The sequence below is a fragment of the Shewanella putrefaciens genome, from assembly GCF_016406305.1.
Taxonomy (GTDB): domain Bacteria; phylum Pseudomonadota; class Gammaproteobacteria; order Enterobacterales; family Shewanellaceae; genus Shewanella; species Shewanella putrefaciens_C.
The window spans coordinates 57,672-115,342 of record NZ_CP066369.1 but is presented as its reverse complement, the minus strand read 5'-3'; the positions used below and the strand labels follow the sequence as shown (position 1 = coordinate 115,342).

Annotated in this window: 52 protein-coding genes and 1 pseudogene (2 of these 53 cut by a window edge); 29 read left to right on the top strand and 24 right to left on the bottom strand. The window is 47.5% G+C overall.

Annotation, left to right across the window (positions count from 1 at the left end):
• The 4 genes in view from JFT56_RS00500 to JFT56_RS00485 are tightly spaced (at most 1 nt apart) and all read left to right on the top strand, a layout consistent with a single transcriptional unit that may run on beyond the window.
• Positions 1 to 306, top strand: partial view of a metal transporter gene (locus JFT56_RS00500; protein WP_198781848.1) — the end only. Its footprint begins 936 nt before the window's first position; the window shows 306 of its 1,242 coding nt (coding positions 937–1,242); the start codon falls outside the window, past its left edge; its stop codon occupies positions 304 to 306.
• Positions 303 to 1,331: a membrane fusion-like protein gene (locus JFT56_RS00495; RefSeq protein ID WP_198781847.1), complete on the top strand. Its 1,029-nt coding sequence runs from the start codon at positions 303 to 305 to the stop codon at positions 1,329 to 1,331. Before JFT56_RS00500 ends, JFT56_RS00495 begins: the two co-directional genes overlap by 4 nt.
• A gap of 1 nt (position 1,332) precedes the next feature.
• Positions 1,333 to 4,386, top strand: a complete 3,054-nt coding sequence (locus JFT56_RS00490; RefSeq protein WP_198781846.1) for an efflux RND transporter permease subunit — start codon at positions 1,333 to 1,335, stop codon at positions 4,384 to 4,386.
• Positions 4,383 to 4,688, top strand: a complete 306-nt coding sequence (locus JFT56_RS00485) for a DUF3240 family protein (RefSeq protein WP_006079422.1) — start codon at positions 4,383 to 4,385, stop codon at positions 4,686 to 4,688. The genes JFT56_RS00490 and JFT56_RS00485 overlap by 4 nt, the downstream gene beginning before the upstream one ends.
• A 90-nt stretch (positions 4,689 to 4,778) precedes the next feature.
• On the opposite strand, the gene JFT56_RS00480 is transcribed toward JFT56_RS00485, so the two are convergent.
• From JFT56_RS00480 to JFT56_RS00450, 7 genes are all read right to left on the bottom strand, one after another.
• Entirely contained in the window at positions 4,779 to 5,969 is a 1,191-nt protein-coding gene (locus JFT56_RS00480; protein WP_198781845.1) for an HD-GYP domain-containing protein, read from the bottom strand.
• Positions 5,970 to 6,187: 218 nt separating this feature from the next.
• Entirely contained in the window at positions 6,188 to 6,424 is a 237-nt protein-coding gene (locus JFT56_RS00475; RefSeq protein ID WP_198781844.1) for a hypothetical protein, read from the bottom strand.
• A 12-nt stretch (positions 6,425 to 6,436) separates the two neighbouring features.
• Positions 6,437 to 7,174 (bottom strand): DNA-binding protein, encoded by a 738-nt coding sequence (locus JFT56_RS00470; RefSeq protein ID WP_198781843.1) that lies wholly within the window; start codon positions 7,172 to 7,174, stop codon positions 6,437 to 6,439.
• A gap of 22 nt (positions 7,175 to 7,196) precedes the next feature.
• Positions 7,197 to 7,739, bottom strand: coding sequence for a core component of ECF transporter (locus JFT56_RS00465; RefSeq protein WP_198781842.1), 543 nt, complete (start codon positions 7,737 to 7,739; stop codon positions 7,197 to 7,199).
• A complete protein-coding gene (locus JFT56_RS00460) occupies positions 7,732 to 8,418 on the bottom strand; it encodes an energy-coupling factor transporter transmembrane component T (protein ID WP_198781841.1) in 687 nt (228 codons plus the stop codon). The genes JFT56_RS00465 and JFT56_RS00460 overlap by 8 nt, the downstream gene beginning before the upstream one ends.
• Entirely contained in the window at positions 8,408 to 9,772 is a 1,365-nt protein-coding gene (locus JFT56_RS00455) for an ATP-binding cassette domain-containing protein (protein ID WP_198781840.1), read from the bottom strand. The genes JFT56_RS00460 and JFT56_RS00455 overlap by 11 nt, the downstream gene beginning before the upstream one ends.
• 1 nt (position 9,773) lies before the next feature.
• On the bottom strand, positions 9,774 to 11,858 hold the full coding sequence (locus tag JFT56_RS00450) for a TonB-dependent receptor plug domain-containing protein (RefSeq protein ID WP_198781839.1): 2,085 nt from the start codon (positions 11,856 to 11,858) through the stop codon (positions 9,774 to 9,776).
• 420 nt (positions 11,859 to 12,278) lie between these two features.
• Between JFT56_RS00450 and JFT56_RS00445 the strand changes: the two genes are divergently transcribed.
• Positions 12,279 to 13,637, top strand: a complete 1,359-nt coding sequence (locus JFT56_RS00445; protein ID WP_198781838.1) for an isochorismate synthase — start codon at positions 12,279 to 12,281, stop codon at positions 13,635 to 13,637.
• A gap of 89 nt (positions 13,638 to 13,726) precedes the next feature.
• Here JFT56_RS00445 and JFT56_RS00440 read toward each other — a convergent pair whose 3' ends face one another.
• From JFT56_RS00440 to JFT56_RS00425, 4 genes are all read right to left on the bottom strand, one after another.
• Positions 13,727 to 14,452: an ABC transporter substrate-binding protein gene (locus tag JFT56_RS00440; protein WP_198781837.1), complete on the bottom strand. Its 726-nt coding sequence runs from the start codon at positions 14,450 to 14,452 to the stop codon at positions 13,727 to 13,729.
• 651 nt (positions 14,453 to 15,103) lie between these two features.
• Complete coding sequence (locus JFT56_RS00435) at positions 15,104 to 15,916, bottom strand: RHS repeat-associated core domain-containing protein (protein WP_198781836.1); 813 nt, start codon at positions 15,914 to 15,916, stop codon at positions 15,104 to 15,106.
• 430 nt (positions 15,917 to 16,346) lie between these two features.
• Positions 16,347 to 16,928: an RHS repeat-associated core domain-containing protein gene (locus tag JFT56_RS19975; protein ID WP_269819997.1), complete on the bottom strand. Its 582-nt coding sequence runs from the start codon at positions 16,926 to 16,928 to the stop codon at positions 16,347 to 16,349.
• A 283-nt stretch (positions 16,929 to 17,211) separates the two neighbouring features.
• On the bottom strand, positions 17,212 to 17,562 hold the full coding sequence (locus JFT56_RS00425; protein ID WP_198781835.1) for a hypothetical protein: 351 nt from the start codon (positions 17,560 to 17,562) through the stop codon (positions 17,212 to 17,214).
• 598 nt (positions 17,563 to 18,160) lie between these two features.
• Here JFT56_RS00425 and JFT56_RS00420 point away from each other — a divergent pair.
• The 3 genes and pseudogenes from JFT56_RS00420 to JFT56_RS00410 form a co-directional block, all read left to right on the top strand.
• Positions 18,161 to 18,331, top strand: a pseudogene (locus tag JFT56_RS00420) (ISAs1 family transposase); the annotation flags it as partial.
• A 292-nt stretch (positions 18,332 to 18,623) separates the two neighbouring features.
• Positions 18,624 to 19,283, top strand: a complete 660-nt coding sequence (locus JFT56_RS00415; RefSeq protein ID WP_198781834.1) for a 7-cyano-7-deazaguanine/7-aminomethyl-7-deazaguanine transporter — start codon at positions 18,624 to 18,626, stop codon at positions 19,281 to 19,283.
• 98 nt (positions 19,284 to 19,381) lie between these two features.
• The gene (locus JFT56_RS00410) at positions 19,382 to 19,840 is read left to right on the top strand and encodes a GNAT family N-acetyltransferase (RefSeq protein ID WP_198781833.1); all 459 of its coding nucleotides are present in this window, start codon (positions 19,382 to 19,384) and stop codon (positions 19,838 to 19,840) included.
• A 237-nt stretch (positions 19,841 to 20,077) separates the two neighbouring features.
• Here the strand turns inward: JFT56_RS00410 and JFT56_RS00405 are convergent, their stop codons facing one another.
• The gene (locus tag JFT56_RS00405; protein ID WP_198781832.1) at positions 20,078 to 22,207 is read right to left on the bottom strand and encodes a sensor histidine kinase; all 2,130 of its coding nucleotides are present in this window, start codon (positions 22,205 to 22,207) and stop codon (positions 20,078 to 20,080) included.
• A 1-nt stretch (position 22,208) separates the two neighbouring features.
• The gene (locus tag JFT56_RS00400; RefSeq protein ID WP_198781831.1) at positions 22,209 to 23,639 is read right to left on the bottom strand and encodes a sigma-54-dependent transcriptional regulator; all 1,431 of its coding nucleotides are present in this window, start codon (positions 23,637 to 23,639) and stop codon (positions 22,209 to 22,211) included.
• Positions 23,640 to 23,871: 232 nt separating this feature from the next.
• Between JFT56_RS00400 and JFT56_RS00395 the strand changes: the two genes are divergently transcribed.
• The 8 genes from JFT56_RS00395 to mutM all read left to right on the top strand — a co-directional run bounded on the left by JFT56_RS00395 (position 23,872) and on the right by mutM (position 30,917).
• A complete protein-coding gene (locus JFT56_RS00395; protein ID WP_198781830.1) occupies positions 23,872 to 24,696 on the top strand; it encodes a substrate-binding domain-containing protein in 825 nt (274 codons plus the stop codon).
• Entirely contained in the window at positions 24,693 to 25,400 is a 708-nt protein-coding gene (locus tag JFT56_RS00390) for an ABC transporter permease (RefSeq protein WP_198781829.1), read from the top strand. The genes JFT56_RS00395 and JFT56_RS00390 overlap by 4 nt, the downstream gene beginning before the upstream one ends.
• A 3-nt stretch (positions 25,401 to 25,403) precedes the next feature.
• Positions 25,404 to 26,114, top strand: coding sequence for an ABC transporter ATP-binding protein (locus JFT56_RS00385; protein WP_198781828.1), 711 nt, complete (start codon positions 25,404 to 25,406; stop codon positions 26,112 to 26,114).
• Complete coding sequence (gene mobA / locus JFT56_RS00380) at positions 26,098 to 26,691, top strand: molybdenum cofactor guanylyltransferase MobA (protein ID WP_198781827.1); 594 nt, start codon at positions 26,098 to 26,100, stop codon at positions 26,689 to 26,691. The genes JFT56_RS00385 and mobA overlap by 17 nt, the downstream gene beginning before the upstream one ends.
• A 29-nt stretch (positions 26,692 to 26,720) precedes the next feature.
• Positions 26,721 to 28,520: a bifunctional molybdopterin-guanine dinucleotide biosynthesis adaptor protein MobB/molybdopterin molybdotransferase MoeA gene (locus JFT56_RS00375; protein ID WP_198781826.1), complete on the top strand. Its 1,800-nt coding sequence runs from the start codon at positions 26,721 to 26,723 to the stop codon at positions 28,518 to 28,520.
• Positions 28,521 to 28,536: 16 nt separating this feature from the next.
• On the top strand, positions 28,537 to 29,520 hold the full coding sequence (moaA, locus tag JFT56_RS00370) for a GTP 3',8-cyclase MoaA (protein ID WP_198781825.1): 984 nt from the start codon (positions 28,537 to 28,539) through the stop codon (positions 29,518 to 29,520).
• Between the two features lie 91 nt (positions 29,521 to 29,611).
• On the top strand, positions 29,612 to 30,067 hold the full coding sequence (locus JFT56_RS00365) for a hypothetical protein (RefSeq protein ID WP_198781824.1): 456 nt from the start codon (positions 29,612 to 29,614) through the stop codon (positions 30,065 to 30,067).
• 34 nt (positions 30,068 to 30,101) lie between these two features.
• Complete coding sequence (gene mutM, locus JFT56_RS00360; RefSeq protein WP_198781823.1) at positions 30,102 to 30,917, top strand: bifunctional DNA-formamidopyrimidine glycosylase/DNA-(apurinic or apyrimidinic site) lyase; 816 nt, start codon at positions 30,102 to 30,104, stop codon at positions 30,915 to 30,917.
• Between the two features lie 47 nt (positions 30,918 to 30,964).
• On the opposite strand, the gene JFT56_RS00355 is transcribed toward mutM, so the two are convergent.
• From JFT56_RS00355 to JFT56_RS00345, 3 genes are read right to left on the bottom strand one after another with little or no spacing between them, the layout of a single operon-like run.
• Positions 30,965 to 32,689: an ArnT family glycosyltransferase gene (locus tag JFT56_RS00355; RefSeq protein WP_198781822.1), complete on the bottom strand. Its 1,725-nt coding sequence runs from the start codon at positions 32,687 to 32,689 to the stop codon at positions 30,965 to 30,967.
• An 18-nt stretch (positions 32,690 to 32,707) separates the two neighbouring features.
• A complete protein-coding gene (locus JFT56_RS00350) occupies positions 32,708 to 33,370 on the bottom strand; it encodes a TVP38/TMEM64 family protein (RefSeq protein ID WP_198781821.1) in 663 nt (220 codons plus the stop codon).
• A gap of 2 nt (positions 33,371 to 33,372) precedes the next feature.
• Entirely contained in the window at positions 33,373 to 34,104 is a 732-nt protein-coding gene (locus JFT56_RS00345; protein ID WP_198781820.1) for a glycosyltransferase family 2 protein, read from the bottom strand.
• Between the two features lie 239 nt (positions 34,105 to 34,343).
• On the opposite strand from JFT56_RS00345, the gene JFT56_RS00340 reads away from it, so the two are divergent.
• Both JFT56_RS00340 and JFT56_RS00335 read left to right on the top strand, forming a co-directional pair.
• Positions 34,344 to 35,507: a nucleotide sugar dehydrogenase gene (locus JFT56_RS00340; RefSeq protein ID WP_198783464.1), complete on the top strand. Its 1,164-nt coding sequence runs from the start codon at positions 34,344 to 34,346 to the stop codon at positions 35,505 to 35,507.
• Between the two features lie 35 nt (positions 35,508 to 35,542).
• Positions 35,543 to 36,550 (top strand): NAD-dependent epimerase, encoded by a 1,008-nt coding sequence (locus JFT56_RS00335; RefSeq protein WP_198781819.1) that lies wholly within the window; start codon positions 35,543 to 35,545, stop codon positions 36,548 to 36,550.
• A 50-nt stretch (positions 36,551 to 36,600) separates the two neighbouring features.
• Here the strand turns inward: JFT56_RS00335 and JFT56_RS00330 are convergent, their stop codons facing one another.
• Both JFT56_RS00330 and coaD read right to left on the bottom strand, forming a co-directional pair.
• Entirely contained in the window at positions 36,601 to 38,076 is a 1,476-nt protein-coding gene (locus tag JFT56_RS00330) for a capsule assembly Wzi family protein (RefSeq protein ID WP_198781818.1), read from the bottom strand.
• 84 nt (positions 38,077 to 38,160) lie between these two features.
• A complete protein-coding gene (gene coaD, locus JFT56_RS00325; RefSeq protein WP_198781817.1) occupies positions 38,161 to 38,652 on the bottom strand; it encodes a pantetheine-phosphate adenylyltransferase in 492 nt (163 codons plus the stop codon).
• A 290-nt stretch (positions 38,653 to 38,942) separates the two neighbouring features.
• Here coaD and JFT56_RS00320 point away from each other — a divergent pair, with 290 nt between their 5' ends.
• The 3 genes from JFT56_RS00320 to JFT56_RS00310 all read left to right on the top strand — a co-directional run bounded on the left by JFT56_RS00320 (position 38,943) and on the right by JFT56_RS00310 (position 41,418).
• Positions 38,943 to 40,013 (top strand): glycosyltransferase, encoded by a 1,071-nt coding sequence (locus JFT56_RS00320; protein WP_198781816.1) that lies wholly within the window; start codon positions 38,943 to 38,945, stop codon positions 40,011 to 40,013.
• A gap of 216 nt (positions 40,014 to 40,229) precedes the next feature.
• Positions 40,230 to 41,030, top strand: coding sequence for a LicD family protein (locus JFT56_RS00315; RefSeq protein WP_198781815.1), 801 nt, complete (start codon positions 40,230 to 40,232; stop codon positions 41,028 to 41,030).
• Positions 41,023 to 41,418: an adenylyltransferase/cytidyltransferase family protein gene (locus JFT56_RS00310; RefSeq protein ID WP_198781814.1), complete on the top strand. Its 396-nt coding sequence runs from the start codon at positions 41,023 to 41,025 to the stop codon at positions 41,416 to 41,418. Before JFT56_RS00315 ends, JFT56_RS00310 begins: the two co-directional genes overlap by 8 nt.
• A gap of 121 nt (positions 41,419 to 41,539) precedes the next feature.
• Here JFT56_RS00310 and JFT56_RS00305 read toward each other — a convergent pair whose 3' ends face one another.
• From JFT56_RS00305 to JFT56_RS00295, 3 genes are all read right to left on the bottom strand, one after another.
• Entirely contained in the window at positions 41,540 to 42,622 is a 1,083-nt protein-coding gene (locus tag JFT56_RS00305) for a CDP-glycerol glycerophosphotransferase family protein (protein ID WP_420136008.1), read from the bottom strand.
• 24 nt (positions 42,623 to 42,646) lie between these two features.
• Complete coding sequence (locus tag JFT56_RS00300; protein ID WP_198781812.1) at positions 42,647 to 43,732, bottom strand: glycosyltransferase; 1,086 nt, start codon at positions 43,730 to 43,732, stop codon at positions 42,647 to 42,649.
• A 67-nt stretch (positions 43,733 to 43,799) separates the two neighbouring features.
• Complete coding sequence (locus JFT56_RS00295) at positions 43,800 to 44,852, bottom strand: glycosyltransferase family 9 protein (RefSeq protein ID WP_198781811.1); 1,053 nt, start codon at positions 44,850 to 44,852, stop codon at positions 43,800 to 43,802.
• A gap of 98 nt (positions 44,853 to 44,950) precedes the next feature.
• Between JFT56_RS00295 and JFT56_RS00290 the strand changes: the two genes are divergently transcribed.
• Positions 44,951 to 45,706 (top strand): 3-deoxy-D-manno-octulosonic acid kinase, encoded by a 756-nt coding sequence (locus tag JFT56_RS00290; protein WP_198781810.1) that lies wholly within the window; start codon positions 44,951 to 44,953, stop codon positions 45,704 to 45,706.
• Between the two features lie 25 nt (positions 45,707 to 45,731).
• On the opposite strand, the gene waaA is transcribed toward JFT56_RS00290, so the two are convergent.
• Positions 45,732 to 46,997: a lipid IV(A) 3-deoxy-D-manno-octulosonic acid transferase gene (gene waaA, locus JFT56_RS00285; RefSeq protein WP_198781809.1), complete on the bottom strand. Its 1,266-nt coding sequence runs from the start codon at positions 46,995 to 46,997 to the stop codon at positions 45,732 to 45,734.
• A gap of 183 nt (positions 46,998 to 47,180) precedes the next feature.
• Between waaA and JFT56_RS00280 the strand changes: the two genes are divergently transcribed.
• From JFT56_RS00280 to glpG, 5 genes are all read left to right on the top strand, one after another.
• Complete coding sequence (locus JFT56_RS00280; RefSeq protein ID WP_198781808.1) at positions 47,181 to 47,828, top strand: TetR/AcrR family transcriptional regulator; 648 nt, start codon at positions 47,181 to 47,183, stop codon at positions 47,826 to 47,828.
• A gap of 332 nt (positions 47,829 to 48,160) precedes the next feature.
• Positions 48,161 to 49,354 carry a glycine C-acetyltransferase gene (locus JFT56_RS00275; protein ID WP_198781807.1) on the top strand — a complete coding sequence of 398 codons (1,194 nt, stop codon included), beginning with the start codon at positions 48,161 to 48,163 and terminating at the stop codon, positions 49,352 to 49,354.
• Between the two features lie 23 nt (positions 49,355 to 49,377).
• Positions 49,378 to 50,403 carry an L-threonine 3-dehydrogenase gene (tdh, locus tag JFT56_RS00270; RefSeq protein WP_198781806.1) on the top strand — a complete coding sequence of 342 codons (1,026 nt, stop codon included), beginning with the start codon at positions 49,378 to 49,380 and terminating at the stop codon, positions 50,401 to 50,403.
• Between the two features lie 106 nt (positions 50,404 to 50,509).
• Positions 50,510 to 50,815, top strand: a complete 306-nt coding sequence (gene glpE, locus JFT56_RS00265) for a thiosulfate sulfurtransferase GlpE (RefSeq protein ID WP_198781805.1) — start codon at positions 50,510 to 50,512, stop codon at positions 50,813 to 50,815.
• The gene (gene glpG, locus JFT56_RS00260; RefSeq protein WP_198781803.1) at positions 50,812 to 51,651 is read left to right on the top strand and encodes a rhomboid family intramembrane serine protease GlpG; all 840 of its coding nucleotides are present in this window, start codon (positions 50,812 to 50,814) and stop codon (positions 51,649 to 51,651) included. The genes glpE and glpG overlap by 4 nt, the downstream gene beginning before the upstream one ends.
• Before the next feature lie 63 nt (positions 51,652 to 51,714).
• Here glpG and elbB read toward each other — a convergent pair whose 3' ends face one another.
• A complete protein-coding gene (gene elbB / locus JFT56_RS00255; protein WP_198781802.1) occupies positions 51,715 to 52,371 on the bottom strand; it encodes an isoprenoid biosynthesis glyoxalase ElbB in 657 nt (218 codons plus the stop codon).
• Between the two features lie 386 nt (positions 52,372 to 52,757).
• Between elbB and polA the strand changes: the two genes are divergently transcribed.
• On the top strand, positions 52,758 to 55,520 hold the full coding sequence (gene polA / locus JFT56_RS00250; protein ID WP_198781801.1) for a DNA polymerase I: 2,763 nt from the start codon (positions 52,758 to 52,760) through the stop codon (positions 55,518 to 55,520).
• Between the two features lie 918 nt (positions 55,521 to 56,438).
• Here the strand turns inward: polA and yihA are convergent.
• Entirely contained in the window at positions 56,439 to 57,098 is a 660-nt protein-coding gene (gene yihA, locus JFT56_RS00245; RefSeq protein ID WP_198781800.1) for a ribosome biogenesis GTP-binding protein YihA/YsxC, read from the bottom strand.
• 169 nt (positions 57,099 to 57,267) lie between these two features.
• On the opposite strand from yihA, the gene JFT56_RS00240 reads away from it, so the two are divergent.
• Positions 57,268 to 57,671, top strand: the 5' portion of a protein-coding gene (locus JFT56_RS00240) for a c-type cytochrome (protein WP_198781799.1). It continues 220 nt past the right edge of the window; only the first 404 of its 624 coding nucleotides appear in the window; the start codon lies at positions 57,268 to 57,270; its stop codon lies beyond the right edge, outside the window.

Genomic DNA, 57,671 nt, shown 5'->3' with positions numbered 1-57,671 from the left:
GCCAATGCCGAGCACACGCTCAACCTCGACCGTACCTATATCGAGCTAAAAACTCAGCTTAAAAAGCTAGAGCAACAGCAACAAAATCTGCTCGACCAACAGACATTGCTAACCCAAGCTCTGCACCTTAGCCGCACCATCACAGAGGAGTTGGCTAAGGTTAAAGACCAAAACCAAGTTAGCTACGAAGTCTGGCTGCGCCGCTATATGGATGCCCTCGATACCGAATCCCGCTTGGCACTGAACCAAGTCGCGCAGCAACAACTGCACTCCCAACAACTGCAAGCCGTAGGAATTTCATTATGATGGCCAAGTACAGCGCATGCCTTTTCTGTCTATCCGCCAGTGTTGCCACCTTAGTGCAGGCTGAATCCTTAACCATTAGTTCCCTCGGTAATTTAGACCTGAGTTATGTGCAGCCGCAAAAAGTCGCCAGCTATGAGGGCAGTCCATTGCCCGCGCAGGTTGAAATCCTCCCAGGTAATGATTACTGGATCAGCACGCCGGAGAATATCCAACAGATCAGCTTCCTAGTCGGCCAAGGCCAGCTGGTTACTAAGGGCCAAGCGATAGTCAAACTGACAGGGCCAGAAGTGTTCCACTACCTCACCCAAGTCGAAGCCGCCAGCAGCTTATACCAACTGGCAAAGAGCCGTTATGAGCGCAATAAACCCTTAGTAAACAATGGCAGTATCAGCGCCGAAAAGTGGCGAGAGATCAGCCAAGACTACTTCAGCACTCACCTCGAATACGAGCACATGCAGCATTTTATGGAGATAGTCAAAAGCACAGATGCCACCACAGACTCCCTAGTGGTAGGCACGCCAGTGGCGGGGATCGTTAAACTCAATCAAGTGAATGGGCCTTATATGGCGGGTTCACAGCTATTCTCACTGGTGCCTAGCGACAGTATTCGCGTCAAGGTCAGCGTGCCTATGAGCCAGTCACATTCGCTCTCAGCGGTGAATATCAATCAGTGCCATATCGCCATCGAGTCCGTGTCGGCCATCGCCGAAGGTGCCTTTGTGACCGCTTGGTCATCACCCGTACCGCAGGAGTGTAACTTACTGTTAGGACAACAGATCACTGTGATACCCGAGTATCAAAAGGCGGTGTATTTATTGCCTAAAAATAGCGTATTCAGTTGGGAGCAAGACAGCCAAGTCTTCACTAAAACCGCCGACACGCTCACCTCGATTACGATCGATATTCTTGGCTCAACCCCCGAGCAATATATCGTTGAAAGCGATCAAGATCTCAGCCAAATCCAAGTGTTATCCCAGTCAGTTGCTGCAGTCAAAGGCATAATGCTTGGCTTAGGAGGCGAATAAGATGTTGACCTCAGTCATCCGCTTTTCGCTTACGCAGCGCTTATTTGTGCTGATTGTGGCGCTGATCATCATGTTAGCGGGAGCACGAGCCTGGTTTTCCATTCCCTTGGATGCCTTTCCCGATATTTCGCCCACCCAAGTGAAGATCATCCTCAAGGCGCCCGGCATGACGCCGGAGGAAATTGAAGCACAAATAACCGTGCCGATTGAAACTGAATTGTTAGGCATTCCCCATCAATCGATTCTGCGCTCGACCACTAAATACGCCATCAGCGATATCACCCTAGATTTCGACGAAGGCACAGATATCTATTGGGCGCGCCAGCAGGTGAGCGAGCGCATCGCCGCCGTGTGGGACAGTTTCCCTGAAGGTGTAACCGGTGGCGTGGCGCCTATGAGTACCCCACTCAGTGAAATCTTTATGTTTTCACTCGAAAATCCCAATCTATCGCTAATGGAAAGGCGTCAATTACTCGAATGGGAAATCCGCCCACTGTTACGCACCGTTGCGGGTGTCGCCGATGTGAATATCCTCGGAGGCTATGCTAAAAGCTTTAGTGTGACCCCTAAACCTGCAGCCATGGCGGCCGCGGGTGTGAGCTTTGCGGCGCTGCAACAGGCGATAGTGGAGAATAATCACAACGAAGGCGCGGGCAAGCTCACTATTGGTACAGATACCATCATAGTGCGCGCCGAAGGTCGCATCGATGATATCGACGAGCTCAAACAATTAGTGATCAAGGCCGATGATGCCAGAGTGTATCGACTGCAGGATTTGGCCGATATTCAAATTGGCCACTTAGCCCGCTATGGCGCAGTCACTAAAGACGGCAATGAAACCGCCGAAGCCTTAATCATCGCCCTAAAAGACGCCAATACCGCACAAGTAGTCAAAAACATTAAAGAAAAACTCGATCAAATCAGCCTAACCTTGCCAGAAGGGAGCCAGATAAACACCTTTTATGACCGCGCGAATCTGATCAATACCGCGATTGAGACCATCTCCAATGCCTTATTCGAAGCCGTAGTGTTGGTGATCATCTTGCTGGCGCTATTTTTAGGTAACGTGCGCGCCGCATTGGTCGTGTCACTCTCGCTGCCTCTTGCCGCGTTGATGACGTTTTTGATGATGGATTACTTCAATCTTTCTGCGAACTTAATGAGCCTAGGCGGACTGGTTATTGCCATCGGCATGTTAGTGGATTCATCTGTGGTCGTGGTCGAAAACATGGTGAATCTCATCGCTACTAAGCAGAGATTACCGCGGCTGCATTTGATTTTTCGCGCAACCAAGGACGTTGCCATTCCCGTGGTATCGGGCACAGTGATCGTCATGATAGTGTTCTCGCCTCTGCTGACCTTGAGCGGGCTCGAAGGCAAACTCTTCACTCCGGTTGCGGTCACTATCGTGTTTGCCATGCTGTCGGCGCTGGTGTTGTCCTTAACTGTTATTCCGGTTATCGCCTCTTACCTCGTCAACGAAAAAGCCGCCAAGGAACCTAAGGCGATTGAAAAGCTTAAACAGCTTTATCTGGCCAGCCTCAAGGGCACGTTTAGCCATCAAAAACGCTTTATGGTGATCGCCTTTAGCTTGCTTATCGTCAGCTTAGGCTTGTTCGGGTTAGTGGGAAAAACCTTTATGCCGACCTTAGATGAGGGCGACATTATCCTGCAGTTGGAGAAATCCCCATCGATTTCACTCGAAGCTTCGATTGCCATCGACAAGCAAATTCAGCAAACCTTGCTGGCTAAAGTTCCTGAAATCAAACAAATGGTGGCGCGTACTGGCGCGGATGAAATCGGCTTAGATCCCATGGGGCTCAATGAAACCGATGTGTTCTTAGAACTTCTGCCCCGCAGCGAATGGCGCTTTGCCAATAAAGAAGCGCTTATCGATGCGATCCGCACTGTGTTATTGGACTATCCCGGCGTTAATTTTAACTTTACTCAACCGATACAAATGCGTGTGTCCGAAATGCTCACCGGCAGCATTGGCGACGTGGCGATTAAGGTCTTTGGTAATGATATCGACACCTTAGGCCAGCTCACGAGCCAAATCCAACAGCTGGTTAATGCCACCAGCGGCAGCGTCGATGTGAAAATGGCGATGATCGAAGGCAGTCCTTTTATCAACCTCACCTTAGATAACGAGCTTGCCCGTGGCTTTGGCATGAGCACCTTGGAGTTTGCCCGCTATCTGAAAAGCCAACTCGAAGGCGTGATAGTGACCGAAGTGCTGCAGGGTAAGAAGCGCACGCCCGTGCTGATGGCGAATAATCAGAGCCAATTAAGCAGCATTAATGAGCTTAAAAATCAGTTACTGGTGATGCCTGATCACTCCTTAAAACGCCTGAGTGATGTCGCCACCTTAAGTTATAAACAAGGCCCCATCCTTATCGAGCGTGAGCAAGGTAATCGCTTTTCAGTGATCACCACCAACGTGCAGGGTCGCGATATTGTGAGTTTTGTAGAAGAGCTCAACGCTAAAATCGCAAAGGAAATCAAACTCCCGAGCGGTTATAGCGTGAGTTTTGGTGGCGAGTTTGAAAACCAGCAACGGGCCACCAGCAATCTCCTATTAGTGATCCCCATTGCTATCGCACTGATCACTTTGATTTTATTTACCACATTTGGCTCACTTGCCAAAGCGGGCTTAATCCTTGCCAACGTCCCCTTCGCTATGATGGGCGGCATAGTTAGCCTGTATTTATCGGGGGAATATTTATCTGTACCCGCCTCGGTTGGCTTTATCGCCCTGCTCGGTGTCGCTGTGCTCAATGGCGTGGTGATGGTCAGCTATTACGAACAAACCAAGCACATGTTTAGCAACCTGCGCGAACGGGTGGAACAAGGTGCAGCGCGGCGTTTGCGGCCCATTTTGATGACGGCGACAACGGCCATGTTTGGCCTAATACCGCTAGTGTTTGCCTCGGGTCCTGGGGCTGAAATTCAAAAACCCTTAGCGATTGTGGTGATTGGCGGCCTGCTCACTTCAACCATTACCACACTGTATTTACTGCCAATTCTGTATTTTTGGCTGGAGAAACGTAAATGAGCACAGAACAACTGTTAGTACTGATCGCCCAAAATGATATTAAGGACGACATAGTCGATACCTTGATAGAGTTGGAGTTTCTATCGGGTTTTAGCCTAGGCAATATTTGTGGTTTCAGCCGTGAACACAGCCATTTTAATATCAAGGAACAAGTGGAAGGTTATCGGGAGTTCTGCAAATTCGAAATCATGCACCCCGCAGCGCAACAAGCGGCACTGCTCGCGGCGCTGGCGTTGGTCTGCAAACATAATCCCTGTCGCTATTGGATTATGCCCATCTATCAAAATGGCACTCTATCCTAATTTGCAGCGCCATTAACCGCGTTAAATCTAGGTATACCGACCTTATCACTAAGGTCAGTATGCCTTTAAAATAACGACCAAATTGGAAGATCAATAGAAAGGTGTTGGGTCAATATCCAATGAACTTGGCGAGACACCCCGCTCAATATGTAGCTCAGACTTGAGGAGATCAACCATAGTGACTTCGGTGTAACGCTTTGCCTTTAAAGAATAAAAACATTTTACAATCGGGTGCAGTGCGTCTCTGTCTTTCGAGGCCCAAACAATGCCGATACGGCCATCCGATAATTCAACTAAGGAGCCCACAGGATAAACGCCTATGCAGCGAATAAACTCATAGACCAGTTCTCTATCTAGGTGGAATGGCGTCAGGCTAAGGAGAATTTTAAAGGCCGCAGCAGGACTCATGGCCTCTTTGTAGCAGCGCGTCGCCGTCAAGGCATCGAAAATATCGACGATACAACTCATGCGCCCATGGCGGGGGATTTCATCACCCTTCAGCCCCCTTGGATAACCTCGACCATCTAACTTTTCATGGTGCATCAAACAGATATCTTTACTGATCTGCGAAAGACCATTAGTTTCGTTCATAATTTCAAGCGCATACACTTGGTGCAGCTTCATATGCTCAAATTCTTCCGGCGTCAGTTTGCCCGGCTTGTGCAGCACTTTATTGTCGACTTTAATCTTGCCAATATCGTGCAAAATACCACCGACGGCCATTTCCCGCAGCATCTCACGGTCGAGTTTGAGGTATTTGCCGAAGGTGACGAGCAAAAAGGCGACATTCACTGAATGTTCGAGTAGGTAGGCATCTTTTGAACGGAGTGCAGACATACACTTAAGCGCGTCTTCATCGAGGAAGACAGATTCGATCATGCTATCGGCTAATGTCTCGAAGGGCTTAACCTCTATGGCTTTGCCTTCGAAAGTTTCGGCTAACACCTTACGAATAAGATCCTTAGCTTCGGTGAGAATGACTTGAGCTTGCTCCTGTTGCTTTTCACGGGTTAATGGGAATTTTCTGCTCCCGGCTGGGATATGGTTGCTGATTTTCTTCTTAAAACCACAGTGTTCTGCCGAGCGCTCGGTATCGACCCAAACAAATTTGATGCCGTTTTTTGCGAGTCTTGCAATGGCATCCTTGTGCTTGATTTGGCCTGCATTAGTTATAGCAAGTTGGCCCTTATCACTTTTGTCTATAGCACTGACAAACATACCTAATGTCAGTTGCGACACAGGCAATTTGATAAGATCAACTGATTCTGCCGGCTCACTCATTTCTGCAACCCCAAGGATAACTAACTTTATAGAAAACCATAAAAGAACCCAACAACATCAGAGCAGTTAAGTGTGTCTTACTTTGGTAGTATAGAACAGCTTACTGGGCATTCTATGTCGGGGATGGCAAAATCACCATACACTTTGTTACCCGCCGAGAAGAACATCATAAAAGCCAAGCAAAACGAGGGCTTATTGCGCAAAATTTAGCTAATCATCTAATAATTCTGATTTTTTAATAGTAGGCATTCAAAACTATCAACCAGCCAACGCCGATACTGGCAGTTGTAACAGCAGCGAGGCTCGTCATCCACTTGCTCATCCTCATCATCGGGGATAAAACCTGTGCATTCCTGTGCTACTCGCCTGGCCGCGGAATACTGGTTCAACCCCGCACGGAAAATCCAGCGGTTATCCTCTAATTCAAATGCCTGCTCGGCCAATATGGGTGTCATTTCAACCTCCCTCTAATAGGCCTGTAATGCTTGCTTACCCGCATTACGCCATGTTTGAGCCTCTCTATCGACTAACAACACAAACTGATGCCCAAGGTAAACGGCTTTCACTTTACCCTTGAGCTGTACTCGATCATTCGCCGCGAGGGGATACCGCTCTGTGCTCATCACAGCATCTAGCCCTGTTTGCTCAAGGATCTCGGCAACACTGAGTTCGAGTGCAACATCCTCAAACTGGCCAAGTTTAATTTGGCCTTTTACTCGGCCATCGCTGCCCATCAAGCGCAGCCCTAAACCCGCTAACGCGCCAATAACACCTTGGCCAGTGCCGCCATGCTCAGTTAACTGGATATTGAGTTGTTCGGCTAGATTATAGGCCGCAAGCTTAGTGATCACTTCGGTTTTTGCTCTACGACCAAACTCCATTAGGGCCACTGCATCGTATTGAGAGTCGACATTGAGTATGGCGATGCCCGGGTCTGCCTTAGGCGCCGACTCAGCGATTAAATGGGCAACGGCATATTGGTGGATCTCAGCCTGAGTCAGTGGTGAGCGCAGCGCAAAACACATGGCACTGTTATGGGAGGTGTAGGGAATATCGGGGTGTACAAATAATTGGTGCCGCGTCACGAAGGAAGCCTTACCGCCGGAAATACTCTCGAGGAGGTGTGCAATTTCCTCGGCAATTTCCCCCGTGCCCTTAGTGCCGATATCATCGGTGTCATCGATACAAATTAGCCAGTTTTTCATCTACATTCCTAGGGTTAGAGTTTTAAAATTTGTCTCTGTGCAACAGATCGTGGGCCTTTAAGCGCGTGAGCACTGGCGGCACAAGCAAAGCGCCAAGAGTGGCAAAGAATCCGCCTTTTAATACGCTCATTCCCCATTGAATCACCACGACATCCAACTCCATGCCCGCCAGGATATTGGTCAACGCCACTTTACCGGCCCAGGCGATGCAACCCGCTATGCCTAAAATCACGCAGCGCCAATGCAACGCCAAACTCAGAGGTAGAAGCAAAGCAATCAGATCCATCCCTATGGCGGGCAAGACAAACTTTAACAATATCATAGGCCCACCTTTCCCGACGCCCAGAGCCATAGCCACAAGGCCAGCAATAGCGCCACAGGCCGTCATGCTACCGAAACGTCCCAACGCCCCGTAGCAAATCAAATAGAAAAAACTCATTAAAAACATACTGTGTCCAGATATGCCGAGTTTCAGCCTTAACATGCTCGTTAATGCCACCAGTAAGGTGGCGCAAAAGCCAACAAAGAGCGAGTCTTGCAGGCTAAGGGGAAGTTTTTTAGTCATTGTTGTCCCTCGGTGAATGCCAATGGGTTGGCCGTTGGTTTAAGCCAAAATGACGGCTCTGCGCCGCAATAGCCATTTGACGAGATAATTTAAGTAGTTGGATCAAGACGGGAAATAACACGCAATATACCAACTCGGCCCAATTTCTCGGATTACGTAGCGCCCTTGGGGTAATGCGTGCCCCGCGCAAACATTGAATGTGGTAAATCTCGCGGATTTCATCGGCCATATAAGGCAATAAACTTAAGGAGGCCGCGACCACAAAGGCCCACTTAGTCGGCAAAAAGGTACTCAACACTTCGCCGATGCGCTCGGGGGGAATTGTAATACACAGCCACCAACCGGGGATGGTGGCCAAAATGATACGTGCAACCACTATGGCCCCCTGGGCTAAATGCGCTGTGCCATAGAGGATTAAATACAGACTCAAAGTGATGCTCAGTTGCACTAAACCTAGCTTCAGTACCCCCAAAATACTGCCGCGACGCAGTAAACCGTGGATCACTAACAGCCCATTCAGCCCTGCGAGTGGCAGGAGTAGGTCAGCGGGTAACACAAAAGCACAGGCCGAGAGCACACAGACGAAGAGCAGTGCTAAGCTGCAGATAGCCGTTTCACGCCGCTCGCGACGCCAATGCCCCCGTATTCGCTGGCGCGAACGTCGACAGCTAACCCACATAACGCGCCTCCATCTCCATAGGATCTTCCGTCAACTGGCCATTACGTAGGCTAAGTTGCCGTGACACCGCCCTATGCTCAATGTGTCTATGGCTAGTGAGCAAGATGGCAGAGCCCTGCGAGCTTAAACTCTGTAGTAAATGCCACACTTTGCCGTGGTAATCTTTATCCATTCCCGCTAAAGGATCATCAAGTAACAATACCTTAGGGCATAAGCAGGCTAATGAAGCTAAGGCAATTAAGTGCTGTTGACCGTAGGATAATTTATGGGGTGACAGTTCAGCTAAATCCGATAGCTGTAACTCATCCAACATCTGCGATGCGCGCGCTTTAGGGAGTTCAAAACGCTTGAGACTGAACTGCATTTCGGCCAGCACGCTGGTTTCAAACAATTGTCGACTCGGCCTTTGCATCAATAGCCCCAGTTCGGCGCCGTAGATCCCAAGCTTTGGTCTTCGCCCTAGCACTTTAAGGGGTAATCGCTGCCTTAAATTCAGCACACCTGCGATAGTTTTTAATAGGCTGGTTTTGCCTGAGCCGTTATCCCCCACTAAGGCCACGATTTCACCCGCCCGCAGTTGAAATCCCTGTGGACAAGCAAATAGCACTGGGCTGCCATCGAAGCCGAAATCGAAGGCCTCGGCACTGACGAGCACTTTGCCTAAGTGGTTAAACTGACTGTGCCATACGGGAGCCTCGTCTGACGGCGCATCCTTCACGGTATAAATGCCTGCGGATAACTTGCCCGCCTCTAACTGCCAGTAATACTGGATAATGTCGCTGAAGGCGGAGGCGTTATGCTCAACCAATACCAGCGCCATCCCCTCTTGGATAAGATTGCGCAGTACGATTAACAGCTCACTGACGCCGTGATCATCGAGTTGTGCCCAAGGCTCATCGAGCAGCAGCAAATGGGGCTCGCACACCAGCTGGGCGGCAATCATTAGCCGATATTTCTGCCCGAGTGACAGCGTGCTGACTTGGGTATCGAGGCGTAAATACAGCCCCACGCGCCGCAATGCAAGCTGCACTTTAGGCAGCATTTGCTCGGCGGGAATGCTGAGATTTTCCAGCGCAAAGGCGACCTCAGCCCCCACCGTCTGCCTGATGAGTTGAATTTGCGGGTCCTGCATCACCAGTCCCGTCACTAGCTTAGGGTTACGCCAGATTTCACCCTCATGGGGGCGATTTAACACCCCCGCAAGTAGGTTTAACAGACTCGACTTCCCAGAACCCGTCGGCCCGCTCACACAGTGGCATTGGCCGGAACCAATGCTTAAGTTGACCTCCTGCAATACAGTCGGTAACTGGCTACCATAGTTAAAGCTAACGCCTTTAAGCTCTAGGAGTGTCATCTTAAATCTGCCAATTCACACCGAGAAAGATCTGCCGTCCCGCCTGTGGCAATGCTTCACTCTGGTAGTAATTTTCATCCAGCAGGTTGGTTGCTCGTAGATAAACATCTAATTTGTCTTGGATTAATGGTTGCACCAGATTCACATCGACTAAGGTGTAGTTATCCAGAGACTGTTGTTGATATTGGGTCTGACCGTTAACCTTCACTTGAGTCGCATAGACTTGATCCAAAATACGCTCCAGATTCAGATGTATTTGAGTTTCGAAGGGAAACTCGTAACTCATCTGCCAGCGTAATTGATGGCGAGGGCGGTATTGCAGCGCATCTAAGCTATCGTCACCGTCCATCTCTTCAGAGTCTAGGAAGCTGTAGGAGAAGCTCAGATCTAAATGCTCAATAGCCTTATTATTAATCTGAAAATCAATCCCTTTGAACTTATAGCGCCCCATATTTTGGTAGAAACCATCGATATCCTTAGCGATATAGTTTTCCGCATCTGTGTAATAACCATAAACAGAAAAATCCGTGCTTGCGGGTAGATTTTGCTCTAAGCCCAACTCCAGATGTTTAGATTCTTCGGCCTCTAAATCGCCATTACCTGAGAGTTGTGAATACAAGTTCACCATAGAGGGGAAGCGCACCTTGCGCGCAACACTCAAACTCAGGCGCGAATCCGGCACCAACTGCCAATAGCTAGAGGCCATGGCAGAATAGTTGTCATCCGTGCCATCACTGGTATCGAGTGAATGATAAGCGCCACCTAAGGTAAAGCCGTATTGATGCTCAGATTGATATTGATATTCAGCCGCTGCAGTATATAACCATGCGGAATCATTTAAGTTTTCGACACCGCCATTGCCTCCTCCTGAGCCCGAACCACCGCCTGAACCACCGCCAGAACCTGTACCGCCGCCGTTGCCGCCACCTGAACCACCGCCAGAACCTGTACCGCCACCAGAGCCACTGTTACTGCCAGTCGCTGGATAAGTATTGACTACTGACTTCCAACTTTGCTCCTCAGCAATGACCGACGTCGTTAACAAGCCTGCGGCATGTAAATCCGTGATCAGTTGTAGATTGATACCTTGGACTACCGAGCGCCCATCTTGGGATTGAGTGACAGCTTGATAGGTTTCATCGGCATAGGAGGCCTCTAAGGTATCGCTTTGATTGTGATAGCCAAATCCACGCAGCGTAAAAGTATCGTCAAACCTATGCGCCAAACCTAACTGGGCAGTATGTGAGTCATAATCATCGGTACGCTCATATTTCATCTTGCCACTACCGGTTCCATCACGGGCGGGTTTACCCCATTCACCGCTGCGCAGCGCCATATTTGCAATCAACTGTGTCTTATCGGATAACCAGTAGCTGCCTTGGGCATAGAAGTTATTAACTTCTTTATCCGAGTTAACTCGCAGTTCCCCATCTTGAGATGGCGTCGGTTCAAAATCATTCGACATTGGGAAGCCGTCCGTCTGTTGACGGCTAACACTGACGAGCCCCTGCCAATCATCCCCCGAACCTGCGGCGCTAATATCACCGTTGAAGGTATTATCCTTACCCGCCTCCAAACGCCCAGAAAGTGCAGGAGCCGTATCCCCTTGCTTGGTAATAATATTGATCACCCCACCCGCACCACTCGGACCATAAAGCACCGACGTCGGGCCCACGGATACTTCAACCGAGGCGATTTGGCTGGTAGGGATCACACTCGGGTCGAATTGCCCGTCATCGGCGCTCACCATAGGCACGCCATTGACTAAAAGGGTGACATGGCGCGTTTTAAAGCCACGAATATCGACTCTAGGAGTGCCGTCACCGCCCACGCGAATATACACACCAGGCACATTTTTTAAGACTTGATCTAGCGTTTGTGCGCCCAAGGCGCGGATCTCCTCCTCACTAATGCTCCAGTGGGTTGTCGCCATTTCACTGGCCTCCCCACCGTCACCGTGAACGACGATCACTTCATTGATATTGAGAAGTGGATCGCGAGAGATATCATCGGCTTGAGCCGCAAAACTAAGACCAATGGCCAAGGCCAAAGTCGACATGCTAAAGAGGGTATTAGTCGTAATCATATTATTGTTGTCACATAGAAAATCTAAGATGTGCCGCTTATTGTGGGCCGTGATGATTCTGTCTCAACCCAAAAACTGCCAAAAACCAACCCAGATCGACTAATTAAAACAAAAGGGAAAGATAACAGAGAGTTAAAGGACAAAATGTCCATTGATAGCTGACTTGTCGACAAAAAGACCCACTCAAGTCACATTTTTTATCGCCACAAAATGAGACTATGGCAAAAGTCACAGCCAAGCGGCTAACATCTTGACACCTAAGGCCACGGCCTTTAATTTGAGCGAAAGATTCTTATTTACGTACTGATACCGAAAAATCCCAAGTACTTGAACAAGAATGTATTCACTTAATCAAAAAATCACTGGTGCCCAGAGCACCCATAGGCCCTTAGCCTTTATTTATTATCTTTGGAGTTTTCTTTGCCCGTCCATGCCCTGTCTGAAGACCTTAAGCGTCTCATCGACAAACTTATTCAATTAAAGCAGGTTCCCCCTACCGAACCTATAGTGCAGTTATCCCAAACAACTGTATCTATGCCTTTGATTTCATGGCTGGCATCCCAGACCCAATACCCCAGAATCTACTGGCATGGGCGCGATCGCATTGAAGAAGTGGCAGCCATAGGCGCCTGTAAAGACTTTAAATTTGAAACCGGAGTCGATGATCAGCAACTGGCGCAGGCTTACCAAGCACAACGTGCCCTCTCGACCAACCAGGACATTCGCTACTATGGCGGCGTGGCCTTCGATCGCAGCATAGAATCTTGGCCCGAGTTCGGTAATAGCCGTTTTGTACTGCCTCGCATCGAGTTTAGGCGCAGCGGGACTCAATTCAGTTTGAGAGTTAATCTCAATTTTGCCGATAACGATCCCCACACGGAAATAGATAAGGCCATCGCGGCCATCGAAGCCGTTATGCCCGCGAAACCCTTAGCACCACCAAACAAACTCGCATTATTGGGGCGTAGCGATAGACCCGACTTTCAGCGCTGGAAGGCATTAGTCGAGCAAGTGGTCGATCCCAAATTTAACCAAGACACCCCCAAAGTCGTGCTATCCCGATTAACACAACTTGAAGTCAATGAAAGGGTCGACCCTTGGATGGTGCTCGCCTGCTGGCAGGGACGTAATCCCAATAGCTTCCAATTTGGTTTTCAATTTAGCCCAGATCGCACTTTTATCTCTTGCTCACCCGAGCGTTTATTCCGCCGCCGCCAACAGGAACTATTTACCGAGGCATTAGCGGGCACGACAGTGCGAGGGTTAAATCAGGAGGAAGATATTGCCCTGGCAAATGCCCTACTCGAAGACAATAAAAATAGCGTCGAAAACCAGTTAGTGCGTAGCCACATAGTGAATATGCTCACGCCGTTGAGCCATTATGTAGGCGCGGAGGAATCGGCCACTATCTTTAAACTGACCCATATTCAACATTTACACCGGGCTATTCGGGCCGAACTCAAGGCGGGGGTGAATGATTTTCAACTCCTACAAGCACTGCATCCGACGCCCGCTGTTGGGGGCCTGCCTCGGCATTCGGCGATGAGTTTTATTCGTCAGCGCGAAGGTTATATGCGCGGTTGGTATGCTGGGGCCTGCGGCTATTTCAATAAATACGAGAGTGAGTTTTCGGTGGCGATCCGCAGTGCCCTTATCGAACCCGGTCGAATTAATCTATTTGCCGGTGCGGGAATTATTGCGGGGTCGGATCCACTGGCGGAGTGGCAAGAGCTGGAAAATAAACTGGCGACTATTATGTCGATTCTGATCGAGCTCTAGCTTCTAGAATTACAGCTTATCTCGCTACTATGGCTTCTAGAACAATAGCTTATAGAACCAGAGTTGATCGAACTATCGTTAATGGGGGTTTAATAGCCATTCGCCTTTGTCTCAGTAAAGAGCCTATCTTGCTCACCCGAGTCGATTAAGCGTTTATGGGCTAGATCAAAATGCTGTTTCAACATGCGGCCTTTTTCGGTATTTGCGAAGGCAAAAAAGGTTTCCGCCTTTAGTACCCCTTGAATAATAACAAAATTCTTCCGGTCTTTTAGTCTAGGCACTAGGGATAGGATGCCTTTTCGATAGTCCAGCACGGCATCGATTCGCCCCGCATTTAAACTATTGAGCATAGTGAGCATATCGCTGCTTTCTTCGTAGTACATGGGCACGGGTGTCAGCATATTGTAGCGATAGGCCAACATGGCCCGCACTTTTTTATGGGATAAACTCTCGATCCCGACCCAACTGGCGGCAATGGCCGGGGTAACGGCGGCATCAATAGAATCGATCTCGACAGCATGCTCACTCAATAGGCTCTTTTTAATATCTCCTTTGTACACGCTGAGCACTATATCGACTCGGTTATTTTCAATCAGATAAAGCGTGCGCGCAAAGGGAACAAACTGCACATTGAGCTGCCATTCTGGCGCCGGAAAAACGCGGTTAAGGATATCGAAGTAGTAGCCAGTTTCATCGGGATTAGCGAAACCCTCCCATGTTGCTGTCACTAGGTTAATAACAACAGGATTGGTGGGAGTCGCCGAAGCAAAAAAGCTCAACAAACACAGGCAAAATACACTAAAGAATGATCTCATCGCGCCCTCCTTCATGTATTAAGAAGTGTAGGATAGTTTCTATCTCTTTGTTGTGTAACTTAGGATAGCTCAGTGCAATAAAACGCCTTGACGCGCCACACTACGGCTTGACTGGCATTGGTAATCAGTTCTGGCCGGCTTAGCTGGTCACTGTGGACAAAATACAGCACATTGCTCTTTACATAACCGACTGGCATGCCATTGAAATAAATATACTCCTTACTGCTGTTGGGCTCCGCCAGCAACAAATCGGCCTTGTTTGCGTTTCTCTCTTTTCTTTTTTAAACTTTTTATATCAGCAACTTAAGTGACAATATAAGTATAAACCCTGTGAATACGAATATACTTAAGATTACATGTTCTTTCACTTCACTTGTTAATGATGGATCACCAATTTTTGAAAATTTAGGTAAAATTGAACAAATGGAAATGCCCAACGCTCCTATTCCAAACGAAAATAAGGTGAAGCTAAAACTAAAAATGTATAACAACACAACTTCAAGCCTTGGATCTATCGACGAGCAATCATAAACACTGTTAAAAATCGGTATGAAAAACGACCTAGCTCCGAGTATTGTAACTGCCACAACGATTACTCCATAGGAACAATAATTGATTACTTTACTATTTATAAATTTACTGAGCATAAGATCACCATGGCTTCCATTTGTCGACAAAATTATCAATAGAATCGCCCCAAGTACCATCAGAATAGTTGATACCAATCCAACCGCCTGCAGCAGCACATGCCAAACCAACGATACCTGTAGCTTTAGCTCCTGCTCCTAATAGGCCAATAGTCGCAATGGTACTTGCACCTTCCATATCAAATGAAGAAGCTCCATCTCTGACCATCTTGGCTCTTTTTTGAGTAGAATCACAATCTGAAGATTGCTGTACACTATTGCTTTTTATGGAGTCCTTTTGGTAGTTGATATATTTATCTCCAGCAAGCGCCCCTCCAATACCACTAGCCAAACATTTAGCTGCAATTAGCCACAACTTTCCATCTGGATCAACCCTCGTCACAGGATTCCCACCCACATAAGCATAGGTATTGATCCCACCCGCTAAACCTATCGGATCGCTCTGAATATACCGGCCCAATGCCGCATCGTAATAACTGTTCCAGTTGTACCAAAGGCCTGATTCAGTATCATAATACTGTCCTGGACAAAAATGTCCGGAACATTTTTGAACATCGCCTGCGATGGCCCAAAGGGCGTAAGGCAGGAAGCCTGGAGTCAAGCCCAAATTAAACTCCCCAATACTCGAGGTCTGTACCGTTCTGTCAAACGCCTTAAGGTTCGCCTTCCACACGACTGATTTGCTGGCATCGGTAATCAACTCAGGCCGGCTTAGTTGGTCACTGTGGACAAAGTACAGCACATTGCTCTTTACATAACCGACTGGCATGCCATTGAAATAAATATATTCCTTACTGCTGTTGGGCTCCGCCAGCAATTGCCCCGCACTGGAATAGATATAGCGCTCAGTGCTGCTGCCTCTACGCCTCAATTATGAGTGTCGCAGTTATTATCTGAATTCTGGTTTTTGACAAAAAACAGCCTAAATATTAATGCTAAAAGAAGTAAATTAAATACGACACACGAAACGATTAAACTAAATTGATTAATCTCCATAATTTGCGAATAAAGACCATCTTTTATTGAATTTAAGTTTTCAAGTGATTCAATCTTTGCCTTTAACATATCAACATTGTACTCTTGCCCCTCATTCAAAGGGACCGAGATAAAGGTTTCTATTCTCGACTTGAAAACAGATGATTTTCCAATAGCTATATATGTTGATGTCATACCTATAGCGCAGATGATAAGTAACACCTTCAAAACCAAAATTTTTAATTTAAATTTATTCATAATGTTCATTTCTTTTATAGTGGTGTTGGGGCTAATGCACCACACACCAGACCAGCAAGAGCCACACCTATCCCACCAACAACAAATGTAGAACCATCCATCCCTGTTGTCATCGCGTTACCCTTTTGCCTTATGATACTTTCTCTAATTTTATTTAATTGTAGCTGCTTCAAATTACCATCATTCGTGCTAGCGTCGCATTCACTGATCTGCTTATCTACAACTCCGAGCATATGATCCAAATTTTCAATAAGATCCGAGGACATTAGACTCATTCCATAAGCAGTTGAGAGTAACCCTACCCCTTCTACCGCTGCATAACATACTGCTACATTAATGGCTTTTTGACCGTTAGGATCATAAATCGTAATGGGATTATTTAATGAGTAAGCATAAGTATTTATTCCACCCGCTAAACCAATCGGGTCACTCTGAATATACCTACCCAATGCCGTATCGTAATAACGGTTCCAGTTGTACCAAAGGCCTGATTCAGTATCGTAATATTGACCTGGACAAAAATGTCCGGAACATTTTTGAACATCGCCTGCGATGGCCCAAAGGGCGTAAGGCAGGACGCCTGGAGTCAAGCCCAAGTTAAAATCACCAATGCTTGAAGTTCTTTCGCTATGAATTAATCACTAGCGGATATGAGCTCCCCATTTGGCGCCAAGTTCATCAAGCGCTAACTCTGCAGCTCTTTCGTCGTTGCTCTAAGCTCCTCGTAAAATGCATTATAAATATAAAGAGGGCAGAACCAATTTAAATAGACTCTCTCATTTATTTGAATCTGACCCTTTTATTTGCATTTAATGCGAGTTTGACCCGTTTATAACTGATTTAGGTCGTAAAACGTACGTTTCTAATTATTCACATCGGTTACTGCCGCGGTGATGCCTTAGCCGATACTGCGGGGGTATGGTTGTTAGCCCTAAGAGCCAGCAAGCCAGTCACGCAGTAAAGAATCAGAATACTAATGTTCCCCCAGAAGAAGCCCGTAAACGCCTCTGACCTTTTAGAGTGAAATTTCTGCATAGCATCAAGAGTTAATGAAACAACTTTGGCATTACATACATCATCGTTAAGGTTGACACTTTCACCTAATAGGTGAATTGCGGTTTGATACTCATTTTCACCGATAAACAAAGCAATGTTCAACAAAGCACCCACTACAAAGAAAGCAATCATTAGCATCAATAATATTTTTCTATTATCTTTAGTTTTTATCATTTAATTCAACCATTCTTAGAATGGCAAAACATTCCAGAAAATACACAAACTGCTGACATGCCGGTCCTGATGAACTGTTCCTTTTTAACTATAACTTTCATAGCGCGACTAATTCACAGCATTAATTGCACTTTACATTTTTAAATTTAACTCGCTTGCACTCTTTATATAAAACTCACGAAAGGCGTTGTGCACGCCCCAATGCTAGCATTCGACAAGAAGTTATAACGTAGTTCAGCTATACACACTGTCAATATCTAAAATGTAACTCCACTGCCAGGCGATGACCATTTTAAGCATGGCGTAACCTATGAATTACTCACTGAACAATCTAATAATTTAAAATAAAAATAAACTTCAGCATAATGATTCATATACATTCTATATGGCAGAGTTATCCGCTACGGCCAATTCGTTTCAACAAGACTTAAATTGCTACACTTTTGTACAAATAATCAGACTTAATTGTCTGATAAACTCGGGGAGATATACAGGGCGGGATCATACTTTGTTAACTAACGGATACTTTTAGGCTTAAAAAACGGAATGTTATGCTAACGACCTGTTCCCTATGTCACTATTTGAACACTTGAAACTCATCGAAGAATTCGGCAAAGAGAACCTATCTTGGTTGTGTAAACATCGAGATTTTGACAAAGGGATCCCTACTCGGCATTCAATCGCGCGGATCATTAAAGTCATCGATACTGAAATCCTGGTTTTAACGCTCTTTCGTTGGGCAAATCGCTTAAGAGCAGCATCCACTAAAAGCTGGCAAACCCACCAAGATGAGAAAGGCAACATGGTATAGCGATTTTGGAGCGAGATACGCTTTAGTTAAGAAATTTAACAAAGCTTAATCCCGCCCTGGCGGTTTACCAAGACACATATTTAAAAGTGGTTGGAATGTGCACTGTTAGCTTGCATCTTAAGGGGCGGTCATTATAATGGCCGCCCTCCGATTGCAGTGTACTGGGATCGGTTGATAAGCGATTCAATATAATAAAATGATCATTAGCGGGTTCCCTCACCCCGCCCTACACAACTAAAAAGGCCACAGAATGTTAATGTTAACCGCAGCGCAGCTCCGCCGCGCCTTACTCCTATTAGTAGGATTCCACATACTGATTATTTGCGTCAGCAACTACTTAGTACAACTGCCATTTCAGCTATTTGGTTACCACACGACTTGGGGCGCATTCAGCTTTCCATTCGTGTATTTAGCCACAGATCTCACTGTACGTATTTTCGGCCAAACGGCTGCGCGTAGCATTATCCTTAAGGCTATGGTGCCTGCACTGATGATTTCCTACGTGATGGGCGTGCTATTTCACCAGGGTAGCTTCCAAGGGGCTGATTCACTTGGGCAGTGGAATACCTTCGTCTTTCGTATCGCCTTTGCCAGTTTTGCCGCCTACTTGATTGGCCAACTGATGGATATCACAGTCTTTGCTCGCCTGCGGGCCAGCCGCTCTTGGTGGGTCGCACCTGCGGCATCCACCATAGTGGGTAACTTAGTCGATACCTTAGTTTTCTTTAGCGTCGCTTTTTATGCCTCATCGGACAGCTTTATGGCCGCTCATTGGCCCGAAATTGCCAGTGTCGATTACGGTTTTAAGTTACTCGTGAGCTTAGGTCTATTCCTGCCTGCCTACGGTGTTTTGCTAAAAGTCTTACAAGACAAGATTTTGCAAACCAGTCCGCAAAAAGTAGTTTCCTGATTAACTCAACTGGCCAGACCTGTTATAATTTAGCCAGTTTATCCTCGGCCCCATGGCTTCTCGCTGTTGAATGGGGCCGATTTTCATGAGAGAAAATTATGTATTCTATTGAAATCAAAGCGCTGACAGCACTGACGCCCGAGCTAACCGAGCAACTCGTTGAACTTAGCCTGCAGATCCCAGAACTCGATCGCCCACTCACCAGTCAAATCCTAACGGAGCGGCTGGCAGGCAAAACATGCTTGATTCTATTAGCCTATGTTGAGGGTGAACTCGCGGGGTTTAAGCTGGGATACGGACAAGATGAAACCCGTTTTTACAGTTGGTTAGGGGGAGTTGCCAGCGACTTTAGGCGTTTAGGGCTGGCGCAGAGTCTGCTGGAATACCAAGAGACTTGGGCCCACCGTCAAGGTTATCGCCATATTCAAGTTAAGACGATGAACCGTTTTCCTGCGATGCTTAATTTATTGATCCGGAATCAGTATTTGATTACTGAACTCAACACCGACCCCAAAAACCTTATCGACCATAAGCTGCATTTGAGCAAGTCTATCTAAGAGATTAAGGGAAATCAGTGCCACTCTTTGTAAAGATTTGCACTTTTTTCATTAAATAGCTTGCAAACACAATTGAGAATGATTATCGTTAACTTGCGTTCCAAAACTCATCTTTAACACCGATGACTGGTAATCTGAAGTGTTTAAAGTGCTCCTGAGTTTGCAAGCACGACATTGCTCACACACACTCTTTTGTGGCCGGATTCATCATCCGGCTTTTTTTTGCCTTAAATTTATCTAAATCTCGGTAGAACCGCCTGAAAAATGTAAGCCCTCGTAGGGATTATTTTGCTGCTCTTCCTTCGCTTCATGGTACAAGCCTATCGTAAAGATAGAGCCTTTGCCCAATATAGAACTCACTTCGATAGTGCCACCAATTCGCTTAATAATACCGTAGCTAAGGGAAAGCCCTAGGCCAGTACCATCTTTACGTGTGGTGTAAAATGGGTCGAAAATCCGCCCAAGTTGTTCAGGTGCAATCCCAGAACCTTCATCTTCCACTTCGATTTTGACACCAATCGGCATATCCTGCTGCAGCCAGTCATAGGTCCGCACCCAGATGCGGCCCTTGCCATCCATTGCATGTGCCGCGTTCACGACAAGATTAATCAAGACCTGCAGTAATTGCGGCCGATTAACCTGTACAGGGCAAGTGGCATTGAGCTCAGTGATAAGCACAACTTCTTGTTTTTGAATGGAATGCCGCACTAACACTAGCATCTCTTCAATAATAGGCGTAATAGGATGCATCTCCAGCGGCGCATTGAATTCACCTGGGCGGCTGTACTGCAATAGGCTGCGGATAATAGTGCTTATCCTTCCAACCTGTTGAATAACTAGATCTATTTCCTCTTTTACCACTTCGGCATTATCGCCAAGCTCATAGCGTAGTAGCTCCATATTGCCGAGGATAACGGCGGTAGGATTGTTAATTTCATGGGCGATACCGGCGGTCAGTTCACCTAGGGCGGTGAGCTTCTCGTTGGTGACTAACTGTTGGCGGGTTTCGTTGAGTAGCGCCACGTTTCGTTGTAGCTCTAGGGTCTTATCCTGCAAGCTGCGAGTGCGCTCCTCGACTTTCATTTCAAGCTGCTCCGCCGCCGCTTGGATCTGCGCATTTCGCCGCTGTAACAGGTCAAGCATGCTGTCAAACTGCTCCGCTAAATTAGAGAGCTCGTTATCCCTATCGAGCCCTAGGGCGCCAATACGAATATTACGGCCAGACTGCACCGCTTGCACCACGTGGTGAATACGTTCTATCGGTTGCAGCAGACTGTAAGCACCGCGGTAAACTAACAGGCCAGATACCAGCAGCACTAACATCAAAATCGTACCTAACTCAATAATATTAAGGAGATAATTGTGGATAAAAGGCGACTCAGAAAACCCAGTGTAGATCATACCTACCCGCTGCCCTCGAATATCCTCTAAGGGCGCATAGGCAGAGATAAACCAATCATTAAACACAAACGCTCTATCGACCCATAAGTCGCCCTGAGCTAACACTTTCTCACGCACTTCCTCAGACACTAAACTCCCCAACGCGCGCCCCTGGGTCTCGGTCCCCTTTGGATAAAAGTGCAAGGGTACGTTGGTTGAGATGCGAATATTATCTAAGAAAATGGTGACAGTGCCTATCGAACGCTCGGGCAGCGTCCCCTTGTCATACACCAGATCACGAATATGATCGACTATCCGAGTATCACGGTTAAATAAAATACCACCGTCGAGATACCAGGCCACTTTACCCTCGGCATCGGGCACAGGTAACAGGCTACGGCTGAGTAAGCCTCGCTCTTCCACTGCCTTGCTCGGGCTCTGTGCCCTTAATGTCGCCACAATGGGAATACTGGCGGTGACAGCTAACTCAGGATCGATGCGCGATAAGCGCTCTGGCGATAACACCATCAGCCCAGAGTAAGGCAGCAAGCCTCCCATCTTAGGCAATATCAGCCGTAAATCTGGGTCCGCCGCCGCTTCATCTACACTGACTAAACGCAAATAATCGAGATTGAGCAGCATTTTCTGCTCCTGCAGGAAGGCATCGATACTCGCCCTATGGGCCAAGGCTCCCCCTAAGATGGGTCGAAAGTCATTCTGAAAGGTCCACGACGTCATCACCCGCTCAAGCTGTTTTTCTTGGCGGACTTGCACTTGCTGCAGGGTATTTTCGGCCACGGCGAGGTCGGCCTTGACCTTCATAAACAGCTGTTTACCTGTGTAGCTGATATTCCAGTAGATAGTGATAAACACTAAACTCACTAAGGTCAGCAGAATGGGCAGTAAAGTTAGGATTAATATGCGATAGCGCACCTTGGCCTGCATTTGCTGCCAACTGACACCAAAAAAGTGAGTGAAAAATGACACCCTAAGACTCCTGTTCGCCGCTGAAGTCAAACCACTCTTTATATTTGCGATCTAAGGTCTTACGGGATACGCCTAGGTCACGTGCGGCGGCTGATTTATTACCAGAGTGCAGGTCGACAACACTAGTAACATGATGTTTTTCAACCTCTTTTAATGGCCAATCAAGGGGGTAACCCTGGGACGATAAGGACTCGCTCTTAATCTGCTGTTTCCAATATTCCGCCGGGGGCTTGCCGAGTAAAATACAGCGCTCAATCATATTTCGCAGCTCACGGATATTTCCTGGCCACTCATGCTGTTGTAATTTCACCATATCCTCATGGCTCCACACGACTTCCCTCACGCCCAAATCGGCGGCCAATTGCCGAGTAAAATGATGGGTCAGTTCCACCACATCCTCAGGGCGCTCGCGCAGGGGAGGAATTAAAATATCCAACACATTCAATCGGTAATATAGATCACGGCGGAAATTTCCCGCTTCGACTTCCTCGACAAGTGTACGATTAGTCGCGGCAATCACGCGGACATCAATATTGACTTCCTTCTCGCTGCCCACGGGCCGAATCGCCTTCTGCTCCAATACTCGGAGTAGAGCCGTTTGCATTTTCAGTGGCATCTCGCCGATTTCATCGAGGAAAATAGTGCCACCGGAGGCAAAACTAAATAACCCTTCACGATTGCCTTTCGCCCCGGTAAATGCCCCAGCCGTATGACCAAATAACTCGCTCTCGAGTAACTCAGGGGCGATGGATCCACAATTGACGGGCACAAATGGTCCCTGACGGCCACTGAGTAAATGCAATTGTCTTGCGACCAATTCTTTACCCGTACCGGATTCACCCTGAATAAGCACGACGGCATTGGTCGGCGCCACCCGCTCGATAATATGTTTGACCGACTTCATGGCCTCGCTGCTGCCAATAATGGTCGAGGAATAACCGATAGAGACCTCGCGGCGCAGCATCAGGTTTTCACGCTTAAGCAAACGGCGCTCGATACAACGGTCAACCGCCGACATCATCTGCTCAAGGTGGAAAGGCTTCATAATAAAATCAGAAGCCCCGGCGCGAAGGGCGGTAATTGCCACTTCCATATCCGCATAACCCGTCATAAAAATAATATCCGAACGGCGCCCCTGCTCATCTAAGGCTTCATGCCATTCGATCCCAGAGCGGCCCGGTAGACGAATATCGACAATCAATAGGTCAAAGTGGCACCGGCTACGCAACTGCTCCGCATCTTCAATGCTGCCAGCGGTTTCAACTAAGGCGAATTTCTTAGACAATGCCTTATTTAAAAAACTACGCATTCCGGGCTCATCGTCGACGATAAGCACTGAAACGGCCGAAGGAAGGGGCTTGAGGTTGTTATCTATCTGGCTCATAGTGATCACTTCTGGACATTTTGACTCAATTGCGAGCAATTCTAGCATTGAAACTCGGTTAATAGGTCACTATGAACCATGAGAAGCGTGCGCTGAGACAATTTGTCTGCGGACTATTTGTTGAGCCTGAGATCAAGCTCACAGTTTAGATCAGCCTGTGAAGGGAAAAGGGCAATTATCGGCTTGGCATCTAAATTGCTTTCAATCGAACGCATTACAATTTACCCCTCCGCTCAGTAGGCATTTGAGTCGGAACCCTATTTTTCGCCAAGGAGTATCCATGCTAAACATGAAATCCCATATGAAGTCATTACTGAGCCTAGTTATTGCTGCCAGCATGCTCACCGTTTTACCCGCTCAATCTGCTGAAGTCATTAAACTAGCGACCACCACAAGTACCGAAAACTCAGGTTTGTTAAAAGAACTCCTGCCTAAGTTCGAGAGTGAATCAGGTTATAAAGTCCAAGTTATCGCCACGGGTACAGGTAAAGCCCTGAAACTGGGTGAGCAAGGCGATGTGGATCTCGTGATGACCCATGCCCCAAGTGCCGAGGCAAAATTTGTTGCCGATGGTTTTGGTGTTGAGCCCCGTGGCATCATGGAAAACGATTTCGTTGTCTTAGGTCCTAAAAACGACCCAGCGAAACTACGTGATAGCAAAACCGCCGAAGAAGCTTTTACTAAAATCGCCAAATCAGGTTTACCTTTCGTTTCCCGTGGTGACAACTCTGGCACCCATATCAAAGAGTTAGAAGTATGGAAAGCTGCGGGTGTGACGCCCGATTTCAAAGGCTATACCTCGGTAGGCCAAGGCATGGGTAAAACCCTACTGATGGCAAATGAGTTACAAGGTTATACCCTAGCGGATCGTGGTACATTTGTGGCTTACAAGACTAAGCTCGATTTGGGCGTGGATTTCGATGGTGGCAAAACCCTAGCGAACCCATACCAAGTTATCCTTATCAGCCCTGCTAAATATCCAGATCTGAACCACAAGGGCGCTAAAGCGTTCAGCGATTGGTTAATCAGCAAGGAAGGCCAAAGCATGATCAACAACTTCAAAGTTGAAGGTGAGCAACTGTTCAAGGCAACCTATAGCGAATGAACGACGGCTGGCTAGTACTGTTACAGCAGGCGTTGAGCCTGCTGTTTTCATTGGACCCCGACGTTTGGTCCATCATCTCTGTCTCGTTTGCCGTTTCTTTCGCGGCGCTGTTAATCACCTTAGTCCCCTCTATGGTGCTCGGTTTTGTACTCGCCTTTGCGCCCTTTCGTGGTAAATGGTTAGTCACTAACTTAGTCCAAACCCTGCAATCTATCCCTACTGTGGTAATAGGTTTGCTGGTGTATTTACTCCTGACCCGCAATGGCCCGCTGGGGGACTTAAAGTGGTTATTCACCCAAGAAGGCATGATCCTCGGGCAAATGTTGATCTGCGCGCCAGTACTGATCGCCATGAGCCAAGCCGCCTTTACCAGCGTCGATCGCCGGGCATGGGAAACCTCACGCACCTTAGGCGCCTCCTGGGGTCGAGCCGTGTGGACAGTATGCCGTGAGCTGCGCATGCCCCTACTCTTGGCCATTGTCGCCGCCTTTAGTCGTATTCTGACCGAAGTGGGTTGTTCTATGATGGTTGGCGGCAATATTTTAAACGTGACCCGTAATATCCCCACCGCCATCGCGCTGGAAACCAGCAAAGGTGATTTTGCTCAAGCAATCGCCCTTGGACTCGTGCTGCTTATCTTGGCCTTGATCCTTAACTTTGCTTTAGGTAGTTTACGGGGCAAAGCTATGCCAAGGAGCCATTAACCTATGACTCAGGTAAAACTCACCGCCCGAGACTTGGAAATGTCATTTGGCTCGCGCCTACTCTTTCAAGCCGAATTACTCGAATTGTGTCAGGGAGATGTGATTTATCTTCAGGGTGATAATGGGTCGGGTAAATCCACCCTAATGAAAATTCTGGCCGGATTAATTAGACCCACTAAGGGAAATATCGAGGCCGTCGGCTTTGCCACTGATGCCTGGTGGCAGCGTAATCCTCTGCTAGGTAAGGCTGTTTACCTGCATCAGCACCCTTATTTATTCGATGGCACAGTAGAGTACAACCTTAACTATGGTCTCAGTTTCAGCACTGAAGCTAAGGCCAAGGCGAAACAACGCACGGCGCAAGCCATTGATATAGCTCAGTTAGGTTCGCTATTACACGCTAGAGCGAGCAACCTATCCGGAGGCGAAAGGCAACGTCTCGCCATTGCACGCGCTTGGATACTGCAACCTAAACTCCTGATGCTCGATGAGCCGACCTCCAATATGGACAAGGATTCCCAAGCACTGGTATTGCAGATGATCCAACAATTAAAACAAGAAGGCACAGGCATGCTGCTCAGCAGTCACCAAAATTGCGCGTTAACCGCCATCTGCAAACAACAATGGCACATAGAAGGCGAGCGAGTGCTAATCTCATCTCAATCCGTACAAACAGCTCCAGTTGAGGGATCTTTATATGTCGTTGCGAATTGATGCTGTGATCCTCGCCGGTGGCATGGCACGCCGTATGGGCGGGGACGATAAAGGTTTAGTCGAATTAAATGGCAAGACCATGATTGAACACACGATTGACAGGATAAAACCTCAGGTTAAGGAGATCCTGATCAACGCAAATCGCAATCAAACACGGTATGCTGAGTTTGGTTTTAAGGTGATAAGCGATGAGCATACTGGTTTTCTCGGCCCCCTCGCGGGCATGATTAGCGCTATGGGCCAGACCGAGGCAGACTATTTATTAGTCGTGCCCTGCGACTGCCCGCTACTGCCATTGGATCTTGTGCCACGGATGTTGGCAGCGATTAAGACTGAAGATGCGGAGATCGCGGTCGCCAGTGACGGTGAATATGAACAACCCGTCGTCTTACTGTTAAAACCTTGCTTACGTGACTCGATGAAAGCTTTTCTCGAGGCGGGTGAGCGTAAAGTGGACTTTTGGTATGCCAAGCATCACTTTGTCGTTGAATCTTTCGCCGATCAGGCCAACGCCTTTGTGAATGTGAATACGCCGGAACAAAAACAACGACTGGCGGCGCAAATAACTAAAAGCTAAAGCCCCCATAACCCAGATTAGAGGTGCAAATGAGTAACCCCTTCGTCAATCCGCTCGCTATTCCCGTTCTCGGATTTTGTGCCTATAGCGGCACGGGGAAAACCACCTTACTCAAGCAGTTAATCCCCGAATTAAACCAACGGGGGCTACGTTTAGCCGTTATCAAACATGCCCACCATAACTTCGATGTGGATATCCCCGGTAAAGACAGTTATGAAATGCGTAAAGCTGGCGCGCGGCAAATGCTGGTCGCCTCCCATGTACGTTGGGCACTGATGACGGAAGATGCGCGCGACGGCGACCCTGAACTCGTCCATCTGCTAAAACAAATCGAGGCCGATAAAGTCGATATCGTCCTCGTCGAAGGTTTTAAGAAGCTCACATTACCTAAAATCGAATTACACCGCGCCGCCCACGACAAACCTTTTATCTACACCCAAGATGACAATATTCTCGCCATCGCCTGTTGCGATGACACTCAGTTGCCGAGCGAGCTACGTCGCCTCGATCTCAACAATGTCAGCCAAATTGCCGACTTTGTGATGGAATATGCCCACAACTGGCAAGCGCCCAGTATCAAGCTGCCGATCAACACTGTGGATGCCTGTGAACTAGGCAATGATAAAAATCTCACAGTGAGCCAAGGGTTAGCACAGATTTTATCCCATGTGTCCCCAGTCGCAGAGGTTGAAGCCCTTGACTTAGATGCCTTGGATAACCGCGTACTCGCCAGCGACAGCATTTCTCCCGTCGACGTACCACAGCAGACTAACTCGGCAATGGACGGTTACGCCTTTATTTATCAAGACCCTATGCCAGCAAGCTTTAAACTTGTCGGTGAAGTGCTTGCCGGCCATCACTATGCTGGCACGCTCAAGGTCGGTGAAACAGTGCGGATCATGACGGGCGCTCCTGTGCCCGCAGGCGCCGATACAGTCCAACCCAGAGAACTCGCCCAAGAGGTCGATGGTCTTGTGAGCCTGCAGGGCCATATTGAACTAGGTCAGCATGTTCGCCTCGCGGGGGAAGATATCGCCAAGGGGCAAGTTGCACTCGCAAAAGCCACCCGTCTAGGCGCCGCAGAGCAAGGTTTACTCGCCTCCCTAGGTCTCAATAGTGTCAGTGTCTATCGTCGCCCCAGGGTTGCCGTGTTCTCTACTGGCGATGAAGTGAGCCAACCCGGCGATGAGCTAAAGGCTAACTGCATTTATGATTCAAATCGCTTTACTATCAAGGCGATGGCAAAGCGCTTAGGCTGTGAAGTCATAGATTTAGGCATCATTGAAGATTCAGAGGCCGCCCTCGAAGCCACCCTTGCACAGGCAGCAACCCAGGCCGATGTAGTGATTAGCTCCGGCGGGGTATCCGTAGGTGATGCCGATTACATTAAGACTGTGCTCGCCCGCCTTGGCAATATCGATTTCTGGCGGATCAATATGCGTCCAGGCCGTCCGCTCGCCTTTGGTAAAATTGGGGAAACGCTGTTCTTCGGTCTGCCGGGTAATCCCGTGGCCGTTATGGTGTCTTTCCTGCAATTTGTGCAGCCAGCGCTGCGTAAACTGGGTGGTGAACTCAATTGGCAAGCGCCATTATTTCCAGCCATCACTGATGAAACCCTGCGAAGCCGCCAAGGCCGTACCGAGTTTATGCGCGGTATTTATCACCTCGGCAAGGACGGACGCCTACACGTGAGCAGCACAGGCAACCAAGGTTCGGGCATGTTAAGTTCCATGGTCACAGGCAATTGCCTTATCATCATTGGCGATGAGGCTGAAGTAGTGAATACAGGTGAAACCGTGTTTATTCAACCCTTTGCGGATTTACTTTAGGAGCCAGTGAGCACCTATGAGTTTACTAGTAGATCCCTTTGGCCGTCGGGTCGAATATTTAAGGCTTTCGGTTACCGACCGCTGTGACTTTCGCTGCGTCTATTGCATGACCGAAAATCCCTGTTTTCTGCCTAGGGACCAAGTGCTGCACCTCGAAGAATTAGCTTGGATTGCCCAAGCCTTTACCGAGCTAGGCGTGACGAAAATCCGCCTAACCGGGGGCGAGCCCTTAGTGCGCACCGATTGCGATCAACTTGTCAGCCTGCTCGGCAAACTCCCTGGACTTAAGGATTTGTCCATGACGACGAACGGCTCGAGGCTGACTAAGCTTGCCAAACCTATGTTCGATGCGGGATTAACCCGCCTCAATATCAGCCTAGACACCTTAAATCCCACGCTTTTTACCCAGTTAACCCGCAACGGTAAGCTCGAGCGAGTTATCGAAGGTATCGATGCCGCCATTGCCGCAGGCTTTGGGCGCATTAAAATAAATGCCGTTATTTTAAAACAGCAAAATGATAATGAAGTTATTGATCTTGTGGATTTTTGCCGCGAGCGGAACTTAGATATCGCCTTTATCGAAGAAATGCCCCTCGGCGAAATAGATGAACGTAAGCGCGCCCGCCACTGCAGCAGTGATGAAGTCAAAGCCATCATAGAAACGCGCTATCCACTCAAACTCTCCGATAAGCGCACCGGTGGCCCAGCGCGATATTACACTATGGCCAACAGCCCAATCCATATCGGTTTTATCTCGCCCCATAGCCACAACTTTTGCCATGAGTGCAACAGGGTCAGAGTCACTGTCGAAGGCCAATTACTGCTCTGTTTGGGCAATGAGCATGCCGTTGATCTTAAAAGCATAGTGCGTCAATTCCCAGGGGATATCGAGAGGCTTAAAGCCGCCATTCTTGCCGGCATTAACCTTAAGCCCAAACAACATGAGTTCGATCATAACGCGGTGCAAATCCTACGCTTTATGAATGTAACGGGCGGCTAACCCACAAAGTTCAACGCACTCGCAGGACTAGCATCTCACTTTGGGCGTGATAAACTCGGGTATCATCCCCTACTCGTTGTCGCGCATTATCATGGCCCTAACTCGTAAACAGTGGAATAACATCATCATTTTCGCCTGCGTCTTTATGGTGGCAGTGCTCACTTTTATGGATAGAAAAACCCATAATATCCCCAGTGACGCCAAGCGCCTGTTTGACGACCATGCCCCGCTTGCACAATTGCAACTCGATGGCTTGTGGCTACATAAGCAAGCCACACTATGGGAGTGCGATACTAAAATACTCAACTGCGATGAATGGGCAAATGCATGGCAAACGGTACTGGTATCCCCTTTAGCGAAAGCACCACAATCAGCAGATAAACCACAGGAATTAGTGATTCAAATCGCCGATATTGCCGATCCACAGCTGTGGCTTTATTTCCCCATTGAGGGCGCCTTAAAATCTCCCGCGGGTAATTGGTACTTAGTGCCACCGAGTTTACGCGCCAAACTACAACCTATCATAGATGCCAAACCCGCGGCTTAATGCGGTCAATTTGACTTAAGATAAGAAAGAATCCATGCCGGAATTACCAGAAGTTGAAGTCACCCGTCAGGGTATTGCACCCTTCCTTGTCGAGCAAACCGTGGTTGATCTTGTGATCCGCAATGGCTCGCTACGCTGGCCCGTACCTGACATCGCCAAACAAATTATCGGCCAAGTTATACGTCAGGTGCGCCGCCGAGCTAAGTACCTGTTAATCGACACAGATGCGGGCACTAGCATAGTGCATTTAGGCATGTCGGGCAGTTTGCGAATTCTGCCCCACGACACCCCAGTAGAAAAGCATGACCATATCGACCTAGTGCTCGCCAATGGCCGCATTTTACGCTTTAACGATCCGCGACGTTTTGGCGCTTGGCTCTGGTGTGAACTCCCGGAAGAAGCCCATCCATTACTGGCAAAACTCGGCCCGGAACCTTTAACCAATGCGTTTAATGCCAATCAATTAGCCGCTGCATTAGCGGGCAAGAAAAAAGCCATTAAACTCTGTTTGATGGATAACCACATAGTCGTCGGAGTGGGCAATATTTATGCTAACGAAGCCCTCTTTGCCGCGGGGATTCACCCCGAAGCCGAAGCAGGTAAAATCGATATCGAGCGTTTGACCGTTTTAGTTGCCGAAGTGAAACAAATCCTCGCCCATGCCATTAAACAGGGCGGCACTACGCTGAAAGACTTTACCAATGCCGATGGCAAACCCGGCTACTTCGCCCAAAAACTGCATGTATATGGCCGCGGTGGTGAAACCTGCACAAGCTGCGGCAACCTACTGAGTGAAATCCGTCTAGGCCAGCGCACCACAGTCTTTTGTGGAATTTGTCAGACGCGCTAGCGCTCACAGCCATAAAAAATGCCTGCACAATTGCAGGCATTTTGCGTTTATTCCTTTAACCAGCGCCCAGGATGATCGGTAAAGTAGCGGTATTCCCGCGTTGGCGATGCACATTCTGGCGTCATTTCTGTGGCCGAGAGTAAGATCCACTCATCTCGGTGGGCAATGCCCATGCTCTTACCGCCTTTAATGTTGAAACAACTCAGTTTTGCCCCGCTTGGCACTAATAGATAACGCTGTCTGTTTTCCTGCACCCATTGCCATGCATTGCGCTCTTGCTCTTCTACTGGGGCTAAATAACTAAAGTGCGTCACACTCATGGGCGAGAACAAAATAAACTGCTCTTTAAAGTTCACTAGGCCTAACTCGGCATCTTCACCAATCACTGCTGCGGTATGCAACATCAAGCTCCTCGGGGTACGCATCTCATCCAGCATAGCGTATCCCCAAGTGCTGACGAGCACCCAACCTAGGGCAGAGACAATCCCCACCTTCACGAGGGCGAATTGTTTGCGCCCGAGCCAAAGCAGTAAAAACCACAAAAGGCCAAGCAAGATAAACAAGTAACCAATACCTGTTAAATCATCGGTATAGTCGGCAAGGGCTTTGACTAATGCGGGATGATGAATCAATGCCAGCACCCCCGCCAGCAACACTACCCCGCCTAAAAACCACAGAGCGCCACTCACGAGTCTTTCAAACCAAACCTTAGGCGCAACCCCAGTTAATACGGCAGAAGCCGCAAGGGCCAACATAGGTAATGCGGGCAGAATATACACATTGCGCTTACCCGGGCTAATGCTAAAAAACAGCACCACCAGTGCCACCCAAATCAGTAAAATACCAATCTTGGGATCGGCCTTAACCTTCTGCACCCATAGCTTCCAGTAAGCGACCACCAGCAGAGAAATCGGGAACCACATCCACGGAATAACACTTAAGATAAAGAAATACCAAGGCTTAATATGATGCCAAGCGTTGACATAACGCTCACCGGTTTGCTTAAACAGAATATTGTTTTGGTAGGCAACCAGCTCAGGCGTGCCATGGGCTTGCACCGTTAGCACCATAGGCACTAACCAGCAGGCGATCACGGCGAGCATCGCCAAAGGCCCCGCAAGACAGAGCCAAGTCAAGCGTCCTTGAAAAAGGCTTTTCTCCTTAACGGCATAAATGCCGATAGGAACTAACATCAACAGCGGTAAAAATCCCACTCCTTTAGTGATAACCCCCAGCCCCATAAAACCCCAACCAATAAAATACCAGCGCCACTGGGGGCCGAGCATAAAGTGGCGGATCAGGCCGTAGCATCCCACAGTGATCCAACACATCACCATGGCATCTATCTGAGCATTTTTAACCTGCATTAAAAACTGCGGCACAATCAAGAGTAGTAATGCGGCATTACGGCCCACACGCACATTCCATAGTTTTGCGCCAAGATCGTACACGAGAAATACAGTCAACAGGCCACACAGGGCATTAGGCAATAGAAAGGCGAGTTTAAGGGAGCCCGTCAGTTGGTAAAATAGCGCTATGGCCCACATAAACACCGGTGGTTTATCGGGATAGTACTCGCCGCCTCGGGTCGGAAATAACCACTGCCCCGATGCCACCATTTCCCGTGCGACCTCAACAAAGCGTGGCTCGTCGGCGGGCCAAGGAGAGCGAAAACCAATCCCGACCAGCAAAATCAATAGACTCATCAAGAGTAAAGGCCAGAGTACCTGATAATAATCTTCACTATTGAAACGGCGCACAAATGCTTCCATTGCGGGTCCTTATTACTCTTATTCGGTTTCCAATTCATCCACCTGTTTACGCAGGCTAGAACGGTACAAATACGCGCCTATTAGGCTAGATAAGATAAATAAACCTATGCTGATCCCAAGCTGATTATGATCGGATAAGCCGATGCCAGCGCCGGCAAAACTAAAAATCAGCATCTGCGGCAAATAACCTAATACACTGCCCAGCATAAATCCCCCTGCGGGCACGTGAGTCGCCCCCGCACACAGATTAGTGAGTAAATTACTGCCGACGGGCAGCAGACGGATCATTAAGACCTTCAGCCAAGTTTTGTGGATAATCAGGGCTTCAAACTTTTGCAGGCGCTTACCAAACCGACGCTGTAGACTGCTGCGAATGGTGAATCTCGCCACATAGAAAGCAAACACGCAGCCAAGTAAAGCGGCTAGCGTCGAGAAAAGACCACCATAAAGACCGCCTAAGGCAAAGCCAAAAACAAAGGCAATGACCTGCCTCGGCCCTCCAACGGCGGTAAACAAGGCGCCAACTAATAATAAGACTAAGAGCGCAAAACCACCTTTGTCGGCAATAAAATGCGCGACCCAGTTACTATCGGTCAAATGCTCAAACATCCCCTGCTGGACGGCAAACATCAACACCAGCAGGATGCAGACGATAAACACCGTCTTATAGAGTCGCTTCATTATCAGTCACGCCAGCTTGCTTGACTGCGAGCAACCTTAGCTATCTTCGCCCTACGTCCAAGCCACATCACCCCCATAATATCGACTATGCCGACCCAAGCGCGATTCCAAGCCGTGTACTTAGAGACACCGACCTGACGATCCCTATGATTGACCACAGAAATAAAAATCTCCCCGCCCATACGACGCACTAATGCAGGTATGTATCTGTGCATATGATCGAAATACGGCAAACGCAGGAAGGTTTCCCGGGGGAAGAGTTTAAGCCCGCAGCCAGTATCGGGCACACCATCGTGCAACAACGCATCACGGACCTTATTGGCAACACGGGATTGAAACCGCTTCCATGCCGTGTCTTTGCGGTGTTTACGGTAACCCGCAATACAAAAATGCTCGGCATGGATATGGGGTAATTGGGCAAGCATGGCGGGAATATCGGCGGGATCATTTTGACCGTCGGCATCTAAGGTCACAATGTATTTACCGCGGGCATGCAAGACTCCAGTGGAAATTGCGGTACTTTGCCCAGTGCTGCGTTCATGGCGAATCGCTTTAGCGTCGCATTGCTGCAAAGTGGCTGTGCGCATTACTTCGCCGAAGGTATCGTCTTGGCTGCCATCATCGACAACGAGAATTTCAAACTCAGTCACACCTTTGAGGGCATGGCATATTTCCTCCATCAGGGGGCCAATATTACCTGCCTCATCTTTAGCCGGGATCACGATAGAAATCAATTCAAGGCTCCAAAAACTTTAACACCATCAATACGGTATCATATGATTATTGCAAAATAAAAATCTGTCTTGATAGAGTGTTATGTGAATCAAACAGAATGCAAGCCGGGTATTGTAAACGATGAAAATATTCTAGAAAAAGACTGAATTTGGAACTGTCGCTTTCACTTGATTGCACTTTTTTGTAATAAGACTATGTTACGTTACAGGGAACAAAAGGCATGGCATCGGGACTATCTATGAATATCGTTGTTGTGGGCATGGGCTACGTTGGCCTCTCAAATGCTGTCCTATTAGCGCAGCAAAACCGGGTCACCGCCATCGACTTATCACCGGAACGTGTCGCACAGGTTAACGCACATCAATCCACCGTTGTCGATGAGTTAATCGAAGATTACCTGAAAAACAAACCCCTGAATTTAACCGCAACAACACAGAATGTGGCCGTGCAATCGGCCGACTTTGTGATTATTGCCACCCCAACGGACTATGATCCCCAGACCAATTACTTTAATACCCAGTCGGTTGAAAATGTCGCTCGGGATGTCCTCGCCATCAATCCAAATACAACTATCATCATTAAATCGACCGTCCCCGTTGGCTTTACTGCGGCCCTAAGGCAAAAACTCAATAGTGATAATATCCTGTTTTCTCCTGAGTTTTTACGCGAAGGCAAGGCACTGTATGACAATCTTTATCCCTCGCGCATTATTGTGGGAGAACGCTCACCCCGCGCCCAAGCCTTTGCCGATCTCTTAGCCAAGGCCGCAATCAAACAAGATATCCCTATTTTGCTCACCGACAGCGCCGAGGCCGAAGCGATAAAATTGTTTGCCAATACGTTTCTCGCCATGCGGGTCGCTTACTTTAATGAACTCGATACCTACGCCCAGAGCCGAGGCTTAAACACGCGGCAGATTATCCAGGGGGTGAGCCTAGACCCCCGGATCGGAAACTATTACAACAATCCTTCCTTCGGTTATGGTGGATACTGCCTACCCAAAGACACTAAACAGCTGTTGGCAAACTACAATGATGTGCCCAATAATCTCATCAGCGCCATCGTTGACTCTAACACCACCCGCAAAGACTTTATTGCCGATGCGATTATCCGCAAGCAACCCAAATGCGTCGGTATATACCGTTTGATCATGAAAGCCGACTCAGATAACTTCCGAGCCTCCGCCGTGCAAGGCGTGATGAAGCGTATCAAGGCCAAAGGTATCGAAGTCGTGGTCTATGAGCCTGTGCTCAAGGAAGATGAGTTTTTTAAATCGAGGGTGATTCGAGATTTAGATGAATTTAAAGCCATGTGCGATGTAATAGTCTCCAATCGAATGGCTAACGAACTGACCGATGTTGCAGACAAAGTCTATACCCGAGATCTGTTCCACCAGGATTAATGCTCAACCATTGAGCCGACAGTAAAAGGTTTAACATGAAATACTTAGTCACAGGGGCAGCGGGATTTATTGGCGCCAAGGTCAGTGAACGTCTATGTGCCCTCGGCCACGACGTTATCGGCATTGATAATCTTAATGACTACTACGATGTAGAGCTCAAACTGGCCCGCCTTGCGCCCTTGCAGGCCTTAGGGAATTTCCGTTTTATCAAACTGGATCTCGCCGACCGAGAAGGGATTGCCGCCCTGTTTGCCCAACATGGTTTTCAACGGGTGATCCATTTGGCGGCCCAAGCGGGGGTGCGCTACTCACTCGACAATCCCTTGGCCTACGCCGATAGCAACCTAGTGGGACATCTGACAATTTTAGAGGGCTGTCGCCATCACCAAATTGAGCATCTCGTCTATGCTTCATCTTCGTCTGTGTATGGGTTAAATCAGAAGATGCCCTTCTCCACCGAGGACAGCATAGATCATCCCATTTCCCTCTATGCCGCCACGAAAAAAGCCAATGAGTTGATGTCCCACACTTACTCACATTTATACCAGTTGCCCACCACTGGGCTGCGCTTCTTCACTGTCTATGGCCCCTGGGGACGCCCGGATATGGCTTTGTTTAAATTCACTAAAGCCATACTCGCGGGTGAAGTTATCGATGTGTATAACCATGGCGACTTAAGCCGTGATTTTACCTATATTGATGATATTGTTGAGGGCATTATTAGAGTCCAGGACAAGCCACCCAGCCCAACGCCAGACTGGACGGTGGAAACAGGCTCGCCCGCCACCAGCAGTGCTCCCTATCGAGTCTTTAATATAGGCAACGGTAGCCCAGTCAAATTGCTCGATTTTATTACGGCACTCGAACACGCTCTCGGGATAGAGGCTAAGAAGAATCTCTTACCAATGCAGCCCGGCGATGTGCACGCCACTTGGGCGGATACCCGTGATCTCTTTAACGCTGTGGGTTACAGGCCACAGGTGGATATCAATACGGGAGTCGGGAAATTTGTGGGCTGGTATCGCCAATTTTACAATCAGTAATATTAGCGGTAATAAAAAAGCCTGCATTTTGCAGGCTTTTGTTTTAACGATTAAAAACGATATTCAAAACTGCTAAAGAGCGTGGCATTGGTCTCGTTTTCTTGAAGTTCAAACTCAGATCTGGACACAGTTCCGCCTAGACTCCACATCCCTTTCCACACTGGCATGCGGTAAGACAGTTCTAACATCAACAAATCTTCCTTCGGCGGTTGTGGTGCCCAAGTCGTTGCCACGTTAGTGCCGTCCTTATTTAACTGCGCATAACGCAGCAGTGAGGTAAAGCCACGGCTATTACTAAACTGGCCGACTAAGCCAAGCACAAAGGTTTGGGCATCGCTATCATAGGTTGAACCTAAAGCCCGGCCATAGTAACGAGCACCGCTCAGATAAACCGGGTCTTCGTAGAAGCAATTGGCACTGTCGCCATCACACTTAACATAGGTATCCGAGTATTCCATAAACAACTTAAACTGCTTACCCGTAGTACCAAAATGGGTATCCATCCCCCAGAGGGAACCACAGTCGCTGCCACTCTCACAGCTACGTTCTAGGTATAATCCCACGGGAATATCCTGCCAAGTGTCGGCATAGCGAAGATCAATACTCTGCGTTCTGTGGCCCGCATCCCGACGCTGATCGGGTGCGCAATCGTTGGAACCATCAATACAAACCGAATTGCTCGCAACCGCATCCCACCAGGAGCTAAAGTGACACTCTTGCCCTTCACCGCAAAATAGAGTCGACCAGGCGAGCCCGATTTCAACTTGCTTTATGGGCTTAGCACTGAAGCGCATATCCCACAATGCCGTTTTAGGTACGGCACGTTCGGCTTCGGTGAGGCTAAATCCGGTCTTAAATGTCCAGGGGCCAATCCAAGATAACCAAGGTGTCTCAAAGGCTGCGGCGTTGTTGCGGCTCAAGCTAAGTGACTGCATGGGACGGGCGTTGTTCGAACGGTGCAGTGCAGAATCAAACCCCGCTCCCCACCACTGCTCCACTGTACCTAAAGTCGCAATCCAGTTGCCCATAATGACCGCAAAATAAGAATCATCGAGTCGAAAGTTTTTATTATCTTGGGGATCATAGGTTTCGGTCACTGTCGTCTTATAGGCAATGCGCGAACCTAAATACTCATAGGACCCCTTTACTTCACCCTTCTCGCGGTATTCAGAACCATAGTGCTGAAACCTTGCCGGATCCGTCGCCGCCGACACTTTCACTCTAGCATTGCCGCGATTCTCGACCGCATTGTGGTAATAGAAGTTAACGCGGGCAAAGGCTTGCACTAATGCTGGCGAAAGGAGTTCAGGCTCAACTTTCGCTAAATCGCCACCAATTCCCGACCACATCAAGGGGAAAGTATTCACAGGCACAGTGATAACACCCGCATCCGCCAATGCTTGAATATCGGCTCGAAGATAAATATCCGAGGCATCCACCCAAGGCGCAGCGGCGAGTGTAGAACAAAAAAGTAAACCAGAGACAACGCTAGTAGCGAGGATAGTGGGGGTAAAAAAAGCCTTCATAACATCCTTTTCATTATCATCGCGAGGTCACAATGCCTCAAAATTAACATAAAAATACCACGAAAGATCATCAGCTTGGCAGGTTTACGCCTTAGCGAGCTTAAGCTTTGCCGCTAATGCCATGGCCACCTCAGGGTGAACAAACTGGCTCACATCACCACCATGTAAGGCGACTTCCTTTACTAAGGTCGAAGAAATAAAGGAGTTCTCCTCGGCGGGAGTTAAAAACACACTCTCAAGCTCTGGGCTCAGTCTGCGATTCATATTCGCTAATTGGAACTCGTATTCGAAGTCAGACACAGCCCGCAGGCCACGCACCAACACACTGGCCCTTTGTTCTTTGGCAAAATCGACTAACAGACCAGAGAATCCCACGACCTCGACATTATCCAGATGCGCAGTCACACGATTAACCAGTTCAACCCGCTCTTCTAAGGTGAACCTTGGCTGCTTTGAGGGATTGGCCGCGATACCAATGACCACATGCTTAAATAACTTAGCCGCACGCTCGATTAAATCGGCATGACCATTAGTAATGGGATCGAAGGTCCCTGGATAAACTGCTCTTGTGTGCACTTTGCTGACCCAACTTATAGGGATACCATAAAATCATTGCCCGTCAGTCTACTCGTTTTAGCCAAGCGAGTGAATAATCACGGCAAAAACCGCTTTAAATACCCATAAAAAACTAAAAAATAGCAAGAATACTTGGGATTAAGCCCATGTAAAGGCGTGAACTGATATAATGCAGCCACTTAGCAGGCAGGGGAATCCCCAAAAATGGCCCCCGTCTTTACTCGCGGTTGTAGCTTAGACAACTTGATTGAAAGCAACGGCTTACAGAGCAACGCAATAAGAGCATTCCTATGAAAAAAATCGCGATTTTTTGCCATAACTTTTTCTCCAACGGCACAGTCAAAATAGCCTTATCCCAGGCAGAAGTGCTGCAGGAAGCCGGGCAAGACATTCACTTATTTGTGTTTCACAAAGAAGGCGATTTTATGCCGCCTCAAAATGTGACCATTCACTATCTATTTGAAGCAGGCCAAAAAACGTCGTTAGATGAACAAAGGCTGCACCTCAAAGCGAAAGTGAAAGAAGTCGAGGAAACCGGCAAGTTTTCACTGTTTTTAAGCAATTCGACTGACTGTGATGTTGTTGTTTCCGGCTGCCATTTTGAACCTTGCTACTACTTCTGCCACTGTGCATTAAAGCAAGAATTATTGATGGAGCTCAAACGCGGCCCAGTGCATTTTTGGCGACGCTGGAAAAAAGCCAAAGCGCTGATCGGTAAAAAGATTATCACTGTTTCTAATGGTATTGCCGATGAGCTAAGAGCCACCTCATGGCTAAAACCCCAGAGTGTGCAAACCATATACAACCCTTTTCGACTAGCCGAAATCAAGCATAAGGCTCAAGAGGTCATCCCTGATATTCCCAACGAACCTTATATGATCCATGTTGGTCGAGTTACTCGCCAGAAGCGCCATGATATTCTCTTCAAGGCTCTACGGGACATGCCGACGGCACCCAAATTAGTCCTGCTGTGCAATAGGCCAAACAAGGCCCGAAAACTCGCTAAAAAATACGGTGTTGAACACAGAATTATCACCCCTGGGTTTCAACATAACCCCTATGCTTGGATTGCCAAGGCAGAATTAATGCTGCTGAGTTCCGATTTTGAAGGGCTACCAACGGTAGTCATTGAGTCCTTAGCCTGCGGGACTCCCGTTGTCAGTACTGACTGTCCGCACGGCCCAAATGAAATCCTCACAGGGCATCTAGCCAAGTATTTAGTACCAGTGCGTCAACCTGCATTATTAGCACAGAAGGCACTCGAGTGTCTGGCATCTCCGCCTTCACTTGAGGATCTTGAGATCCTCAAAGCCGTTGATAGTAAATATATTGCACAGCAATATTTGAAGTTAACTGAGTAACACAACTCTCTAATAATATCTCTATCCCAAGAGAGATTGTTAGAGAGCCGCTGTTGATAAATATTCATACAAATAAAAATACTTAAAGAAAAGCTAACATATGCATCAACTACAAACGAAGAATTATATCCCCATAGAAAGTTAATCATTTTTGTGTTTTTAACTCTCTACTTGGATTAGAATCCATTCATCGTCTTATTCTATAATATCTAGTCTATGAATTTAGTTAGAAAAGTGCAGTTACATCAGATACAAATGATATCGGAACTGCAAAAAATATTCCGTGAAGAGAACCTTACCTATTTCGCTATCGGCGGCACAGCCCTTGGTGCAGTTAGGCATGAAGGGTTTATCCCTTGGGACGATGATATAGATATTGCAATGCCTAGGGCTGATTATGAAAGGTTCTTACAACTTCAACATAAATTACCTTCACACCTTTTTATACAGCATTTTTATACTGAAAAAGAATACCCTTTATATTTTGCAAAAGTACGAGATAAAAACACATTATTTATAGAAAACTCCAAAAGAAATCAAAATATAAATCATGGGATTTTTATAGATATATTCCCTTGGGATAATGTAAGTGAATCAAATAATGACCAGGATGAAATAAAAGTCCTTTCACATAAATTCCGTAGAATATCCATGACGGAATATAAGCAGAAAAGTGTTTTTCGTAAATTTAAAACTTATTTTTACCAATGGCTTTATAAGGAGCATTGCCAAGATGCTCTCTTTAAAAAAATTGATATGGTATATAAAAAGCACAATAAAGTAGACACAGGTAAAATAGGCAACGTCACATTTAATGATGCTATATACCTCACGGACCTTTATCCTTTGCAAATGCTCAAGTTTGAATCAATCGAATTGCCATGCCCCAAGAACGTAGAGAGATACCTCACTGAAAAATATGGTGATTATATGCAAATCCCCAAAGAGAGCGAGCGAGTTCACCATAACCCTATAAAAATAGAGTTTAATATTCATCGAGAAAATAATAATGGGTAATAGGGTAATTACATTTGGAACATTTGATGTATTCCATATTGGGCATGTTAATATTTTAGAAAAATGTTCCCAATTAGGTTCTGAGCTAATCGTTGGAGTGTCGAGTGACGCCTTGAATTTCAAAAAGAAAAATCGCTACCCATTGTACGATGAATGCAGTCGCTTGAAAATTATTAATTCGTTAAAATTTGTTAACGAGGTTTTTATTGAAGAGTCTTTGGAACAAAAGCGTCACTATATTAATTATTATCGAGCCAACATCCTAGCAATGGGTGATGACTGGGAAGGTCGTTTCGATGATTTAAGGGATATTTGTGAAGTTGTCTACTTTCCGAGAACGCCATCAATATCAACAACTGAAATCATTGAAATTGCGAGAAAACTATAAAACTGTTTTCCGATCCCATGCACTCAATTTGGGATAAATCCTACGGATTTTAGCTCAAAATAGCCAAAGCCGAACATGCTAATCGTTCGGCTCATATGGCATTGTCCATACAGTGCTAAGGCTAAAACAGCTTCCAGTATCCAAGCTTGCGGCGCATTTTAAAATGTCTCAGCAAGTTCAAAGGCTTAGGTTTAAGCCAACCTGTGCCCTTATCAATCAAGGCATCTGTCGCAGCCAAAACCCGTTGGCTAGATTGACCATCACCCGTTGGATGGATTTGGTTGCAATAATCATGGATATGCACCATCAAATCTTCGGGGCGGCTCAGTGCTCGCATTAAAGCGGGTTCAATCTCTTCGACTCGGCTGATATCAATCAAATGGTCCTTCGGCGACTGATTTTTAAAGGTCACCACTGGCTTGCGCTGCATTAAAAACATCAACAGAATCGATGAGGTGTCACACAACATCACATCCCCAGCCTGCAGCAAAGGGATCACATTATCGGTTTCAACAAACTGTAAATTCTCGTTTTCCAGAGCCTTGTACTGCTCCACAATCCTAGGGTTCATCTTAGGATGAAATTGCACCAACCAGCGCCATTGGCTCTTTTGCGACAGGGCTTTTATCTGTTCAAATACCGCGGGCGCGCAGGTCAAGCTAGGGGAAAATGTCGAGCAAAAGAGCACGACTGGCCTTGGGTCATCCGCTTTGATATAGGGATTATCTTTATTCTCAAGAAAAAGAGGATCTAATGCCGGCCAACCCGTTTCGGCGACGGTAAAAGTACCAAACTTTTTCTCCAGTTTGAGGAAAGGCAGTGTCGTCGCCGGGCCCTGAGTGCAATATAAGTCAAAACAATCGCGGATTTCGAAGTGATCTTCACGGCCCTTGTGATTCATTTTCCCCGCATTAAAGCCATGGAATACACCGACTTTTACACCAGGAATAAAACTGGGTACAACATTACCCGGCACAAACACGGCATCGGGTTTCCAAGCTTTAACGGCATCGATACTGAGCAAGCGCCGCTCATCGGCCTTTAGAAACTTAGGATCGACCTCCTTACCCTCTAAAAACCAACAGACCTCATCGCCCCTATCCCAAATCACTTGCTGAATGGGTCTTAGCATCGCATAGGAATAATTCTGTGCAATGTACAATAAGTAACGTCTCTTCGCTTGTTTGACTTCTTCCACCCGCATCCTCCTACAAGGCTAAAGGTTAAATTATTTTGCCAGTGCCAAATATTGCTTGGCAATCAAGGTCGCATCAACCTTTGCCAAGATTTCAACCTCCGCTAAGGATGGTGGCTGCTTGACCACTTCATCGATCATTTTTGCCAACGCCTTAGGATCGCGGCGCGGTACGAGATAGGGCGATAAATTCCCAGTTAAAATCTCACTCGGCCCATGGGGGCAATCGGTACTGACAACTGGGGTTCCACAGGCTAATGATTCAATCAAGACTGTCGGCAGGCCTTCAAAATCTGAGCTGAGCACGAGTGCCTTAGCGCGTTTTATCCAAGGGAAGGGATTACTTTGAAACCCGGGAATGATTAAGCGTTTCTCAATGCCGAACTTTTTCGCCGCTTTGATGGCTTTTTTGTGGTTATGGCACAAAAGCACAACAGGTAGCTGATTTTGTGTGAGCTTAAGAGCTTCAAACAGCACATCATGGCGTTTCTGCTTGGCAAAGCGGCCGACATGAATAAGGTATTCACCCTGAGGAATTTGAGGATTATCTTGCTGCGACTGAGCAATAATTTCATTAAATTCAAAAGGATTATAAATAGTCTGCATGGATGCTGGGTGCAAACGACCTTTATCTTTAATCTCTTTTGCTATGCCGTTAGATACGGTAATTAAATGCTGGCCATTGAGGGCTTTTTTGGCTCTCAACTTTTTAAAATAGGCGAAGGGGCCAAGTTTAAACTGGCGGCTCAACTCTTCCTCAACCGATGAATGAACAATCACATAGAGTGGCGACACTCCCGTTTTAGTCATCATCAAATTGGTTTTATCTAGATTTGAGAGGAATAAATCGAATTTACCCACTTGGGACTCGATTTCTCCGATTTTCGCCTGCAGTTTGTTCACCGAAGCCGTTAATCGCCCAAAATGGTCAAAATCTTTATCCTTAGGGACAAAACATTGATGAACAGGCAAATTATCCGGAGTTTCATAGTACTGATTATCCTCCATGACTAAGAAATGCGGCTCATGCCCTAAGTGTATAAATTGCTTAGCTAAGGTCAGCATGACCTTTTCGGCTCCGCCGCCCGCTAAACTGTCGATGGCAATGGCTATCCGCATGACTTGTCTCCTAACATAATCTAAAAACGCACGGCAAATCGGGGCCGTTAAATACCTAAGACCGAATCTAACAGGCCTTAACTGAGCCCTGCTGAGCGGCCAGATCAAACTTCTCAATTACGGCGTCAACGCTGATCAATGCCATAAGATGATCTCCCTTAGCACGAGTTCCCCATTTCACCTCGCCGCTATGCTGGGATTTCATCGCCTCATCGTAGACGCTCACCACATATTGCCGCGAGAGATATGGCCCAGTTCGCCCCGGATTGGAATGGGCATATAAGCCGATGACAGGCGTACCTTGGGTAACGGCCATATGTGCAGGCCCAGTATCGGGAGCTAACACTAAGCTTGCGCGTTTTAGCAGGGCCAGTAATTGCGTCAAACTGGTTTTGCCCACTAAGTTATCTATCTTTGCGGGACAAGCCTGCAAAATCTGCTCGGCTAAGGCTTTTTCGAGTGCGGTTGGGCCACCACAGAGCATCACCCTAAAGCCCTTAGCAATTGCATGGCTCGCGACGGCGGCATAACGCTCGGGCAACCAGTTGCGTTCTGCCTTACTGGCGGCGGCGCAGATGATAAAGACTTTTTCATTATCCTTAATCTGCGTCTTTGCAAACTCAGTATCCGCAACGGGGACGGGAATATGCCACTGGGGAGTGAGATCTTTAACTCCTATGGCCTTAGCAAATCCCATAAATCCTTCAAGCACATGGGGATGAGTTAAGGGCTCAACCCTATGATTAGTGACCAGCCACTGGCCTTCTTTAGCACGAGCACGGTCAAAGCCTATGCGTACTTTTGCCGAAATGGCTAGGGATGCCAAAGTTGCGCGTAGGGCTACCTGCATATGCAGCAGCACATCAAACCGTCGGCCCTTTAATGCCTTACGCAAATTAAAATAGCTACGCCAGCCTTGAGATTTATCAAAAATAACAAACTCAATGCCGGGTAAATGCTTCAATAATTGATACTCAAGCTTACCTATTACCCAAGTAATCTTAAGCTCGGGATATTGCCGCTGAATCGCCTGCACCATAGCCACGGCATGACAGACGTCACCGATAGCCGATAGCCGCAGCAAACAAAGGGAATTCATGCTATTGGGATTTAAACTCATTGGGATTGAAGCTCGTAGCTTTTAAGGTTATTTGGCGCAAGCTAAGGATCTTAATGTAGAATGGCCCGAGGTGCCACGCTTAAGTCAACAATTCTCCGATGAATGCTCAGATACAGATCATAAAAACCGCCCAAGGCCATATGGCGCTTTGCCAAGATACGCCAACGGCTATCACTCCGGCTTGGTTCTCGGTGGATTTTTGGCGCGCGAAAGAGGCTGTCGTCGGCTCATCCAAGGGCCGCTATACCACTTGGTTTGTCGCATCTGGCGCTAGCCATTGGGTATTACGCCACTATTGGCGTGGCGGCTTAATGGAGAAATTCAGTAAAGACGCTTACCTTTATACAGGCCTTGAAAATACCCGTGCCATGGGTGAGTTACGCTTATTAGACACTCTGTATCATGAAGATTTTGCCGTACCTAAACCCATTGCCGCCAATATAGTGCGCGACGGGTTATTTTACCGCGCCGATATTATTATCGAGCGAGTCGAAGGCGCCGAAGATTTAGTCGTTAAACTCAGCAAAGGGGCAATGAGTGCAGAGCAGTGGCAGGCCTTGGGCGCCACTATTGCTCAATTCCACCAGCGCGGCGTGTACCACGCCGATCTCAATGCCAAAAATATTCTGCTCCAGCCCGCACAGACTGAGCCAATGACGCCGGAGCGCTTCTATCTTATCGATTTTGACCGGGGCGAGCTAAAAACACCGCACCCGCAATGGCAAAAAGCCAATCTAGACAGACTGTTACGCTCCTTCCATAAAGAACAAGGCAAGCTGCCAAACCTTGCCTTTAACCTGGATAACTGGGCATCCCTAATGCAGGGCTACCAAGGGGCGATGACAAGCGCTTGATCCACTTGCCGAATTGACCAGTCGATTAAACCTTAATAAGGGATTGTGCCAGCGCAAATTGCCGCTGCAAAGCACCACGATTCGCCTCCACCACGGCCAGGCCAGCACTTGCCGCCTGTTGGCGTTGTGAAGGGGTTTCAAAGTATTGGATAAGATTTAGCCCTAGTTCCTGCGCTGAGCCAACAATCCGCAAACCACCCGCATCCGCCAGCATTTGGGTAATTTGGGCAAAGTCCCAGTGGTTTGGCCCCACCATCACAGGCACTCCCATAGCGACAGGCTCTAAGGGATTATGGCCGCCGTTTTCGATCAATGTCCCCCCAACAAAGGCTTGGTCTGCGGCGCCATAAAAGGTGAGCAGCTCGCCCATGGTATCGCCCACCAGCACTTGCGTCTTAGGCGTCAGGGGCTGATTTTCGCTGCGACGAACGAATTCAAAACCTTGGGCCGCAACCACTTGAGCAACGGCATTAAACTGTTCCGGATGACGCGGCGCAATAATCAATAGGGCATCGGGCCATTGCGCTAATACTTGCCTATGGGCTGTGAGCATAGCGTCAAATTCACCTGGATGTACGCTGCCCGCAACCCAAATCGGCGATGTTTCGCGCCCCCAAGTCTGACGCAGCAACTTAGCATTGGCTAAACGCTCGGGCGTGATACTGATATCGAACTTCAAGCTACCACAAACGGTTACCCTATCCGGTGACACTCCTAAGGCGATAAAGCGCTGCGCTTCCACTTGCGTCTGCGCCGCAATGATATCGAGCCGTTGTAGCATAGGCAGGCTGAGCTTGGGGCGCTTAGCATATTGCGCCGCCGATTTTGCCGACAGCCGAGCGTTGGCCAACATCAAACCCACACCCCGTTTAGCCGCAATCGCCACTAAATTTGGCCACAGCTCGGTCTCCATAATAATGCACCATTTAGGGGATAACTGGCGCAAAAACTGATTCACACACCAAGGCAGGTCGAAGGGGAGATAACAATGCTGCACTGAGTCACCAAAGGCTTTGCGTACCTCGGCCGATCCCGTAGGGCTACTGGTTGTGACTGTAATGCTCAATTCAGGGTGAGATTGCTGAATTAAGCGAATAAGCGGGATCGCCGCGAGCGTTTCCCCCATAGACACTGAGTGGATCAATAGATCCGTCGATTTAAGTGCCGTTAAGCCAAAACGCTCCCCCCAACGGCCAAGGTAATCAGGGCTTTTAATAGCACGAAACGCCAAATAGACAATGAGCAGAGGGGATAATAGATAAAGCAGCGCACTGTAAAAAAATCGATTCATAAAAAACGTGCTTATGGGTTTTGCCTGATGAATAGCGGCAATGTTAGCATAATAGCCATCACATTGAATTTTTGTTCGTTCATCAAATCAAACATTCGGTACGATTTAAATGAGGGATAATTTACCAGCAGTATGGCGGTCGTTGGTTAGCTTTCTCAATTACACTCGCAATTTGGATAACTTATGAAAACCCGCGACAAAATCATCTATGCCAGCCTGGAGCTATTCAATGAGCACGGCGAACGAAATATCACGACGAATCATATTGCCGCCCACTTAAATATGAGTCCCGGGAATCTTTATTACCATTTTCGCAATAAAGAAGACATTATTCGCTGCATTTTCAGCCTCTATGAAAATCACCTCGAATCAGGGTTCCAACCCTACGAAGGTAAACAGGTGGATGTGGAACTGTTAATTGGCTACTTCGATGCTATGTTCTACACCCTATGGCAATTCCGCTTTATGTACGCCAATCTTGCCGATATCCTCGCCCGTGATGGCGAGTTAAAAAAGCGCTATCTCCATGCCCAACAACAGGTTTTGACCCGTTCGAGCCAAGTGCTGCACCAGCTCAAACAGGATGGTTTTTTAAACGTCGATACCGACAAAATTACCCCGCTCGCGGATACCATCAAGATGATCGTTAGTTTTTGGATTGGCTATCAGCTCACTCAATCCAGTACTTCTACCATCACTAAAGCGACCCTTTACGAAGGTGTGTTAAGGGTGCTGATGATTTTCAAAGCCTATGCGACGCCGACTTCAGTCGCGACTTTTACACGCTTAGAGCAGCATTACCACGACCTAGCCAACCAAGAAGCCACCTAAATTTCCCCAAATCCTGCTACGGGAAACCCGCATTAGGTACTAGACTTAAGTCCAGTTATAGCACTGGTGCGGGCGGCCAAATCCATTAGGATAATCCTTTGCCAGCTAGATAACGAGCTCATCACTAAGCCACTCGAAAAGGTCAACAGCAGTATTTTCGAATGGCAACCGGCCGATGTTGCTCATTAGTTTTTATAATGTAAAAACAGCTTTACCCCTAAACTAATTTATCTGGCGAAGCTGCATGAAAAAAAGGCTGTAGGCCAATTAGGTTTAGAGTTAGAATGCCGCCACTCCCAGAATCAGAATAAAGTTAACTAAGGAGATATCAGGTGGCCTCTACCTCATTCTACGCACAGATTAATCAACAGCTTGCAGATATCAAAGCCGAAGGCTTATATAAAAGCGAACGCATTATTGCCTCACCGCAACAGACCGCCATTCAAGTTAATCACCAAGAAGTTATTAACTTTTGCGCTAACAATTATTTAGGCCTAGCGAATCATCCTGAACTTATTAAAGCTGCCCAGCAAGGTTTAGAGAGCCACGGCTTTGGTATGGCATCGGTGCGTTTTATTTGCGGCACCCAAGATATCCATAAAAAACTAGAGGCTAGCCTGAGCGAATTCCTCGGCATGGAAGATACTATCCTGTATTCCTCATGCTTCGATGCAAACGCCGGCCTATTCGAAACCCTATTAGATGCCGAAGATGCAATTATCTCCGACGCCTTAAACCATGCCTCAATCATCGATGGCGTACGTTTATGTAAAGCTAAGCGTTTCCGTTACGCCAACAACGATATGGCGGATTTAGAAACGCAACTGATCGCCGCCAAAGCCGCGGGTGCGCGCAATATCTTAATCGCCACCGACGGCGTGTTCTCCATGGATGGCGTGATTGCCAATCTTAAAGGCGTATGTGATTTAGCCGATAAATACGGCGCACTGGTGATGGTAGATGACTCACATGCCGTGGGCTTTGTCGGCCAAAACGGCCGCGGCTCACATGAGCACTGCGATGTGATGGGCCGTGTCGATATCATTACTGGCACCTTAGGCAAAGCCTTAGGCGGCGCATCGGGCGGCTTCACTTCGGGTAAAAAAGAAGTCATCGACTGGCTACGTCAACGCTCTCGCCCTTACCTGTTTTCTAACTCATTAGCGCCTTCGATTGTGACTGCGTCTATCCATGTGTTAGAGATGCTCAAATCCGGCCAAGCCCTGCGCGAAGCGGTATGGGAAAACAGCCGTTATTTCCGCGAAAAAATGTCAGCGGCAGGCTTTACCTTGGGCGGCGCCGACCATGCGATTATCCCAGTGATGATTGGCGATGCCAAACTGGCGAGCGATTTCGCTAACCGCTTATTAGCAGAACATATCTACGTGATTGGCTTCTCCTTCCCTGTAGTACCTAAGGGACAAGCCCGGATCCGTACGCAAATGTCGGCCGCCCACACCCGTGAGCAACTCGACAAAGCGATTGAAGCCTTTACCCGTATTGCCAAAGAAATGGCGATTATTTAGGACCCCATTTAGGACTAAAGAAGATGAAAGCACTAAGCAAGTTAAAAGCCGAGAAAGGCATTTGGTTAGTCGATGCGCCTAAGCCAGAGATGGGCCATAACGATCTACTGATCAAGATTAAAAAGACCGCGATTTGCGGCACCGACATGCATATCTACAACTGGGACGAATGGTCACAAAAAACCATTCCTGTACCTATGGTTGTCGGCCATGAGTATGTTGGCGAAGTGGTTGGTATCGGCCAAGAGGTTCGTGGTTTTAACATTGGTGACCGCGTATCGGGCGAAGGCCATATTACCTGCGGCCATTGCCGTAACTGCCGCGCGGGTCGCACTCATTTATGCCGTAACACCTCTGGTGTGGGTGTAAACCGTGAAGGTTCATTTGCTGAATACTTAGTGATCCCCGCCTTTAACGCCTTTAAAATCCCCGATGATATCAGCGATGATTTAGCGTCAATTTTCGACCCGTTTGGTAATGCCGTACATACCGCCTTGTCGTTCGATTTAGTCGGCGAAGACGTGTTGATCACAGGTGCAGGCCCAATCGGTATTATGGCGGCGGCCGTGTGTCGCCACGTAGGTGCGCGCCATGTGGTGATCACCGACGTCAACGAATACCGCTTAGAACTCGCCCGTAAGATGGGCGCCACCCGCGCAGTCAACGTATCGAAAGAAAACCTCAAAGACGTGATGAAAGAACTGGGCATGACCGAAGGGTTTGACGTAGGTCTTGAAATGTCTGGCGTACCATCGGCTTTCCACGGCATGTTAGATACCATGAACCACGGCGGCAAAATCGCTATGCTCGGTATTCCAGGTGGCGAAATGGCGATTGATTGGAGCAAAGTGATCTTCAAAGGTTTAGTCATTAAGGGCATCTACGGCCGCGAAATGTTCGAAACCTGGTACAAGATGGCAAGCCTTATCCAATCTGGCTTAGACATTTCTCCAATCATCACTCACCACTACAAGATTGATGATTTCCAACAGGGCTTCGAGGCTATGGGCTCGGGCCAATCGGGTAAAGTGATCCTCAGCTGGGATTAATCCCCAGCAGAGATAACTCATACCAAGATAGGGGCTGTACACTCGCCGCCCCTTGTTGCACACTTATCCCATCGCTTACCGTTTCTCAGCAATTTCAGGTTTTATTATGTCTTCCTTTAAACACCTAAGTGTTAATCAATTAGTGCAAATGACCGAGTCAAAGCCAGTACAAATCGTCGATATCCGCGATGGCAATAGCTTTGGCAACGGCCACATTGACGGTGCATTCAATTTAAATAACGAAAATCTAGCGCAATTTATTAGCCAAGCCGATATGGATAAGCCGCTGGTTGTGGTGTGTTACCACGGTAACAGCAGCCAAAATGCCGCGCAGTACCTCTGCGAGCAAGGCTTTGATGATGTCTACAGCCTAGATGGCGGCTTTAGCGCCTGGCATGGGGCGAATGCATGATAGAGATTGGCCGACTCCCCAACAGCAGAGCCGCGCAGGCATTTGTCGATTACCTTAAGGGTAAGCATATCGACTGCCAAATTGAGCCGCTGATGCAAGGAGTCGCCATCCTAGTTATCCACGACAAAGATGTAGAGCAAGCCCGCAAAGAGTTTACCCACTTTCTTGCTCATCCCTACGATAGCAAGTATCTACAGGCCTCCTGGGAACACGGCGATACTCATACTAAGCTCGATTATGGCGCACCGTCATTGCAGCTTTTTACCCAATTTATTACTGGTGCCGGTCCAATCACCTTAATCATATTTGCACTCTGTAGCGTTATTTTTGCGGCGATGAACTTAGGATTTGCGAACCCAACCTATGAAGCGCTGTCCTATTTTGGCGCGGTACCTAATGCAGATTTCAGCCAGTTCTGGCGCGTTTTCACCCCAAGCTTGCTGCACTTTTCGGCCATGCATATCATCTTCAATTTACTCTGGTGGTGGTATTTGGGCGGAAAAATCGAGACTCGAATAGGCACTGCGCCTCTGCTGATTTTATTGCTCGTGGCAGGGACTCTACCTAATATCGTTCAATACTATGTCAGTGGCCCTCACTTTGGCGGCCTATCCGGCGTCGTCTACGCTGTCGCAGGTTATACCTGGGTGATGGGAATGCGTAAACCTGCTGCGGGTATTGGTTTACCCCCTTCCTATATGGGCTTTATGTTGATTTGGTTAGCATTAGGCTTTACCGACGTGCTGGGTATTTCAGTCGCAAACGGCGCCCATATCGGCGGCCTAATTATCGGCTTAGCCCAAGGTTTGTTCGATAGCCGTAAAGCCACAAACTAAGCACCTCTGCGCCTGACCAAGATAACCACATAAAGCGTTATCTTGGCCCGATTGCGACACCACTTACTTTGCCAACTCCAGCACCTTGGCGACGAGCTTTTCGATACCAGAATGCGCCTCAGCAATATTCCCCGCGAGCATATAAGCGGGGGTACTGACTATCTTGTTCGCTTCATCTATTACAATATCGTGCACGGTTGCAGCTTGATGAACGCCGCCCATCAGATTAAATGCCGCGACAGTATCAACGTCATTACCAATCGTACCCTTCGCCCCGTGTCCATATAAGCGCGGGATCATCATAGGTGCGATACAGATAAAACCAACGGGTTTTTTAGCCAAGATAAACTCGTTGATAAAATCAGCCACTAAGGGGTTTACCTCACACTCGCTGCCATTAGTGGCAAAATTGCACAGATTTTTCGCCGCACCGAAGCCACCGGGGATGATCAAGGCATCAATTTCATCGATATCCAGCTCTGTGGTCGCTTTGACTTCTCCGCGGGCAATGCGTGCCGACTCCACCAAGACATTACGTTGCACCGACTTCTCTATCTCACCGGAAAAATGATTAACAACATGCATCTGCTGAATATCGGGGGCAAAACATTGGTAACTTGCGCCCGCCTTTGACAGGGACAATAAGGTTAAAACCGATTCATGGATCTCTGTTCCATCGAAAACACCGCACCCACTGAGTAACACTGCGATTTTTTTCATTAAAAATATCCTTCTTATGCCATTTGATTTTAACAAACCATAAACAAATTGGTTGATCTGATTAAAAATCGTGCTAACTTAATTCGTCGAATCTGACGGACGGTGAAAATTAAGCCAGCCTTAGATGTATTTTACGGAGTCAATAAAAAATCCACAAATCAGGAAGATTTTTCAAGAAACAGTATTGAACTCACACAAATATTTTATAAATATAAAAATCAACAACTTAAAAATATCGCACTAAGCCGTAAACAACGCCATAATTCACAGTTGACTTTTTCACTCACAGACTTATCCACAGGCTGAGAGTCAATTTGCCGTGGCTGAAATAGTGCATCTGTGGCATGCTAACCGCCATCTAAGTCATCGATAAACGAAAATTACCTATGCCGACTATTGCCAATAACCCACTTGTCCTTGTGGATGGATCTTCTTATTTGTACCGCGCCTATTATGCGCCTCCTCATCTGACAAACTCAAAGGGCGAAGCAACAGGAGCCGTTTATGGCGTAGTCAATATGCTCCGTAGTCTATTGACTCGTTACCAGCCCAGCCACATCGCCGTAGTATTCGATGCCAAAGGCAAGACTTTCCGTAATGACTTATACGGCGAATATAAAGCACATCGTCCCCCCATGCCCGATGATCTGCGTTCACAAATCGAACCCTTATATCGCATTATTCGCGCCTTAGGATTGCCGCTTATTTCTATACCAGGTGTTGAAGCCGACGATGTGATTGGAACCATCGCCCGCCAAGCAAGCCTCGAAAAACGCTCGGTATTAATAAGTACAGGCGATAAAGATATGGCGCAACTCGTGGATGACAATATCACGCTGATCAATACCATGACGGACACCATCATGGGGCCAGAAGAAGTTGCGGCTAAATATGGTGTTGGCCCAGATAGAATTATCGATTTCTTAGCGCTGATGGGCGATAAGGCCGATAACATCCCCGGCTTACCCGGTGTCGGCGAAAAAACCGCCTTAGCCATGCTCACAGGGGCTGGCAGTGTCGCCAATTTGCTTGCTGAGCCCGAAAAAGTCACCGAATTGGGCTTTAGGGGCGCAAAAACCATGGCGGCGAAGATCATTGAAAATGCCGACATGCTCAAACTTTCCTATGAACTTGCCACCATCAAAACCGATGTTGAACTCGAGCAAGACTGGCATGAACTCACAGTTAAACCTGCAGACAGAGATGAGCTGATCCAATGTTATGGTGAAATGGAGTTCAAACGCTGGTTAGCAGAAGTATTAGATAATAAGTCAATTACCCAAACCGCCGTCACCAATGTTGAAACAGAGGAAGCATCCGCCCCATCTGAAACACTTGAAACCCAATATGATTGTATTCTAACGGAAGCAGAATTAGACACTTGGATTGCTAAGCTTAAGCAGGCCGATTTAATGGCGGTGGATACCGAGACCACCAGCTTAGATTATATGGTGGCTGAGCTAGTCGGAATGTCATTTGCCGTCGAGGCGGGGAAAGCGGCCTATTTACCTTTGGCCCATAATTATGTTGGCGCCCCGACGCAAATCGATAAAAGTGTGGCGCTTGAAAAACTGCGCCCACTTCTTGAAGATCCAACGATCAAGAAAGTCGGCCAAAACCTTAAGTACGACATTAGCATCTTAGCCAATGCGGGTATTAAACTGCAGGGCGTCGCTTTCGATACCATGCTCGAATCCTATGTGTTTAACTCGGTCGCTTCGCGCCATGATATGGACGGCCTTGCACTTAAATACTTAGGCCATAAAAACATTGGTTTTGAAGATATTGCAGGCAAAGGCGCTAAGCAACTCACCTTCAATCAAATTCCGCTGGAAAACGCCGCGCCCTACGCCGCCGAAGATGCCGATATTACCCTACGCTTGCATCAGCACCTCTGGCCAAGGCTGGAAAAAGAAGCCGAGTTAGCCTCAGTTTTTACTGACATTGAATTACCTCTTATCCAAGTGCTCTCGGACATAGAACGCCAGGGCGTATTAATCGATAGCATGTTACTCGGACAACAGAGTGAAGAGTTGGCGCGTAAAATCGATGAACTAGAGTCTAAAGCCTATGATATTGCAGACGAAAAATTCAACTTAAGCTCGCCGAAACAATTGCAGGTGCTGTTTTTTGAAAAACTGGGCTATCCCATCACGAAAAAGACGCCAAAGGGCGCACCATCGACAGCTGAAGAAGTACTCGTCGAATTAGCATTAGACTATCCACTCCCCAAAGTCATTCTCGAACACCGGAGCCTGACTAAATTAAAGAGTACCTACACGGATAAACTGCCGCTGATGGTCAACGCCAAAACGGGCCGCGTGCACACAAGTTACCATCAAGCCAATGCCGCCACTGGGCGTTTATCCTCGAGCGAGCCTAATCTGCAAAATATCCCTATTCGTACAGAGGAAGGGCGCCGAATTCGCCAAGCCTTTATCGCACCGCAAGGTCGTAAAATACTCGCCGCCGACTACTCACAGATTGAGCTGAGGATCATGGCGCATTTATCCCAAGATGCAGGTTTACTCAAAGCCTTCGCCGAAGGTAAAGATATTCACAGAGCCACGGCTGCGGAAGTATTTGGTACCGACTTTGACGATGTGACAACCGAGCAACGCCGCCGCGCTAAAGCGGTCAATTTCGGCTTAATTTACGGTATGTCGGCCTTTGGGTTGGCACGTCAGCTCGATATTCCCCGCCACGAGGCCCAAACCTATATCGACACTTACTTTGCCCGCTACCCAGGTGTCTTAAAATATATGGAGGAAACCCGCGCCGGCGCCGCCGACTTAGGTTATGTCTCGACGTTATTTGGCCGCCGTCTCTACCTACCCGAAATCCGTGATCGTAATGCGATGCGCCGCCAGGCCGCCGAACGTGCCGCTATTAATGCGCCAATGCAAGGCACCGCCGCCGACATTATCAAGAAAGCCATGATCAACATTGCCAATTGGATAAAAACAGAAACCCAAGGCGAAATCGCCATGATCATGCAAGTGCACGACGAACTGGTCTTCGAAGTCGACGCCGACAAGGCTGAAATGCTCAAACTAAGAGTCTGTGAACTTATGGCCCAAGCGGCCAACCTAGATGTCGAGTTACTGGCCGAGGCGGGTATTGGTGATAACTGGGATCAGGCTCACTAACCCTCCGGCATCCAACAACCAAACTGATTGAACAGAAGATAAAGCTAACCTGAATGCAATTTATGAGTTCAGGTTAGCTCACTCGTATCTTAGCCAGCAGCGCTAGGCATTACCCTCGGCCACACAATCATCACCAAGCACTCATAGCCAAGCAGCCCAATGTATCTGGCGGCTCCTAATTCCGCGTCATCAATCGCAGGACACTCAAGTAGGTTGTATGTGCTCAAGAGTGCCATAACAGCTGTTCTCTCATGCGCACACTAAAACACTCAGCCGAATTTAGAGTAAAAACATTAAATCTCAAGAATTGATCTCTTTTGTATATAAGTTTCTTGCTACCCCGTTAAATCAGCCAATTAAGCCTCTTTTGTGAAATTATCAGATCAATTTGAGGCGTTTTTTCGCTCACAACCTGAGATCAAGCGCACATAATTACCTCGTTTTTGAAAAAACTGTTTTCCATTTAAAGATAAATAGCGTATTATTCTCTGCGTAGGGTACAGAGGTTAAGATGTTCTATCTTTCAGACCTTTATTTCACTTATAGTGATGAGCCAAATTCTGGCGCCTCAGCAACTTGTTTGCTGAGGCTTTTTTTTTGCTCTTTTTTTGAGTGAACGCATTTTTTAGAGTATTTACTTTAATAAAAGGTAAATCCAATGTATGCTGTCTTCATTGAGAACCGTTAAAGGTATTTAATGGTGCTTGAGTCTTGTTGAATTTAGCTTCTCCCCAAAAGAGCTAATATTTTTGGCCGATGACATAGCTATCGGCTATTTTTTTGCCTGTAATTTACAAGAGTGGCAGCAGGATAGATTGAGGAAAGGAAGGTTGGATAAGAGTAGAAGATGCACATACACAGCTAAATTTATGATTTAGGCTGTGTATGGGTTTTAGGCAATATATGTTGTTAATTCAACTATTCAGCACTACCTGCAGCATCTAATTCGTCGGCCAACCACTGAGGATGGCACCACTCATTCAGTATGCTCAGCACTTTAGGTTTTCCGGTGCCTTTAAGTGATGAAAACGGTTCTACTTGAACCCAATCACCAAAGTCAGTTAAGGCTTTACGGACTTCATTGACGGTTTTCATCTTAGCACTTTGTGCTAACTTATCTGACTTAGTTAACAGTGCCAATACAGGTATTTCGCTCGCTACCGCCCACTCTATCATCTGCATATCCAGATCTTTGAGCGGGTGACGGATATCCATTAACACAACAACACCACTTAAGCAGGCACGCTTCTGTAAATATTCACCAAGTGCTTGTTGCCATTTATTTTTCATCGCCAATGGCACCTGCGCAAAACCATAACCAGGCAAATCCACTAAACGACGCTGCGCATCCAACTCGAATACGTTAATAAGCTGAGTTCGACCAGGGGTTTTACTGGTTCTTGCTAAGCTTTTTTGCTCAGTTAATGCATTGAGTGCACTTGATTTTCCGGCATTTGAGCGACCAGCAAAAGCAATCTCAACTCCAACGTCACCGGGCAGATATTGATCCAAATGTGCAATGTCAGGTGCACTAATTAAAAACTTCGCCCTGCGAAAATCTATATGAGATTCAGTCACTATTTACTCCAAAATATTTTCTGCGCAATACCATAATTAATGAAGAATTGCTTACTTTTCCACGTTTTCGTGTAAAATATTACCCCGATCACATTAAACATATTTTACCACGCTTGCGGGTCACCCTAGTAAGCTCAGGATAATAATCTTAACCAGAAGTTGGAACGCCATGAAAAAGTTAGCTCTTGCGCTGTCTGTTGTAGTTGCCGCCATATCTTCACCTGCGATTGCAGAAGGTAATGCTGAAGCGGGAAAAACTAAAATTATCGTTTGCTCTGCCTGCCATGGTATGGACGGTAACAGTATGATCGATATGTATCCTAAGCTTGCGGGCCAACACGCCACTTACCTGCAAAAGCAACTACATGACTTCCGTAGTGCCGCACAAACTGGTGGCAAAGATGGCCGTATGGATCCTATCATGGGTGGCATGTCGATTGCTCTAAGCGATCAGGATATTCTCGATATTGGCGCATATTTCTCAAGCCAAACTTTACAAGTCGCAGAAGTGAAAGATGTACCAGAGCTTGGCGCCAAGTTGTACAAAGGTGGAGATGTTTCGCGTGGTATTAC

What these genes read in the sequence shown, in the direction of transcription:
- JFT56_RS00495 (WP_198781847.1), top strand. Translation starts at nt 303, where the DNA reads ATGATGGCCAAGTACAGCGCATGCCTTTTCTGTCTATCCGCCAGTGTT.
- JFT56_RS00490 (WP_198781846.1), top strand. Translation starts at nt 1,333, where the DNA reads ATGTTGACCTCAGTCATCCGCTTTTCGCTTACGCAGCGCTTATTTGTG.
- JFT56_RS00485 (WP_006079422.1), top strand. Translation starts at nt 4,383, where the DNA reads ATGAGCACAGAACAACTGTTAGTACTGATCGCCCAAAATGATATTAAG.
- JFT56_RS00480 (WP_198781845.1), bottom strand. Translation starts at nt 5,969, where the DNA reads ATGAGTGAGCCGGCAGAATCAGTTGATCTTATCAAATTGCCTGTGTCG.
- JFT56_RS00475 (WP_198781844.1), bottom strand. Translation starts at nt 6,424, where the DNA reads ATGACACCCATATTGGCCGAGCAGGCATTTGAATTAGAGGATAACCGC.
- JFT56_RS00470 (WP_198781843.1), bottom strand. Translation starts at nt 7,174, where the DNA reads ATGAAAAACTGGCTAATTTGTATCGATGACACCGATGATATCGGCACT.
- JFT56_RS00465 (WP_198781842.1), bottom strand. Translation starts at nt 7,739, where the DNA reads ATGACTAAAAAACTTCCCCTTAGCCTGCAAGACTCGCTCTTTGTTGGC.
- JFT56_RS00460 (WP_198781841.1), bottom strand. Translation starts at nt 8,418, where the DNA reads ATGTGGGTTAGCTGTCGACGTTCGCGCCAGCGAATACGGGGGCATTGG.
- JFT56_RS00455 (WP_198781840.1), bottom strand. Translation starts at nt 9,772, where the DNA reads ATGACACTCCTAGAGCTTAAAGGCGTTAGCTTTAACTATGGTAGCCAG.
- JFT56_RS00450 (WP_198781839.1), bottom strand. Translation starts at nt 11,858, where the DNA reads ATGATTACGACTAATACCCTCTTTAGCATGTCGACTTTGGCCTTGGCC.
- JFT56_RS00440 (WP_198781837.1), bottom strand. Translation starts at nt 14,452, where the DNA reads ATGAGATCATTCTTTAGTGTATTTTGCCTGTGTTTGTTGAGCTTTTTT.
- JFT56_RS00425 (WP_198781835.1), bottom strand. Translation starts at nt 17,562, where the DNA reads ATGATAAAAACTAAAGATAATAGAAAAATATTATTGATGCTAATGATT.
- JFT56_RS00415 (WP_198781834.1), top strand. Translation starts at nt 18,624, where the DNA reads ATGTTAATGTTAACCGCAGCGCAGCTCCGCCGCGCCTTACTCCTATTA.
- JFT56_RS00410 (WP_198781833.1), top strand. Translation starts at nt 19,382, where the DNA reads ATGTATTCTATTGAAATCAAAGCGCTGACAGCACTGACGCCCGAGCTA.
- JFT56_RS00400 (WP_198781831.1), bottom strand. Translation starts at nt 23,639, where the DNA reads ATGCTAGAATTGCTCGCAATTGAGTCAAAATGTCCAGAAGTGATCACT.
- JFT56_RS00395 (WP_198781830.1), top strand. Translation starts at nt 23,872, where the DNA reads ATGCTAAACATGAAATCCCATATGAAGTCATTACTGAGCCTAGTTATT.
- JFT56_RS00390 (WP_198781829.1), top strand. Translation starts at nt 24,693, where the DNA reads ATGAACGACGGCTGGCTAGTACTGTTACAGCAGGCGTTGAGCCTGCTG.
- JFT56_RS00385 (WP_198781828.1), top strand. Translation starts at nt 25,404, where the DNA reads ATGACTCAGGTAAAACTCACCGCCCGAGACTTGGAAATGTCATTTGGC.
- mobA (WP_198781827.1), top strand. Translation starts at nt 26,098, where the DNA reads ATGTCGTTGCGAATTGATGCTGTGATCCTCGCCGGTGGCATGGCACGC.
- JFT56_RS00375 (WP_198781826.1), top strand. Translation starts at nt 26,721, where the DNA reads ATGAGTAACCCCTTCGTCAATCCGCTCGCTATTCCCGTTCTCGGATTT.
- moaA (WP_198781825.1), top strand. Translation starts at nt 28,537, where the DNA reads ATGAGTTTACTAGTAGATCCCTTTGGCCGTCGGGTCGAATATTTAAGG.
- JFT56_RS00365 (WP_198781824.1), top strand. Translation starts at nt 29,612, where the DNA reads ATGGCCCTAACTCGTAAACAGTGGAATAACATCATCATTTTCGCCTGC.
- mutM (WP_198781823.1), top strand. Translation starts at nt 30,102, where the DNA reads ATGCCGGAATTACCAGAAGTTGAAGTCACCCGTCAGGGTATTGCACCC.
- JFT56_RS00355 (WP_198781822.1), bottom strand. Translation starts at nt 32,689, where the DNA reads ATGGAAGCATTTGTGCGCCGTTTCAATAGTGAAGATTATTATCAGGTA.
- JFT56_RS00350 (WP_198781821.1), bottom strand. Translation starts at nt 33,370, where the DNA reads ATGAAGCGACTCTATAAGACGGTGTTTATCGTCTGCATCCTGCTGGTG.
- JFT56_RS00340 (WP_198783464.1), top strand. Translation starts at nt 34,344, where the DNA reads ATGAATATCGTTGTTGTGGGCATGGGCTACGTTGGCCTCTCAAATGCT.
- JFT56_RS00335 (WP_198781819.1), top strand. Translation starts at nt 35,543, where the DNA reads ATGAAATACTTAGTCACAGGGGCAGCGGGATTTATTGGCGCCAAGGTC.
- JFT56_RS00330 (WP_198781818.1), bottom strand. Translation starts at nt 38,076, where the DNA reads ATGAAGGCTTTTTTTACCCCCACTATCCTCGCTACTAGCGTTGTCTCT.
- JFT56_RS00320 (WP_198781816.1), top strand. Translation starts at nt 38,943, where the DNA reads ATGAAAAAAATCGCGATTTTTTGCCATAACTTTTTCTCCAACGGCACA.
- JFT56_RS00315 (WP_198781815.1), top strand. Translation starts at nt 40,230, where the DNA reads ATGAATTTAGTTAGAAAAGTGCAGTTACATCAGATACAAATGATATCG.
- JFT56_RS00310 (WP_198781814.1), top strand. Translation starts at nt 41,023, where the DNA reads ATGGGTAATAGGGTAATTACATTTGGAACATTTGATGTATTCCATATT.
- JFT56_RS00305 (WP_420136008.1), bottom strand. Translation starts at nt 42,622, where the DNA reads ATGCGGGTGGAAGAAGTCAAACAAGCGAAGAGACGTTACTTATTGTAC.
- JFT56_RS00300 (WP_198781812.1), bottom strand. Translation starts at nt 43,732, where the DNA reads ATGCGGATAGCCATTGCCATCGACAGTTTAGCGGGCGGCGGAGCCGAA.
- JFT56_RS00295 (WP_198781811.1), bottom strand. Translation starts at nt 44,852, where the DNA reads ATGAGTTTAAATCCCAATAGCATGAATTCCCTTTGTTTGCTGCGGCTA.
- JFT56_RS00290 (WP_198781810.1), top strand. Translation starts at nt 44,951, where the DNA reads ATGAATGCTCAGATACAGATCATAAAAACCGCCCAAGGCCATATGGCG.
- waaA (WP_198781809.1), bottom strand. Translation starts at nt 46,997, where the DNA reads ATGAATCGATTTTTTTACAGTGCGCTGCTTTATCTATTATCCCCTCTG.
- JFT56_RS00280 (WP_198781808.1), top strand. Translation starts at nt 47,181, where the DNA reads ATGAAAACCCGCGACAAAATCATCTATGCCAGCCTGGAGCTATTCAAT.
- tdh (WP_198781806.1), top strand. Translation starts at nt 49,378, where the DNA reads ATGAAAGCACTAAGCAAGTTAAAAGCCGAGAAAGGCATTTGGTTAGTC.
- glpE (WP_198781805.1), top strand. Translation starts at nt 50,510, where the DNA reads ATGTCTTCCTTTAAACACCTAAGTGTTAATCAATTAGTGCAAATGACC.
- glpG (WP_198781803.1), top strand. Translation starts at nt 50,812, where the DNA reads ATGATAGAGATTGGCCGACTCCCCAACAGCAGAGCCGCGCAGGCATTT.
- elbB (WP_198781802.1), bottom strand. Translation starts at nt 52,371, where the DNA reads ATGAAAAAAATCGCAGTGTTACTCAGTGGGTGCGGTGTTTTCGATGGA.
- polA (WP_198781801.1), top strand. Translation starts at nt 52,758, where the DNA reads ATGCCGACTATTGCCAATAACCCACTTGTCCTTGTGGATGGATCTTCT.